This window comes from Marinococcus luteus, assembly GCF_900106595.1.
Classification (GTDB): domain Bacteria; phylum Bacillota; class Bacilli; order Bacillales; family Marinococcaceae; genus Marinococcus; species Marinococcus luteus.
The window spans coordinates 228005-285119 of the sequence record NZ_FNNC01000003.1; the positions used below are offsets into that span (position 1 = coordinate 228005).

General features: G+C 46.1%; 54 protein-coding genes, 7 tRNA genes and 1 riboswitch (2 of these 62 cut by a window edge). Of the genes, 21 read left to right on the top strand and 40 right to left on the bottom strand.

The annotated features are described in order from the left end of the window. The 7 genes from BLV22_RS08685 to BLV22_RS08715 form a co-directional block, all read right to left on the bottom strand. A protein-coding gene (locus BLV22_RS08685; RefSeq protein WP_091614008.1) for a GvpL/GvpF family gas vesicle protein crosses the window boundary here: on the bottom strand, window positions 1-488 show its 5' portion. Its footprint begins 262 nt before the window's first position; 488 of the gene's 750 nt are visible here — the first part of the coding sequence; the start codon lies at window positions 486-488; the stop codon falls past the left edge of the window. 13 nt (window positions 489-501) lie between these two features. Next, a complete protein-coding gene (gvpN, locus tag BLV22_RS08690) occupies window positions 502-1578 on the bottom strand; it encodes a gas vesicle protein GvpN (protein ID WP_091614010.1) in 1077 nt (358 codons plus the stop codon). A gap of 5 nt (window positions 1579-1583) precedes the next feature. Then, a complete protein-coding gene (gene gvpO / locus BLV22_RS08695) occupies window positions 1584-2204 on the bottom strand; it encodes a gas vesicle protein GvpO (protein WP_091614014.1) in 621 nt (206 codons plus the stop codon). A gap of 6 nt (window positions 2205-2210) precedes the next feature. Next, complete coding sequence (gene gvpO / locus BLV22_RS08700) at window positions 2211-2477, bottom strand: gas vesicle protein GvpO (RefSeq protein ID WP_091614017.1); 267 nt, start codon at window positions 2475-2477, stop codon at window positions 2211-2213. A 75-nt stretch (window positions 2478-2552) separates the two neighbouring features. Further along, the gene (gvpA, locus tag BLV22_RS08705; protein WP_022794406.1) at window positions 2553-2822 is read right to left on the bottom strand and encodes a gas vesicle structural protein GvpA; all 270 of its coding nucleotides are present in this window, start codon (window positions 2820-2822) and stop codon (window positions 2553-2555) included. A gap of 13 nt (window positions 2823-2835) precedes the next feature. Next, on the bottom strand, window positions 2836-3810 hold the full coding sequence (locus tag BLV22_RS08710; protein ID WP_091614020.1) for a hypothetical protein: 975 nt from the start codon (window positions 3808-3810) through the stop codon (window positions 2836-2838). A gap of 25 nt (window positions 3811-3835) precedes the next feature. Further along, on the bottom strand, window positions 3836-4834 hold the full coding sequence (locus tag BLV22_RS08715; RefSeq protein WP_091614022.1) for a hypothetical protein: 999 nt from the start codon (window positions 4832-4834) through the stop codon (window positions 3836-3838). 713 nt (window positions 4835-5547) lie between these two features. Here BLV22_RS08715 and BLV22_RS08720 point away from each other — a divergent pair. The 8 genes from BLV22_RS08720 (at window position 5548) to BLV22_RS08755 (ending at window position 12963) form a co-directional block, all read left to right on the top strand. After that, window positions 5548-6423 carry a Cof-type HAD-IIB family hydrolase gene (locus BLV22_RS08720; protein ID WP_091614025.1) on the top strand — a complete coding sequence of 292 codons (876 nt, stop codon included), beginning with the start codon at window positions 5548-5550 and terminating at the stop codon, window positions 6421-6423. Between the two features lie 294 nt (window positions 6424-6717). Further along, entirely contained in the window at window positions 6718-7656 is a 939-nt protein-coding gene (gene cyoE, locus BLV22_RS08725) for a heme o synthase (protein WP_091614027.1), read from the top strand. Between the two features lie 162 nt (window positions 7657-7818). After that, the gene (locus BLV22_RS08730; protein ID WP_176967721.1) at window positions 7819-8667 is read left to right on the top strand and encodes a DegV family protein; all 849 of its coding nucleotides are present in this window, start codon (window positions 7819-7821) and stop codon (window positions 8665-8667) included. 78 nt (window positions 8668-8745) lie between these two features. Further along, the gene (locus tag BLV22_RS08735; RefSeq protein ID WP_091614032.1) at window positions 8746-9582 is read left to right on the top strand and encodes an STAS domain-containing protein; all 837 of its coding nucleotides are present in this window, start codon (window positions 8746-8748) and stop codon (window positions 9580-9582) included. A 203-nt stretch (window positions 9583-9785) separates the two neighbouring features. Then, complete coding sequence (desA, locus tag BLV22_RS08740) at window positions 9786-10835, top strand: Delta(5) desaturase DesA (protein WP_091614035.1); 1050 nt, start codon at window positions 9786-9788, stop codon at window positions 10833-10835. An 84-nt stretch (window positions 10836-10919) separates the two neighbouring features. Next, complete coding sequence (locus BLV22_RS08745; protein WP_091614038.1) at window positions 10920-12041, top strand: sensor histidine kinase; 1122 nt, start codon at window positions 10920-10922, stop codon at window positions 12039-12041. A gap of 17 nt (window positions 12042-12058) precedes the next feature. Then, window positions 12059-12652, top strand: coding sequence for a response regulator transcription factor (locus BLV22_RS08750; protein WP_091614041.1), 594 nt, complete (start codon window positions 12059-12061; stop codon window positions 12650-12652). A 98-nt stretch (window positions 12653-12750) separates the two neighbouring features. Then, window positions 12751-12963, top strand: a complete 213-nt coding sequence (locus BLV22_RS08755; RefSeq protein ID WP_091614044.1) for a DUF896 domain-containing protein — start codon at window positions 12751-12753, stop codon at window positions 12961-12963. Between the two features lie 55 nt (window positions 12964-13018). Here the strand turns inward: BLV22_RS08755 and BLV22_RS08760 are convergent, their stop codons facing one another. After that, entirely contained in the window at window positions 13019-14221 is a 1203-nt protein-coding gene (locus BLV22_RS08760; protein WP_091614046.1) for a Bcr/CflA family efflux MFS transporter, read from the bottom strand. Window positions 14222-14378: 157 nt separating this feature from the next. After that, window positions 14379-14627, bottom strand: a complete 249-nt coding sequence (locus BLV22_RS08765; protein ID WP_091614049.1) for a hypothetical protein — start codon at window positions 14625-14627, stop codon at window positions 14379-14381. A gap of 310 nt (window positions 14628-14937) precedes the next feature. Here BLV22_RS08765 and BLV22_RS08770 point away from each other — a divergent pair, with 310 nt between their 5' ends. Next, window positions 14938-17118 carry a malate synthase G gene (locus tag BLV22_RS08770; RefSeq protein WP_091614051.1) on the top strand — a complete coding sequence of 727 codons (2181 nt, stop codon included), beginning with the start codon at window positions 14938-14940 and terminating at the stop codon, window positions 17116-17118. Between the two features lie 141 nt (window positions 17119-17259). Here BLV22_RS08770 and BLV22_RS14820 read toward each other — a convergent pair whose 3' ends face one another. The 3 genes from BLV22_RS14820 to BLV22_RS15040 all read right to left on the bottom strand — a co-directional run bounded on the left by BLV22_RS14820 (window position 17260) and on the right by BLV22_RS15040 (window position 19111). Then, window positions 17260-17394, bottom strand: a complete 135-nt coding sequence (locus BLV22_RS14820; RefSeq protein ID WP_143030971.1) for a primosomal protein N' — start codon at window positions 17392-17394, stop codon at window positions 17260-17262. A gap of 30 nt (window positions 17395-17424) precedes the next feature. Continuing rightward, the gene (gene aceA / locus BLV22_RS08775) at window positions 17425-18708 is read right to left on the bottom strand and encodes an isocitrate lyase (RefSeq protein WP_091614054.1); all 1284 of its coding nucleotides are present in this window, start codon (window positions 18706-18708) and stop codon (window positions 17425-17427) included. 253 nt (window positions 18709-18961) lie between these two features. After that, window positions 18962-19111: a hypothetical protein gene (locus BLV22_RS15040; RefSeq protein WP_176967722.1), complete on the bottom strand. Its 150-nt coding sequence runs from the start codon at window positions 19109-19111 to the stop codon at window positions 18962-18964. A gap of 37 nt (window positions 19112-19148) precedes the next feature. Between BLV22_RS15040 and BLV22_RS08780 the strand changes: the two genes are divergently transcribed. Both BLV22_RS08780 and BLV22_RS08785 read left to right on the top strand, forming a co-directional pair. Continuing rightward, window positions 19149-20723, top strand: coding sequence for a BCCT family transporter (locus tag BLV22_RS08780; RefSeq protein ID WP_091614056.1), 1575 nt, complete (start codon window positions 19149-19151; stop codon window positions 20721-20723). 135 nt (window positions 20724-20858) lie between these two features. Next, window positions 20859-21917 carry an EAL domain-containing protein gene (locus tag BLV22_RS08785; protein WP_091614059.1) on the top strand — a complete coding sequence of 353 codons (1059 nt, stop codon included), beginning with the start codon at window positions 20859-20861 and terminating at the stop codon, window positions 21915-21917. Between the two features lie 84 nt (window positions 21918-22001). On the opposite strand, the gene BLV22_RS08790 is transcribed toward BLV22_RS08785, so the two are convergent. Next, the gene (locus BLV22_RS08790; RefSeq protein WP_091614061.1) at window positions 22002-23609 is read right to left on the bottom strand and encodes an L-lactate permease; all 1608 of its coding nucleotides are present in this window, start codon (window positions 23607-23609) and stop codon (window positions 22002-22004) included. A gap of 331 nt (window positions 23610-23940) precedes the next feature. Here BLV22_RS08790 and BLV22_RS08795 point away from each other — a divergent pair, with 331 nt between their 5' ends. The 3 genes from BLV22_RS08795 (at window position 23941) to BLV22_RS08805 (ending at window position 28124) form a co-directional block, all read left to right on the top strand. Beyond that, complete coding sequence (locus BLV22_RS08795) at window positions 23941-25146, top strand: ornithine--oxo-acid transaminase (protein ID WP_091614064.1); 1206 nt, start codon at window positions 23941-23943, stop codon at window positions 25144-25146. Window positions 25147-25163: 17 nt separating this feature from the next. Next, window positions 25164-26711 (top strand): L-glutamate gamma-semialdehyde dehydrogenase, encoded by a 1548-nt coding sequence (gene pruA, locus BLV22_RS08800; protein ID WP_091614068.1) that lies wholly within the window; start codon window positions 25164-25166, stop codon window positions 26709-26711. Window positions 26712-26894: 183 nt separating this feature from the next. After that, entirely contained in the window at window positions 26895-28124 is a 1230-nt protein-coding gene (locus tag BLV22_RS08805; RefSeq protein WP_218130600.1) for a dicarboxylate/amino acid:cation symporter, read from the top strand. A gap of 38 nt (window positions 28125-28162) precedes the next feature. Here BLV22_RS08805 and BLV22_RS08810 read toward each other — a convergent pair whose 3' ends face one another. Both BLV22_RS08810 and BLV22_RS08815 read right to left on the bottom strand, forming a co-directional pair. Continuing rightward, window positions 28163-28486, bottom strand: a complete 324-nt coding sequence (locus tag BLV22_RS08810) for a 2Fe-2S iron-sulfur cluster-binding protein (protein WP_091614071.1) — start codon at window positions 28484-28486, stop codon at window positions 28163-28165. A 105-nt stretch (window positions 28487-28591) separates the two neighbouring features. Next, window positions 28592-29182, bottom strand: coding sequence for a protein-L-isoaspartate(D-aspartate) O-methyltransferase (locus tag BLV22_RS08815; RefSeq protein ID WP_091614074.1), 591 nt, complete (start codon window positions 29180-29182; stop codon window positions 28592-28594). 203 nt (window positions 29183-29385) lie between these two features. On the opposite strand from BLV22_RS08815, the gene trxA reads away from it, so the two are divergent. Beyond that, window positions 29386-29700, top strand: coding sequence for a thioredoxin (gene trxA / locus BLV22_RS08820; RefSeq protein WP_022794304.1), 315 nt, complete (start codon window positions 29386-29388; stop codon window positions 29698-29700). Window positions 29701-29751: 51 nt separating this feature from the next. Here trxA and BLV22_RS08825 read toward each other — a convergent pair whose 3' ends face one another. Next, window positions 29752-30714 (bottom strand): bile acid:sodium symporter family protein, encoded by a 963-nt coding sequence (locus BLV22_RS08825; RefSeq protein ID WP_091614077.1) that lies wholly within the window; start codon window positions 30712-30714, stop codon window positions 29752-29754. A 231-nt stretch (window positions 30715-30945) separates the two neighbouring features. Here BLV22_RS08825 and BLV22_RS08830 point away from each other — a divergent pair, with 231 nt between their 5' ends. Then, a complete protein-coding gene (locus tag BLV22_RS08830) occupies window positions 30946-31674 on the top strand; it encodes a YwaF family protein (protein ID WP_091614080.1) in 729 nt (242 codons plus the stop codon). Between the two features lie 11 nt (window positions 31675-31685). Here BLV22_RS08830 and BLV22_RS08835 read toward each other — a convergent pair whose 3' ends face one another. After that, complete coding sequence (locus tag BLV22_RS08835; protein WP_091614084.1) at window positions 31686-33158, bottom strand: phospholipase D family protein; 1473 nt, start codon at window positions 33156-33158, stop codon at window positions 31686-31688. Window positions 33159-33876: 718 nt separating this feature from the next. On the opposite strand from BLV22_RS08835, the gene BLV22_RS08840 reads away from it, so the two are divergent. Then, window positions 33877-34911, top strand: a complete 1035-nt coding sequence (locus tag BLV22_RS08840; RefSeq protein WP_091614087.1) for a C40 family peptidase — start codon at window positions 33877-33879, stop codon at window positions 34909-34911. A 74-nt stretch (window positions 34912-34985) separates the two neighbouring features. Here the strand turns inward: BLV22_RS08840 and BLV22_RS08845 are convergent, their stop codons facing one another. After that, window positions 34986-35834, bottom strand: coding sequence for a Cof-type HAD-IIB family hydrolase (locus BLV22_RS08845; RefSeq protein ID WP_091614090.1), 849 nt, complete (start codon window positions 35832-35834; stop codon window positions 34986-34988). 182 nt (window positions 35835-36016) lie between these two features. On the opposite strand from BLV22_RS08845, the gene BLV22_RS08850 reads away from it, so the two are divergent. Beyond that, the gene (locus tag BLV22_RS08850) at window positions 36017-36460 is read left to right on the top strand and encodes an ASCH domain-containing protein (protein ID WP_091614093.1); all 444 of its coding nucleotides are present in this window, start codon (window positions 36017-36019) and stop codon (window positions 36458-36460) included. 50 nt (window positions 36461-36510) lie between these two features. Here the strand turns inward: BLV22_RS08850 and BLV22_RS08855 are convergent, their stop codons facing one another. After that, the gene (locus BLV22_RS08855) at window positions 36511-36798 is read right to left on the bottom strand and encodes a putative quinol monooxygenase (RefSeq protein WP_091614095.1); all 288 of its coding nucleotides are present in this window, start codon (window positions 36796-36798) and stop codon (window positions 36511-36513) included. Window positions 36799-36971: 173 nt separating this feature from the next. On the opposite strand from BLV22_RS08855, the gene BLV22_RS08860 reads away from it, so the two are divergent. Continuing rightward, complete coding sequence (locus BLV22_RS08860; RefSeq protein WP_091614098.1) at window positions 36972-38645, top strand: M20/M25/M40 family metallo-hydrolase; 1674 nt, start codon at window positions 36972-36974, stop codon at window positions 38643-38645. Window positions 38646-38688: 43 nt separating this feature from the next. Here the strand turns inward: BLV22_RS08860 and BLV22_RS08865 are convergent, their stop codons facing one another. Together BLV22_RS08865 and ade are read right to left on the bottom strand one after the other, a co-directional pair. Next, on the bottom strand, window positions 38689-39159 hold the full coding sequence (locus tag BLV22_RS08865) for a GNAT family N-acetyltransferase (RefSeq protein ID WP_091614100.1): 471 nt from the start codon (window positions 39157-39159) through the stop codon (window positions 38689-38691). A 25-nt stretch (window positions 39160-39184) separates the two neighbouring features. Beyond that, a complete protein-coding gene (gene ade, locus BLV22_RS08870; RefSeq protein ID WP_091614103.1) occupies window positions 39185-40924 on the bottom strand; it encodes an adenine deaminase in 1740 nt (579 codons plus the stop codon). A gap of 76 nt (window positions 40925-41000) precedes the next feature. Beyond that, a riboswitch (purine riboswitch) is annotated at window positions 41001-41100 on the bottom strand. Between the two features lie 140 nt (window positions 41101-41240). On the opposite strand from ade, the gene BLV22_RS08875 reads away from it, so the two are divergent. Then, window positions 41241-41744 carry a VOC family protein gene (locus tag BLV22_RS08875; RefSeq protein ID WP_091614105.1) on the top strand — a complete coding sequence of 168 codons (504 nt, stop codon included), beginning with the start codon at window positions 41241-41243 and terminating at the stop codon, window positions 41742-41744. A 142-nt stretch (window positions 41745-41886) separates the two neighbouring features. Here the strand turns inward: BLV22_RS08875 and BLV22_RS08880 are convergent, their stop codons facing one another. From BLV22_RS08880 to sigW, 9 genes are all read right to left on the bottom strand, one after another. Beyond that, window positions 41887-42147 (bottom strand): hypothetical protein, encoded by a 261-nt coding sequence (locus BLV22_RS08880; RefSeq protein ID WP_091614108.1) that lies wholly within the window; start codon window positions 42145-42147, stop codon window positions 41887-41889. Window positions 42148-42343: 196 nt separating this feature from the next. Next, entirely contained in the window at window positions 42344-43213 is an 870-nt protein-coding gene (locus tag BLV22_RS08885; protein WP_091614111.1) for an SDR family oxidoreductase, read from the bottom strand. A 145-nt stretch (window positions 43214-43358) separates the two neighbouring features. Beyond that, window positions 43359-44312: a calcium/sodium antiporter gene (locus tag BLV22_RS08890; protein ID WP_091614114.1), complete on the bottom strand. Its 954-nt coding sequence runs from the start codon at window positions 44310-44312 to the stop codon at window positions 43359-43361. Between the two features lie 395 nt (window positions 44313-44707). Next, window positions 44708-46510, bottom strand: coding sequence for a glutamine--fructose-6-phosphate transaminase (isomerizing) (gene glmS, locus BLV22_RS08895; RefSeq protein ID WP_091614117.1), 1803 nt, complete (start codon window positions 46508-46510; stop codon window positions 44708-44710). A 547-nt stretch (window positions 46511-47057) separates the two neighbouring features. Then, window positions 47058-48401: a phosphoglucosamine mutase gene (glmM, locus tag BLV22_RS08900; RefSeq protein ID WP_091614119.1), complete on the bottom strand. Its 1344-nt coding sequence runs from the start codon at window positions 48399-48401 to the stop codon at window positions 47058-47060. Between the two features lie 43 nt (window positions 48402-48444). Next, complete coding sequence (locus BLV22_RS08905) at window positions 48445-49998, bottom strand: CdaR family protein (RefSeq protein ID WP_091614122.1); 1554 nt, start codon at window positions 49996-49998, stop codon at window positions 48445-48447. After that, entirely contained in the window at window positions 49991-50809 is an 819-nt protein-coding gene (cdaA, locus tag BLV22_RS08910) for a diadenylate cyclase CdaA (RefSeq protein WP_091614125.1), read from the bottom strand. Before cdaA ends, BLV22_RS08905 begins: the two co-directional genes overlap by 8 nt. 185 nt (window positions 50810-50994) lie before the next feature. Then, entirely contained in the window at window positions 50995-51633 is a 639-nt protein-coding gene (locus BLV22_RS08915) for an anti-sigma factor (protein WP_091614128.1), read from the bottom strand. 17 nt (window positions 51634-51650) lie between these two features. Continuing rightward, window positions 51651-52217, bottom strand: coding sequence for an RNA polymerase sigma factor SigW (gene sigW, locus BLV22_RS08920; protein WP_091614130.1), 567 nt, complete (start codon window positions 52215-52217; stop codon window positions 51651-51653). A gap of 233 nt (window positions 52218-52450) precedes the next feature. On the opposite strand from sigW, the gene BLV22_RS15305 reads away from it, so the two are divergent. Further along, window positions 52451-52675 carry an aspartyl-phosphate phosphatase Spo0E family protein gene (locus BLV22_RS15305; protein WP_091614133.1) on the top strand — a complete coding sequence of 75 codons (225 nt, stop codon included), beginning with the start codon at window positions 52451-52453 and terminating at the stop codon, window positions 52673-52675. A gap of 129 nt (window positions 52676-52804) precedes the next feature. On the opposite strand, the gene BLV22_RS08930 is transcribed toward BLV22_RS15305, so the two are convergent. From BLV22_RS08930 to BLV22_RS08975, 10 genes are all read right to left on the bottom strand, one after another. Beyond that, window positions 52805-52880: transfer RNA gene (locus BLV22_RS08930), tRNA-Ala, on the bottom strand. Between the two features lie 25 nt (window positions 52881-52905). Beyond that, window positions 52906-52979, bottom strand: a tRNA-Gly gene (locus BLV22_RS08935). Window positions 52980-53040: 61 nt separating this feature from the next. Further along, window positions 53041-53115 (bottom strand) — tRNA-Gly (locus tag BLV22_RS08940). A 24-nt stretch (window positions 53116-53139) separates the two neighbouring features. After that, a tRNA-Lys gene (locus BLV22_RS08945) sits at window positions 53140-53215 on the bottom strand. A gap of 7 nt (window positions 53216-53222) precedes the next feature. After that, window positions 53223-53307, bottom strand: a tRNA-Tyr gene (locus BLV22_RS08950). Window positions 53308-53310: 3 nt separating this feature from the next. After that, window positions 53311-53386 (bottom strand) — tRNA-Thr (locus tag BLV22_RS08955). Window positions 53387-53433: 47 nt separating this feature from the next. Next, window positions 53434-53508, bottom strand: a tRNA-Glu gene (locus BLV22_RS08960). A 166-nt stretch (window positions 53509-53674) separates the two neighbouring features. Beyond that, on the bottom strand, window positions 53675-54883 hold the full coding sequence (locus tag BLV22_RS08965; RefSeq protein WP_091614135.1) for a D-alanine--D-alanine ligase family protein: 1209 nt from the start codon (window positions 54881-54883) through the stop codon (window positions 53675-53677). A gap of 21 nt (window positions 54884-54904) precedes the next feature. Next, window positions 54905-56497, bottom strand: coding sequence for a Mur ligase family protein (locus BLV22_RS08970; RefSeq protein ID WP_176967724.1), 1593 nt, complete (start codon window positions 56495-56497; stop codon window positions 54905-54907). Then, on the bottom strand, window positions 56490-57115 hold the 3' portion of the coding sequence (locus BLV22_RS08975; protein ID WP_091614141.1) for an alpha/beta fold hydrolase. 157 nt of this gene lie beyond the right edge of the window; 626 of the gene's 783 nt are visible here — the last part of the coding sequence; the start codon falls outside the window, past its right edge; it ends in the stop codon at window positions 56490-56492. Before BLV22_RS08975 ends, BLV22_RS08970 begins: the two co-directional genes overlap by 8 nt.

The window sequence follows — 57115 nt, forward strand, 5'->3', positions numbered from 1 at the left end:
ATCATGAATTTTTGCGCCGATTCCCCGAGCTGCATCCGCTCGTAATAGCTGGCGTTTTTGCCTTTCGTATCCGTTTTTTTGCGCAAATCTTCCATTCCCGGTTCCTGACGGATTTGTTCATTCAGCCATTCTTTCTTTCCGATGATTTTAAGTCCAACTTCCATTTTGCCACGGATTTTCGGAAAAATTTCCTCAAATTGATCCTGCAGCTTTTCCATTAAAGCAAAGACTTCTTTCTGGTCCTCAAGGACGTTCCCAAAACTCATCGGAATGACATCGTATTCTTCCATTACTCTGGCCACTGTATCTTGATGAGCCCGCAGGTTTTTCCTCGTTGGATCATAAATCTGCATCGGAGCCTCCGCTACCACCATCGCTTCCTGCCCACGCTGGAGGGTGTAGATTTTTCGCTCTTTCCCCTCGAGTTCCACGGTGCCGAAGGTCGGCTTTTCAGTGGTTTCAATAACCCCAAACATATAAATTCCCACGGTTACTTGCCTCCTAGACCTTTTTCAACTCTTCCTTCATTCTTTTTTGTGCTTCACTGACATCTTCTCCCTGAATATTTCCCAGGAAATAATGTCCCATCACATCAAAAAACAGCTGTTGAAAATCGTCGTTTTTTACATCTATTTTAACATCATGCTCCGAGCTTAACATCGCGGTCATAACAGCAAGACGGAAGCTTGGGACATGCGTATCGTTTTCTCTGCTGGTGGATTTCGCCCAATCCAGTGCTTTAATAATGGTTTCAGCTTCTTTTTCACTGATGGAAGCTCTTTCTTTAAGAATAGACATTTGGGCTTCCTTATCCGGATCCTCTACCGGAATTGTAATCATTCTATCAAGCAGAGCATCCTGGGATTTATGCACACCGGCATATTCTTCCGGATTGCTTGTGAAAATCGCTTTAAAATTCGGGTGCACGGTAATGAAGCTTTCGTTTCGCTGCGTGCCGTAAAGCGGCAGTATACCTTCCTCAAGCACGGAAAGGAATAAATTATTCGTAGACGGCAGGGAACGCGTAAATTCATCGTAAATGAGCGTGTGGCCATTTTTTACTGCTTCCAGCAGACGACCGGTGCTCCACCGTTCTGTGATATGGTCTTCGCGTTTATACACCTTCCGGACGTAATTATCAATTAATTTGTCACTGGTATAACCGATTCTTCCGCCAAGAAGATCCGTGTTCGACAGGCTTTCGTTCCCGTTTAACAGCGTGACAGGCTGGTTAAACCGGCGTGCAAGCTGAAACGAAAGGGTAGTTTTGCCCACCCCGGCTGCACCTGTAAAGTGTACCGGATACCCGGAAGTTAAATACTTTTCGGAACGCTCTAAAATCGACTGCATTTCTTCAGTCTCTACGATTTGATCAATCGTACGAATTTTTTGCTGCTTTGGCTGCTTCTGTTCTTCAGAGGTCGTTTGCTTCGATTTCGTGCCGGCAGGTGCATTGATTTTTTTCGACTGCCCTTTACTGTTCTGGGAGCTTCCTTTTTGCTGGCTTGCCTGGGAGCGCCCTGAAGTATTTGATGACTTTTTCTGTGTCTGCTGCTTACTTTCATTGGTAGCTGCCATATCTTTTACCTCTCTTTTTTCTCGAAAGGAACACTTCTTGCTCGAGTGTTCATCCTTTGATAGGAAGTTATTTTTTGATCCTTGTTCATCTTCGCTTCATAAATTCCGATCAACTGGTCTCTTCCATATTTTTGCGTGTATTCTTTCTCTTCTACTAATTCCACTTCAATATTCCAGCCATCTCCGGCATCCATAATTGCCGTAACACGGACGGGAGAATTCATCGTTTCTCCGAAAAACGAACGGATGGTTTCAAACATATCACTTTTAATAGGTGCAAATGATGCTTCGTCTGAACCTTCCTGTTGAGCGGCTTCTTCAGTAGATTCTTTTTTTGTCTGTTGAGATTTAGCTGTATTTTTTTTACTGGTAGTCGCCGTGGTATTATTCACTTCGTCACTTTCTCCTTTATCATCCGTTTTTTCGTTCTGTCCGGAGGATTTTTGTGAAGTTTCACTCGAAGAACCTGATTTCGCCGGGCCTTTAATCTGCTCTTTCGGCTGCTCTTCTCCTTCTTCTTCAGAAGAGAAAGGTTTATACGAGCCGCTTTTGCTGGTTTTCAGTTCCTGACCCTGGGTCTCGTTTGTTTTTTCTTCTGTTTTTGTCGTTGATTGTTTGGCCGTCATCGGTACCTATCTCCTCTCCGCCGTTTCAACGTGGGCACTTCTCGGTCTCAGATTTACACGTTCAAACGATCCTACCTGCTGATTGTTGTTCAGCTTCACTTCATAGACGCCCAGAAGCTGGTCATGTCCGTACTTCTGCATATACTCATTCTCTTCGATAACTTCCACTTCTGCAAACCAGCCGTAATCTTCTTCGGAAACCGAAGTAATCCGGAACGGAGGCTTTAAATTTTCTTCAAAAAAATCGTTAATGGAATTCATTACTTCCTTCATAGTGGTCCCCGCTTTCTTCTTACAATAGAAATATATCCCGCCATGCAGCCATGCGCATGACGGGATTAGAGAAATTTAAGCAAAGTTTAACTGCCCGGCACGCTCATTAGAGTCTGCATCTTCATCGATTTCGCCCTGGACATCGTCGCGAAGCAGTCCGACTGCTTCAGCGTAACGGAGCCAAGTGTCAACACTTGCAATAACGATACGTGCTTCAATTGTAATCAGTTCAATTCCTACAACAGAAATACGAGCGTACAGGTCGATAACAATACCTTTGTCTAGTATACGGTCAATAACCTCTGCCAAGCTGGAAGAATCTGTGCTTTTTTCAATTGTTGCCATAATCTTTCACTCCTTAATCATAATGCTTAATATTTTCTGTTCCTTTAATGTCACTGATGCCTTTGATGTCATCGTAGCTTTTCAGCTTCGAATCGCTGTAACTCTTGATGTTTGATAAGCCTTTCAGTTCGCTTATCCCTTTAATATCATCAACGCCCTTGACCTCGTCATAGCTTCTTAACCTGGACTCGCTGTAAGTCTTGATGTTCGACGGTCCTTTAATATCTTCCATTCCCTTCAGATCACTCAGCCCTTTTTCAGGCAGCGAACGAAGGATTTTACCGCCCCCTTTCCCGGACTTATTGGAGCCGCCCTGAACATTTTCCTGCAGCTGCCCTGTAGCTTCACCCAATTTTTCCTGGGCTTCCTGACCTTTTTCTTTAGCCTGTTCTACAGCTTTCTGCAGTTTTTCCTGGGCTTCTTCTCCTTTTCCTTCCAATGCCTGCTTTGTTTCCTGTACTTTTTCCTGCGCATGTTCTTTTGCCAGCCGGGCGCTCTCCAGGGTGTTGAAAAACTTTTTGCCCATATAGGCTGCAGCTACAGCATTGGCAGCCTGAGGGTTATTTTTCACCCCTTCTGTGGCCGTTTTCACCAGTTCTTCTTTGGCATTTCCCTGAATCATGTTTTTCGTTGTTTCCACAGGGTTCAAGTCAGAAATTTCTTCTGCGGTGTCTTTAATCGGCTCAATAAACGTATCATCTGTCTGCTCATCCAGGAAGTCCTTCGATTTTTTAAAGGAAACCCATTTAGCAGCTTTTTGACCGCTTTCTTTCACCTTATCCAAAAATGACTCTTCATCCTGGGAACTCTTTTCTTTATCAGTTGATTGCTTCCTAGATGACTTATCATCGGATGCTGCTGCTTTGGAATAAGAAGAAAAGTGAGTTTTCTTCCAGGCTTCGTCCGGAACGGAGAACGTTTTTCTTACCTTTGGCTCTGAACCATCGACATATTTTCCGCCTTCAGTTAACAAAATCTTTTTTGCCATAATTTGGTCTCCTCAAACCGAAGCATTATTTATTTCCATCTACCCGCTTATAGGAGGTTACCTCTAAATCATCATCTACCTGCACCTGGTACGTTTCTTTTTTCGACTTTCTGCCTTCTTTATTCAACGCTTCGATTTCCACCAGCCAGTGGCCCTCCTGCTTTTCCGTAGAAGTAATCCGCTGTGGCTCGGCTACATAGTTTTCAAAGAAATCGTTCACGGTATCCATCACGTCAGTCAGGCTGTGGTTCATTTTACTTCCGTTTTGACTGCTGGATTGGTAAGCATTCACTTCAGCTTCGTTCATTTCTTCCGGGCGGCGCTCAAATTCCTGCGTTAGCGCTGACTCTTCCGCATTTTCCACTCCCGGCTCTGCTGAAGCCGCGCTCTGTTCAAGGCCTGTCGCATCCGTCAGCCGGCGTGCGGATTTTTTAGAAACCTTTTTTGCCTTTTTCGGAGCGCTGCCCGCTTCCTGTGCTGGCTGCTCTGCCTCTTTTTCAGGTTTATTGGCATTGCTTTGGGCGTTTTTTTGATCCTGTATTTTCATGCCGGTTTTTTCTACTTTTTCGCCGACAGTATTTTTGACTCCGTTTATCCGGCCTTTAGTTTCTTTTACCTTTTTATTTCCTTTATAAACAACTTTACTCGCATCAGCCGCCTGCTTGGCTCCTTTAGCTTTCCCAGCAACGGTTTCTTTAGCCTGGGCACCCGCATTTTTTGCGTTATTTTCAGCATTTTTCTTCTTATTTTCCACGGTGCCTTGTATATGCTTTCCCGATTCTTTTACGTTGTCTTTCGCCTGCTGGGCTTTGATCGCAGGTTTTTTTGCCGTCTGCTTGAGCCGGGGAGCTTTTTTTCCTTCTCCCTGGTTTTCAGCCGGCTCATCAGTATTTTCTTCCCCGGAAGATTCTTCTGAGGATTGGAGTTTATCTTTCGTCCCTTTAGTGATTAGAGGAAGCGCACCGCCAATAAGACTTCCGGCAGCCATCAACCCGTACGTAACTTTATCTTTAGCGTCGGTCACTGTACCTCACCTTTCTTATGTGAAAATTTAATCTATAACGCAAAGACCCTCATCCGGCCAAATGCTTCATGCTTTTCCAATGAATAGCTGGAAATAAACAGTCATGAATCCGCTGGGCTGGAGAGGGTCTTTAATGTAATCATTTCAGCAATTTCTTCTTAAATTAAGGAGAGAATTGCTCCAATCACAACAATAGCTCCAATAACCATTAAAATTGTACGAATCATGACAAACACTCGCTTTCTCATCTAAATTGAATAACTGCTGTAGTTGAAATTACCTTTTACTTCACTGATCTAAACTTTTAAATGAGTTTATCTTTAAAAAAAGTGCTAAATACCTATATTCCCGATCCATATTTTTAACGAGCCGTTAAATTTTTTCTTTATTCTCCAGAAATTAAGAAAGCCATTGTTGGATTTCATTTCAAGAATAATGAGGTTTTCGCACTTTTGTTTATGAATTTTCATTTAATTCTTCTTTTTTATTTCTTCATTAAATGGAAGTTTTTCTTTACTTAAAGATAAAATATTCATCCGGATTGACCGCCTACACTGTTGTGCAATCACCTTGTAAGATAAGCTGTCGATGTTTTTATGGCTTCAGCTTTCCTGCTGAAAACAAAAAAGTTGATGACTTTGAAAAAGTGTTCGATAATAGAAAGTATTAATTAAAACGGATCAACAGATCGAAAGCATATCGGAGGAGAAGAAATGAAACTAATTGCAACGGATATGGACGGAACATTGCTGGATCAGAATGGAGAAATCAGCAAGGACAACGCCGAAGCCCTGCAAACTGCTTCGGCACACGGCATTGATATCGTGATCGCCACAGGGAGAACCTACGAAGCAGCACACAGACCATTGGCGTCCGCCGGCCTTTCCTACCCAATCATCAGCATGAACGGAGCAGTCACATACAAAAACCGAAAAGAAATACAGCGTTCCGCCCCCATCACTGAAAGCTCGTGCGAACGAATTTTAACCGCGCACCACGCTGCCGGTTCTTATATTGAACTGTTTACCAGCCAGGGGATTTTTGCCCCTTCAAGAGAAGCATATATGAGTGTCGTGGTGGGAATGCTTCAGACCGCGCACCCCGAGCTGACGACAGCTGCAGCAGAAAAGTATGCTGAACGCCGGCTGGAGGATGAAAATTTCCAGTTCGCAGACGATTTCTTCTCAATACTTGATTACGAGGACCTCGATGTGTATAAAATGCTCGCCTTTTCTCCCGAGACTTCCGTACTCGATCGGATGAAATATGAGCTCCGCGGTGATAACGAGCTCGCTCTTACTTCTTCGGGTATGGGTAACCTTGAATTAAATCACGTACGTGCCCAAAAAGGCTTTGCCCTTCAGGAGTTTGCGCTTGAGCGCGGAATATCCCTTGAAGACGTTATGGCTCTAGGGGATAACTTTAACGATTTAAATATGCTCCAAATGGCAGGACGGAGCGTTGCCATGGGCAATGCCGTTCCGGAGGTTAAAGCGACATCCGGCTTTTCTACAAAAACAAACACTGAACACGGCGTCGCTTACGCCGTGCATGAAATGCTCCAGGAATTAAAAACAAAAAGCAGCTGATGCTCATGCCGTCCCCGCCGGACGGCTTTTCTACGGTGGGCCGGAATAAGTGCAGACGCCAGCGTTTTCATAGACGCCTCTGCCTGGAGCAGCCGGGAAGTAACACTTGCCAATACGCAGTTAATGTGAGAATATAATTTTGTTTGCTAAAAGTACGAAGTACATATATACAATGATTTGTCATGAATCGTTCACAAACAATTGACAAGATAGCGAACTTTTTTGTCAATATCTCTAATTTTCACGACACATGTGATACATTAGTATCGGATGAACACGGTTGGGGGGAATAAAATGAAATCGGAAAATATCGAACGCACGGTTCAACAAGGATCCCTCGCTGCCCCGAAACAGGCACTTCGTAAAGTACTGGCGGAAACGATTAAAACAGGGATTATCAAATCCAATTTAATCGTTATGTTTGCAGGGATTGCCCTTGCTTTATATATTCACAACATCGCTTTTTCCGATAAAATCGGAGCGATAGTCCTTGCCACACTTGGCTCGGGTCTTGTTATCGGCGCTGCCGGCACGTTTAACAACTTATACGACCGCGATATCGATAAGATTATGGACCGGACGAAGAACCGCCCTACGGCGACTGGCCGGATGCAGCTGAAAAATGCACTTATACTGGGAATTGTTATGACAGTTGCAGGCTTAGGCTTCTTATATGCAGCTTCACCGCTCGCAGCCCTATTCGGATTTACAGGATTATTCTTTTATGTGGTTCCATATACGATGTGGAGCAAGCGGCGCACGATTTACAATACAGAGATCGGGAGTATTTCCGGAGCAGTGCCCCCGCTTATCGGCTGGGCTGCTATTTCCAATGACTTTTTCCACCCGGCAGCTCTCGGCCTTTTCGTTATTATGGTTTTATGGCAAATGCCGCACTTCTATGCTATCGCTATACGCAGACACGATGAGTACAAAGCAGCAAATATCCCAATGCTCCCAGTGGTCAAGGGAAACCGGCGGACCTATATTCAGACAAACGTATACCTTGTTCTGTTAACCCTATCGAGTTTTCTTTTCCTTCCTGTCAGCAGCTTTATCGTTGGCGTATCCTTCGTATTAAGCGCAGCCTGGCTTGCAGCAAGCCTGATATGCTACCGGCGGATGGACAGCAAAAAATGGGCAACTACTATGTTTATTTTTTCGCTGAACCATATGACGATTTTGTTCACCGTCGTAATTGGATTTTCTCTAATTTCCCTGTTTTTTAACTAAAGCATGTTCTGGCACCTCAATGGGTCCGGACATGTTTTTCTTTACTATCGTTTTTATATGGAGCCTGCGGGGTTTCATTCGAATTCCCGTCCATAAATCTGTATAATGTATTCAAAGTCAGTGAAAACGTTATCAAACTAACACGAAAAAAAGAGGTGGATGATGACACAGCGTATAGCCTGGATTACAGACAGTACCAGTTCTATCGATGCAGAAACGGCCGCAAAATATAATATTCATATTGTTCCCTTATCTGTTGTGTTTGAAAATGAAAGCTATAAAGAAAATATTGAAATTACAACGGATGAATTTTATGAGCGGCTGCCGCATGAAGAAGTTTTCCCTACGACCAGCCAGCCATCTGTGGGCAGTTTTTCCGAACTGTTTGAACAGTTAAAGGATTCTTATGATGCAGCAATTGCCATACATATCAGCAGTCATTTAAGCGGCACTCTTCAGACAGCCCAGCTTGCGGCAGATATGACCGGATTTCCGCTCTTCACTGTGGATTCGAAGATGGGCGCCGGCAGCATCCGCCCCCTGCTGACGAGAGGCTCGCAATTAGCTGAGGAAGGGAGCACGCCGGAGGAAATACAGCAGCGGTTAACAGAAATGGCCGGGCATGCCAGAGGCTACCTGCTGCTCGGAAGCCTCGAACAGGCACATAAAGGGGGAAGAATCTCCCGCGGAAAGCTGATCCTTGGCACGCTTTTGAAGATTCATCCTCTTCTTACCTTTGAGGGGGGGCAGATTGTTCCTTTTGAAAAAATCCGCACCCGGAAACGGGCAGAAAGCCGGCTCCTGCAGATTGCTGAAGATGCCATAGCCTCTTCGCGGGTCGAAGACCTGAGCATTATTTATACGACAACGAAAGAAAAAGCAGAGGCATGGAAAAAAGAGCTGCAGGAGCTGTCTCCCGGTCTCGCGATTCACCTCTGTCCTCTCAGCCCGGTAATTGGTGTTCACGGCGGGGCCGAAACAATGGGTATTATGTGGTATGAATACGGATAAAAAAACTTGTGACTTTCCCTCCCAGGCTCTATAATTAGACCAACCTGCACCATACTCTTACTCTGGAGGAAAACGACCGTGCAATTTAATCAGGAAAAAGCTGACGGCTCCTTATACGATTATTTGATTGAACATATAGACACCATGCGCGGCACATGGTCATCCGATTTCTCTTCCGGCAATGCTGCCGATGATTATACAGATCAAAAACTCGAAGAAATGAAAAAGGTCTTTGCCCAGGAGCTTATTCATGTATTCCGGGAGGAAGAAACCCAGTTTTACGAGCATTTTGAAGAAAAAATCAGTGCCATTGTGGAAGAGAACAAAGAAATGTGGCAGCCGATGCTCACTATTCAGGAAGAGTTCACTTATTACCGCAACGCCATTTTAGAACAGATCCGCCTGTTTGTTCACCAATATGAGGAATCGATTCCCATCGATCACGTACTCGACTGGCAGCGCAAAGCACTTCAGGCTTTCGATTACGCCGGGCGGGCGTTCATGAAAGAAGCCATTTATCATATGAACGAACAGATGCAGCTGAAAGAAGCAATGATCCTGGAGCTTTCCTCCCCGATCATATTGATTCAAAAGAAAACCGGCCTGCTTCCGCTCATCGGCCATATCGATGAACAGCGGGGACAGGTGATTGTGGAGAATACGTTAAAGCAATGCACCGAGAGCGAACTAACACGTCTGTATATCGACCTTTCGGGCGTGCGTGATATCACTACATTCGTCGCCCAGCGCATTATGCAGCTTGCCACTGCCTTAAAGCTGGTCGGCGTGGAAACTACGCTGTGCGGCATGCGCCCGGAGATGGCCCAGACTGCTGTCCAGCTTGGCATCAGCTTTAAAGACATTGATATCGTTTCCGAGCTGACCCATGCGCTGCGGACAAACTATGCTTTATAAAAAAACAGAGCCTCTGAGCATCTGAATGTTCAGAGGCTTTAGTCTGCACGGCCGATTTTATACATATTTCATCATTTCCGCTTAATTCAACCATATATGACATTTGTCATTTTTTCACCCTGACGTCTATGACTTACAGGCGGAGTCAAAATTTTATATCCTATTAATAGAGACACACCCCATAAAGCAGGGAGCGATTAACCATGAGCAGACAAGAACAAATGCAATTGAAAAAAAGTGCCGCACCTTACGCACATTCTGACCATAAAGCAAGTATTATTCAGCTATGCAACTCCATTCTTCCTCTCTTAGCCCTTTGGGCGCTTGCGTACGCAGCATATTCCATCTCTCCTTTTATAACTGTTGCCCTCGCCATTATCGCCGGAGGCTTTGTCGTCCGTACATTTATCATTTTTCACGACTGCACACACGGTTCATTTTTCAAAAGCAGCAAAGCGAATGACCGGATTGGCACGTTAACTGGGATCATTACTCACTTTTCTTACGCAAAATGGAAAAGAAGCCATATGATGCACCACTCCACCAGCGGCAACCTAGACAAACGGGGCACCGGTGATGTTTGGGTCATGACCGTCGAAGAATACCAAAACGCCAGCAAATGGCTCCGACTCAGCTACCGCCTGTACCGCAACCCATTTGTGCTTTTCTTTTTAGGCCCGTTTTACCTGTTTCTTGTTGAGAACCGCTTCAACCGCAAAAATGCGAAGAAAAAAGAACGCCTGAACACGTATTTCACGAATATTTCTATTGTAGTTATTTACGCTTTGTTAATCTGGCTTGTCGGCTGGGCTGCATTTTTCACCATTCAGATTCCTATGCTTTTCACAGCCGGATTTCTCGGCATCTGGTTATTTTATGTCCAACACACGTTTGAAGACTCCTACTTTGAAAACGAAGACAAATGGGACTTTGTAAAAGCTGCAGTAGACGGCAGTTCTTACTACGAGCTTCCAAAAGTACTCCAGTGGATTACCGGCAATATCGGCTACCATCACGTGCATCACCTCAGCCCACGTGTACCGAACTATAATTTGGCAAAAACCCATGAAAACATTGAACCACTACAGCAGGCTACAAAGATTACTCTTGGTACAAGTCTCACATCCATTCGGTTCCGGCTGTACGATGAAAAAAATAAGACGTTTGTCAGCTTTAAAGACGCTAATATCCGCAGCAAAAAACAGGCAGAGGCTTCCAGAACCTCTCCAGCACCGTCTGATAAAAAATCTTAAACACAAACCCTTCTCTGTTACGGAGAGGGGTTTGTTATACTTAATATAAAGAAATGCTATGCCTCATGAAAAAGGAGCCCGTTTATGCAGAACTGGTTCGATATCTTCCCAAAAAGCACAGGCCTCAGCTTATACGCCTGGATCATCTTCTGTTTACTGCCATTTTATTTTATTATCCGCTCTGCTACGTACTTTGAAATTATCCTCGGTGTTTTTATGATTCTTCTGTTCTTTACGACTTATCGTTTATCCTTCATCAAAAAAGGCTGGACGGTTTATTTATCTGTAAGCATTGAAATGCTGATCAGTATAGGGATGACCCTTTATTTCGGTTATGTTTATTTTTCCCTGTTTTTAGCTTTCTTTATTGGTAATATCCAGCATAAAGCAGGCTTTATAACCCTGTATGTCCTCCACCTGATTACCACCCTGGCTGCTGTCACTATTGGGTTTTACGTTCAGAGCGAGCTGTTTCTGATGCAGCTTCCCTTTATCGTGATCAGCGTCATCGGCGTCATTCTTCTTCCTTTTAACATCTACAACCGCAACAAACGCGAAAAGCTTGAAACCGAGCTTCATGAGGCTAATCAACGCATTTCCCAGCTCGTCGTCCTTGAAGAACGGCAGCGCATTGCCAGAGATCTGCACGACACCCTTGGGCAGAAGCTCTCCTTGATTGGTTTAAAAAGTGAACTTGCAGGAAAGTTAATAGATACTAAGCCCGAACGGACCCAGGCGGAATTAACAGACATTCACCAGACTGCACGCACCGCGTTAAAAGAAGTGCGGGAGCTTGTATCAGATATGAAAGGCGCACGGCTGAGTGACGAACTTCTCCGTGTGGAAGAGATTCTTCAGGCCGCAGGCATTAATCTTCATGTAAAGGGAAGTGCGAGCTTCAACGAAGCTCCGCCTCTCATTGAAAACGTACTCAGCATGTGCTTAAAGGAAGCTGTGACCAACGTTGTCAAACACAGCGAAGCAGAAAACTGTTATATTACGATCGATCAATCCACAACCAGCCTCTCTCTTACAGTCGAAGACGACGGCAAAGGCATGTCCTCTGAGCAGAAATCCTGGTCCGAAAGCGGCCTGCAGGGCATTAAAGAGCGCCTCGGGTTCATCAACGGCCAGTTGAACTATCACTCCTCCGAAGGCACAAAGCTTGCTATTCAAGTACCCCTGGTCATTCAGCAAATCAAATGAAGGGAAGGCCGCCAGCTATGATACGAATAGTAATCGTCGAGGATCAGCAGATGCTTTTAGGAGCGCTTGGTTCTCTTCTCGATTTAGAAGAAGATATGAAAGTAGTAGGTAAAGCAGAGAACGGGCAGGAAGCTTTGAGCCTTATTGATAAAGAACAGCCGGATATATGCATTATGGATATTGAGATGCCGGTAAAAAGCGGGTTAGAGGCTGCAGAGGAACTAAAGGAAAGCACATGCAAAATTATTATTCTCACCACCTTCGCCCGCACCGGTTATTTTGAACGGGCCCGAAAAGCGGGAATCAGCGGCTATCTTTTGAAAGACAGCCCGAGTGAAGAGCTGGCTCAGTCTATCCGCATTATTATGAGCGGCAGAAAAGTCTATTCCCCTGATTTGGTGGACCTTGCATATAACACTGCCGCCACACTCACCAAACGTGAAGAAGAAGTGCTCGCTTTAATTGCAGAGGGGAAAAGCACTACAGCCATAGCCCGGCAGCTCTCCCTTACCAATGGTACTGTAAGAAACTATATTTCGGTTATTTTCGATAAGCTTGAAGTAAGCAACCGTGTGGAAGCCGTCACTAAATTCCAGGAATTGAAGCATTAAATGCAGCCTGCTGCTCCGGTTTGCATATGCAGCAGGCTTCTGCTATACTATTTCCATACAATATACATGTATGGGTATAAAAAGAAAGGGGAATTCACATGATCGCAACACTTCCTCGCATTAATGAACTGGCGAGAAAAAAAGTAAATCAGGGACTGACTGCACAAGAGCAGCAGGAGCAAAAGCAGCTTCGTGAAGAGTACCTTCAGATGATCCGCGGATCGATGGAAGCGACTCTGCTTACCACCACCGTACAGGACCCGGAAGGTAACGATGTAACACCGGATAAATTAAAAAACATTCAATCCTAAAGAGCCTTAATATAAAAAGCCGGTACGCTCAGCAAAACAGCGTACCGGCTTAATTTTATTCTTTTTGCGGACCTTCACTGAGTGTACTGAAGGCTGTAAGTCCAAAAACGGTCGTAATGAACATAATAAACCCCATTGGGACAGCTGTCGTTTCATCAATGCCGGCAAGCGGCGAAACAATAGAGCCAATCAGAAGCGGAAGCATGCCGAGCAGCGCACTTGCACTCCCTGCCCGGTGGCCCTGTTTGGCAATCGCGAGCGTAAAAGAGCTTGTCAGTACCATCCCCATCGCTGTCATATAAATAAAGATGGGAATGACAAGCAGCGCGAGCGGGCCTTCAATGATTGTCATCACGAGAAGAAAAGAACTCGCACTTACCGCTGTGATCACCGCTGTGCGCAGCAGTTTACGTTCAGCAATAATGCCGGCAAGCCGGCCGATTAAAAAGCTTCCGGTGATAATCGCCAGACCGTTGATGCCAAATAGCACACTGAATACCTGGGCAGAGACCCCGTAAATCTCCTGATACACAAACGGCGTACCGGAAACGTAGGCAAAGCTTCCGCCGTGCACGAAGCCAAGCGTTAAGGCATAGCCGATAAAAGAACGGTCCTTCCACAAATCACCAATGGTGCGAATCGTATATTTGAGTGAGCTCGGCGTCCTTTTTTCTTCCGGAAGGGTCTCCTCGAGCCGGAAACCAATCGTAACTACGATGGCAAGCCCAACGATCGCAAGGAAAAGAAAAATTGTCGACCAGCTCGAAAACGGCAGAAGCAAAATAGCTCCCCCGATCATTGGCGCCGCCATAGGGGCGATGGCGTTAATCACCATCAATAATGAAAAGAACTGAGTCAGTTCCTTTCCACTGAAAATGTCCCTTACCACCGCCCGGGAAACGACGATACCGGCAGAAGCCGTCAAACCCTGCAGCAGCCTCGCAGCAATCAATATGTATATATTTGGTGCAATTGCGCAAATAAACGAAGCTGCCGCAAACAGCGTAATTGAAACCAGCAGCGGCTTTCTTCTTCCTTTTGCATCACTAATCGGCCCGACGATCACCTGACCGACTGCAAGCCCTACAAGACAGGCAGTTAAACTAAGCTGCACCATAGAAGCTCGGGCGTTCAGATCTGCCGCTATGCCCGGGAAGCTTGGCAGGTACATATCAATGTTGAGCGGCCCGAGGATCGCAAGCATACTAAGAATCAGCGCCAGACCAATCCGCTCTTTTCCTTTAGGATTCTGAATCATATAGAAGGAACACCTTTCTGCTTGAAATGGACCGTGCATCCGCATGCAATTTTACAGTTTCTGCATACGTTAGTTATTCTATCCCGTTTCCGGGCCTATGTACACCTTGTTTCGCTATAAGGCCTCAGTTCAGCCTAAGATTTGGTTGTTTCCAGTTTTACTCAATAACAGATATTCCAATGGGAAACACTGCGCCCAATGCTATCGTAAACACAATCATAAAATACGTTAGAAAAGCGAACTTAGGACGATGTTCACTGCCAATAATATGATTGAGATGAATTTCCATAAAAATAAGGGTTAACAATCCTGTAGCAGCTTTTAAAAATACAGCTGGAAAATCCGGCGTCAGGCCTATTAATAATCCACCGGAGATCATCCCCGGTAAATACGCGCCCCGGAGCACTTAATGCACCCCCACAGCGAGCCTGTTTTTTCCTGTCTGGTAAAAAACATTTGCAGAAACGAACAATACCAGCAGGAGGGCTATCATTGAAAGGTGTGACGTAACAAGGAATTGCACTATTTGCGGGGTCATTTTCTCTTCCTTTCTTAACTTTAATTCACAATGCTTCCACTATACTAAAGAAAATTTAGTTTGACGAAGTTTTATAATTTTATATAACAGTATTGATATTTATACAACTGTTATAATACAATGGTATTATATTCTGGGAGCAGCTTCTTCTGTTCTCTTACCTTGAAGGAGGAATAGTATGACCACGTACCGATCGGCAGACAGACTTCATGTGCACCCTTCTTTATATCAATTTATTAACGAAGAAGTACTTCCCGGCTCCGGACTGGAACAAAAACAATTTTGGCAGGACTTCGGAAAGATTGTTCACGATTTGACTCCTGAAAACGAAGTCCTTCTGCACACGAGAGACAATCTGCAGAATCAGATTCACGAATGGCATCAGGCTCACTCCCGGTGGAACCTGAATCAGTACCGGACGTTCCTTGAAAACATCGGTTACCTTGAACCAGGACCGGACGATTTTCAAATTGCGACTGAGCAAACGGACGAAGAAATATCCACGCAGGCTGGCCCGCAGCTTGTCGTTCCCATCAGTAACGAACGCTTCGCCATTAACGCTGCCAACGCCCGTTGGGGAAGTCTTTACGACTCTTTATATGGGAGCGATATCATCAATGAAGAAGGTGGGGCTGAGCAGCAGAAAGCCTACAACCCCGTGCGCGGAGAAAAGGTCGTTGCTTATGCTAAACAATTTTTAGATGAATACTTTCCTCTGCGCAGCCATTCCCACAAGGATGTCGCCAGCTATTCGATCGAAAACGGCCGTCTCGAAGTTTCTTTTCAGGATGGCAGCAAGGATCAGCTTCAATATCCCGAACAATTTGCGGGTTACCAGGGCGCAAGCTCCCAGCCGGTAGCTGTTCTTTTACAGCATCACCGGCTGCACATCGAAATTCAAATTGATTACGGCCACCCGATTGGCAAAACCGATCCGGCTGGAGTAAAAGATGTGGTCGTCGAGTCTGCGCTTACGACTATTATGGATTGCGAGGACTCTGTAGCTGCTGTAGATGCTGAAGATAAAACACTGGTTTACCGCAACTGGCTCGGGCTCATTAAAGGAGATATTAACGCCCGGTTCCAAAAAGGCGATAAAACAGTAACACGCATTATGAATCCGGACCGCAGCTACACGTCTCCTGCAGGCGAAGAATTTACTCTCTCAGGCCGCTCTCTGATGCTGAACCGGAACGTCGGCCATTTGATGACAACCGATGCCATATTAAATGAAAAGGAAGAAGAAATTCCTGAAGGCATTATGGACGGTGTCATTACGAGCCTTATTGCCAAACACGACCTGCTCGGGAACGGAAAATACAGAAACTCCCGCGAAGGTTCCATCTATATTGTAAAGCCAAAAATGCACGGTTCTAAAGAAGCAGCCTTTGCAAACAAGCTGTTTGACCGTATTGAAGACATGCTGCATCTGGAACGCAACACCTTGAAAATAGGAGTTATGGACGAGGAACGAAGAACAACGATTAACCTGAAAGCATGCATCAGGGAAGTTAAAGACCGTGTAATGTTCATCAATACCGGTTTTCTGGACCGGACCGGCGATGAAATTCATACCTCCATGGAGGCAGGACCGATGATCCGGAAAGGCGAAATGAAAACCTCCGCCTGGCTCGGAAGCTACGAAAAATCAAACGTACAGACCGGACTGGCCGCCGGCTTCGAACAGCGCGCCCAGATCGGTAAAGGAATGTGGGCAATGCCCGAGCAGCTGGCAGCTATGATGGATCAGAAAGACGGCCAGTTAAAAGCTGGAGCTTCCACCGCCTGGGTGCCGTCACCAACGGCCGCCGCGTTGCACGCTCTCCATTATCACGAGGTCGATGTCCCGGAGGTTCAAAAAGATTTAAAGCAGTTATCGGAATCTCACCTTGATTCTATTTTAACTATACCCACTGCCACTAGTACTGACTGGTCATCAGCAGAGGTACAGGAAGAGCTCGATAATAACGCTCAAGGCATTCTTGGATATGTTGTACGCTGGGTCGAGCTTGGCATCGGCTGCTCTAAGGTCCCTGACATCAACAACGTTGCTCTTATGGAAGACCGGGCAACGCTTCGCATCTCCAGCCAGCACATTGCCAACTGGCTTCACCACCACCTTTGCTCCAGGCAGCAGGTAATGGAAACATTCAAACGAATGGCCGCTGTTGTAGATGAACAAAACGCCCACGACCCCGAATACCGCCCGATGAGCCCGGATTTTGAACAGTCAACCGCCTTTCAGGCCGCATGCGATTTAGTATTCCAGGGGTACAATCAGCCAAACGGATACACCGAACCTATCCTGCACAGACGCCGCAGAGAAGCTAAGAATCGTTTAAAAGCAGAGGTTAAATAACTTCTTCCCCCTTCCTCAGGCCTTCCAATGTATGGAAAGCCTGAGGGTCTTTTTTGTGCCCGTACCCAGGCCCTTCTTGTACATATGTACACAGCAAAAAGCCGGTGCCCCTATTGCAACGCGGGCGCCGGCTTTTTGCTGTTATTCTTCGGTTTTACTTAAGCAGTGATCGCACTGGATCATTGGTGTTTCCTGGTGCTCTGTCATTTCGCCTCCGCAGTCGCTGCAAATCATTGTCGGCATTTCGCTTTGGTATTCCATCGTTGTTTCTCTCATTGGAAAAACCTCCTTATAATTTTTTAATGCTTACCGGCTGAACTGACTTGATTCTGTAGAGCCCTTCATCGCTGTTGTGGATGATTTTCCGCTTGAAATGGTAGTTGCTACCTGGTCGAAGTATCCTGTACCAACCTCCCGCTGGTGGCGCGTTGCGGTGTAGCCATGGTCTTCGTTGGCAAATTCCTTTTGCTGAAGTTCGGAATAAGCACCCATCCCGCGTTTCTTATAGCCGCCAGCCAGTTCAAACATGCTGTTATTAAGAGCATGGAAGCCGGCCAGTGTAACAAACTGGAACTTGTACCCCATCTCGCCCAGCTGTTCCTGAAAGGTTTCAATTTCTTCGTCACTCAGTTTTGCTTTCCAGTTAAAGGAAGGCGAGCAATTGTAGGCAAGCATTTTCCCCGGGAATTTTTCGTGAATCGCATCTGCAAATTTCTTTGCTTCCTCAAGGTTTGGTTCAGAGGTTTCGCACCAGACAAGATCAGCGTACGGTGCATAAGCAAGTCCCCTTGCAATAGCCTGGTCCAGGCCGTTATTTGTACGGTAAAAGCCTTCCTCGGTCCGCTCGTTGCTTCGGATAAATGAGTGATCATAGGCGTCAATGTCACTTGTAAGCAGATCGGCCGCATTCGCATCGGTTCTGGCCACGATAATTGTCGGTACTCCCATTACATCTGCTGCGAGTCTTGCAGAAATGAGATTTTGGATAGCGGTGCTCGTCGGTATCAATACCTTTCCGCCCAGGTGGCCGCATTTCTTTTCAGAGGCAAGCTGGTCTTCAAAATGAACACCGGCGGCTCCCGCTTCGATCATCGACTTGGTTAATTCGAACACGTTCAGCCGTCCGCCAAATCCCGCTTCCCCGTCGGCTACGATTGGAGCAAAAAAGTTTGTTTCATCATTTCCTTCAAGATGTTCAATCTGATCTGCCCGCTGCAGTGCCTGGTTGATACGCTGTACTACGTGCGGAACGCTGTTGGCAGGATATAAGCTCTGGTCCGGATACATATGGCCGGAGAGGTTGGCGTCAGCGGCAACCTGCCAGCCGCTTAAATAAATCGCTTTCAATCCTGCTTTCACCTGCTGCACGGCCTGGTTGCCGGTAAGTGCCCCAAGCGCTCGTACGAACGGATCCTCCTGCATTAAATTCCAAAGACGATTCGCCCCCATATCAGCGAGTGTATATTCTACTTTGATCGAACCACGAAGCTTCAACACATCCTCTGCTGAATACGGGCGTGTAATTCCTTTCCACCGTTCCTCGTTCTCCCAGGCTTCTTCCATCTGCTTTACATCTTCCTGACGAATCATATGTCTCTCTCCTTTTTCTTCAGATTAAACAAATTTGAAATGCAGCTGCGTTTTCTGTTATAGTACAATTTGTTTTGTTGAGACTATATTATAACAGTATGTATTTTACGTCAACTGTTTTATAGTAATTTTTTGAAATTTTTATTTCCCTCTGTATCAAAAGTTTACAACGCCCGCTTTAAATGAATTCTCTTTTTAAGTAATAATTTTTTTAAATCTTTTTCTGTATTAATACAGAAAAAAATAATTTTCCTTAGTCGAATGCTTCCACCTTAAAGTCGCCGCTTCCGCGAAACTTGCAGGCTTTTCCATTGACGAAGCCAACCGGTTCTACTATGATATGTTCTTTATGTCCGGCTGCTGAAAATCGCTTCTTGCTGTCCCGACTTTTCTCTGCCCGCATAAACCTTTACTCCATATAAAAGAAAGTAGGAATATTTGTGTCTTCACAATCCCCGAATCATTGGAAAAACAATGACTGGCCGGTCACGCTTCTCAGCGGTGGACTGTTGATTTTATTTGTTGTTTTTTCTCTTATTAACGCTGGAGCCGTCGGCCAGTTTGTCACCACCACCTTTAACTGGGCCGTTACCTTTTTCGGAGCCTTTTGGCAGGTTCTTTTACTTGCCACTTTTTTCATCGGCCTCTACATCGGCTTTTCGAAATACGGACGTGTACGCCTTGGTAATTTAGCAGAACCGGAATTCAGCTATTTTAAATGGCTTTCCATCATTATGTGTACTTTGCTGGCCGGCGGCGGTGTTTTCTGGGCCGCAGCGGAGCCTATTTATCATTTCATGGATCTTCCCCCGGTATTTTCCGGGCTTGAAAGCAGCTCCTCCGAAGCAGTACAGCCTGCGCTCGCTCAAAGCTTTCTGCACTGGGGCTTTCTCGCCTGGGCTATTCTCGGAACACTGAGCACTATAGTGTTAATGCATGCCCATTATGATAAAGGCATGCCTCTTCGTCCGCGGACGCTTCTTTATCCGGTCTTCGGCGAAAAAATCGCTGTTCACAGTCCGCTCGGCACTATCGTGGATGTGTGTTCGATCGTTTCGGTCGCTGCCGGTACTATTGGTCCTATTGGCTTTTTAGGTACTCAGGCAGGCTATGGTTTTGAGACCCTTATGGGGATTCCCAACAACTTCCCGACACAGTTTATGATTATTGCCGGACTTGTAGCTATTGCTTCTATATCCGCTGTCACCGGCATTCATAAAGGCATTCAGCTTTTAAGCCGGTTCAATGTATGGTTTACGATTGTTTTAATTTTATTTATCTTACTTATTGGCCCGGGCGGCTTTATTTTAGACGCCTTTATCTCTTCGTTCGGGGTTTATACGCAGGAATTTGCCCAAATGAGCAGTTTTCGCGGAAGCAATGAGTGGCTCGGTTTATGGACAGTCTTTTTCTGGGGATGGTTTTTAGGCTACGGTCCGATGATGGCCATTTTCATTACGAGAATTTCCCGTGGCAGAACGATCCGGCAGCTGATCCTGGCCGTGGCTGTTATCGCCCCGCTCGTGACAAATTTCTGGTTTACCATCGTTGGCGGTTCGGGCATCTTCTATGAATTAAACAATCCAGGCTCAGTTTCAGATGCCCTGTTTGAATCAGGCATGCCTGCGTCGATGATAGCAATTGTGCAGCAGCTGCCGCTCGGCACCTTTATCGCTTTCTGCTTTTTGTTAGTTACTATTCTTTTCGTGGTGACTACGACAGATTCTATGTCCTACACAATTTCAATTGTAGTCAGTGACAGCGAAGAGCCTCATCCTGCCATTCGTGTATTCTGGGTGATTATTATGGGAGCCGTAGCTGCCTGTCTGTTGTTTATCGGTGAAGGCAGCGTGGACGCCCTGCAGTCATTTATTGTAGTTGCCGCCGTCCCCGTCTCCCTTATTCTGCTGCCAACGCTCTGGCTCGCACCGAAAGCAGCCAAAGCAATGGCACAAAAACAGGGGATTACATCATCCTCTTCCATAGATGGTGAAATAAAAAAAGAAGCAAAATAATATGCCGCAGAGAAAGGGAAATCTCCTTTTCTCTGTTTTTTTATATTTTTTTCAACAATTTCTTTCGGAATCCGATAAAATAGATAGGAAATAAAGCTATACAAGCGTACGTTTTGAATAGGGGGACCTAAGATCATGAATCAATGCTCCAGCTGTACAGCCCTGCCTGATTTGGAATCTTCCGGGTATCTGTTGTTCACTCATACAGCCTTCAGTGTACTCCGTGAGCTTCATTATCATTTGCTTCGAAGCGGTTACACTTCCTACATTCAGGATAATACGCTGCATTATTACTACTCTGCCGTTCAGACGCTCGGGCCTTTTTTGAATTTCATTGAACACAACCTTCCCGGAGACCTAGCCGGGTTAAAGGGCGCCTGGACAGGTAAAAATCAACAGACCCATGCGAACATGATTCATTTTCAGCAACTAAAGGAACGAGTTTCCCAGCCTTCATTTATGACCGTTATAAATGATCAGCAGTTCACTCACCACATGCAGCCGATTATTCAATTGAACACCGGAGAAGTAATGGGATACGAATTTCTCATGCGTCCGCGGGCAGATGCTGCCCAGTTCCGGCCGGATCAGCTGTTTTCTTTTTCCCAGCAGAGCGGCCTTCAGTCGCTTTTAGACAACCGGGCGCGCATCGCATCTATTAAAACAAGTGCCAAATATCTAAAGCCCGGTATCAAACGGTTTATTAACTTTCTGCCCTCTTCGATCTATGATCCAGATCACTGCCTGCTTTCCACATTTGCCACCGCCAGAAGCTGCGGTATTTCTACGAAGGACCTTGTATTTGAAGTGGTGGAAACAGAAAATTTTGAAAATCCCGGACTCCTGCTTCGTATTTTTCAAACCTTTCAATCGCACGGTGCACGCGTTGCTTTAGATGATCTTGGAGCAGGCTACTCGACGATTGATGTTATGGAGGAGCTCCAGCCGCATTACGTAAAAATCGACCGTTCGCTTGTCGATCGGTGCGACCAGGACATTAAAAAGCAGCAGCGACTGGAAAAAATCGTTTCGCGCGCAGGCAGCTATGGTATTATTACGCTGGCCGAGGGAATCGAGCGTTCTGAAGAATTAAACTGTGTGCGCGAACTTGGATTTGATCTGGCCCAGGGATACTTGATCGGAAAACCAAAAGCGGTGCCCGAAGCCCCTTCGATTTCTGGCTGCTCAGAATGAACTTAATTTATTTCCCGGGCAATAAAAAGGACCGAAGCTGAAAAGCCGGTCCTTTTTGCTTTATTTTTTTACGGTCAAACGGCTTTAATGAATGAATAGACTCAGGCCAAAGGTCCACAGGCAGACAAATAACAGAAGGTACAGGCTGTATTTGAGCGTCATTTTCATTAATTGCCCTTCCCTGCCTGTCTGCCCTACAGCAGCAGTCGCAATGGCAATGGACTGCGGAGAAATCAGCTTCGCCATTACACCCCCTGCCGTGTTGGCAGCTACCAGCAGAGCCCCATCAACGCCAACTCCCGCAGCAGCTGTCGTTTGAATAGAAGCAAACAGCGTATTATTATTTACGACCGAGCCTGTCATAAATACTCCAATCCAGCCAAGCACCGGTGAGAGGAAAGGAAAAATATTTCCTGTCATAGCGGCCGCTTCTCCCATAGCCATCGTCAGTCCGCCATAGGTGGCAAGCTTAGCTACTGCAAGAATGGCACAAATAGTGACGATTGGCAGCCACAGCTCTTTTACAGTCTGCATTAATTCTGCCTTCGCCCTGGACCAGCTCATATTTTTGGCAAACAGCACTGTGACGAGCACCGCCAGCAGAATCGCTGTACCTGTTGCCCCGATAAAGTTCAGGTTAAATACAATTCCCTGGCCCGCGGAGCTGCTGTATGTTCCAGGAAGAATAAAACCAAGCACCGCAGGGGAAAGCATGCCACTGTCTTCAAAAAGTGCTTTAAATCCTGGAAAGCTCCATATCATGATAAAAATCGTCAGCAGGTAAAACGGTGACCAGGCAAACACTACCTTTCTCCACGATCCTTTCGCTTTCGGTTCAGCCTGCACGTACTCTTTACCATCAAGTCGGAATATATTAATCGGACGCCAGAACCGCTGGAGAATAGCAAGAGCCCCCATCGCTGCTAGGGAAGGAATAATATTGGCAAGCTCAGGACCAGCAGTAATCGTAATCACTGCCTGGAGCACCGTATATGTTACAGCTGTGACCAGGATTGCCGGAAGAGTTTCTTTGACACCCTTTAAACCATCCAGAAGAAATATGAGTAAAAACGGTATGCTGAAATTCACCAGCGGAAGCGTGAGCGCAGTCATCTGCGACACGTCCATTGCAGTGATCCCTTCAAGCTGAAGCGTATCAATAATCCCCACTGGCACCCCGATGGCCCCAAAAGCTCCGGCTGCGCCGTTGGCAATCAGACAAAGCATTGCTGCCTGGAGCGGCTGAAACCCGAGCTGAACGAGCAGCACGGCACAAATAGCAATCGGTACTCCAAACCCTGCAGCGCCTTCCAGAAAGGCATTAAAACAAAAACCTATTAATAATAATTGCACCCGCTGGTCCGCGGAAACCGAAGCGATACTGTTTTGGATGGTCTGAAATTTCCCTGAAGCGACCGATACCTTGTACAGCCAGACAGCCATAATAATAATATAGCCGATCGGAAACAGCCCCTGCACAATTCCTTCCGTCACTGCCCCGCCGCTTTGCGCAAGAGGCAGTCCGAAAACTCCCATTGCTATTACAAAGGTAACGCCGAGCGTAAGCAAAGCGGCGTAGATGCCTTTCATTTTGAACAGCGTCAGGCACACCAGAAACAGCAAAATCGGCACTGCAGCTGCCAGAGCAGAAAAAACAATATTTTGAAACGGATCGTACGTTTCCACAAACATGAAAATCACTTCCTTCTCTCCATCTCTATATGTGAATCATTTCACATATAGAGCATACATCAGGATTTAACTCCATACAATATTTTTGTGAATAAATTCACATAATGTTCTAAATTAAAATTTATTCTTTATTTCATCCATAATTTCAGGCTTTTTCTCCATGTAATTGCTGCATTTTAATTTTCAAAAAAGTGCAAAAAAATTAATCACTGGATGCAAAATTTTTTTCCTCCCCGCTCTCTTTCACCTGCTGCTCCCTGCTGTGTGTACTCCCGAAGTTGGCACGGTTCTTGCAACTTTTACAGTAACCTTACTTTAGGAGTGGGTATGCATGGCAGAAACAAAGTCTTCGAGTCAGATTATCGATCAAAACGATAAACACGGTGCCCGAAATTACACACCACTTCCCATTGTTATTACTGAAGCGGAGGGCATATGGGTGAAGGATCCGGAAGGCCGCTCCTATATTGACATGCTGAGTGCATACTCCGCTGTCAATCAGGGCCACCGCCACCCCAAAATTATTCAGGCCCTGAAAGACCAGGCCGACCGGGTAACGCTTACCTCCCGGGCATTTCATAATGATCAGCTTGCTCCTTTTTATGACAAAGTGTCATCCTTAACCAGGAAGAATATGGTGCTTCCCATGAATACCGGGGCTGAAGCAGTAGAAACAGCAGTAAAAGCAATTCGCCGCTGGGGCTATGAAAAGAAAGGTATTCCGGAAGGACGCGCGGAAATTATTGCATGCGCAGGGAACTTTCACGGACGTACGATGAGTGCTGTCTCCCTCTCTTCAGAAGAGGAATACAAACGGGGCTTCGGCCCGATGCTACCGGGTATTAAAATCGTACCGTATGGAGACCTCAAGGCGCTCGAAAAAGCCATTACCCCTTATACAGCCGGATTTTTAGTCGAGCCTATTCAGGGGGAGGCTGGCATTATAATACCCCCTGAAGGATTTTTGCAGCAGGCGTACGAGCTGTGCCGGACCCATCAGGTGCTGTTTGCCGCCGATGAGATCCAATCCGGCCTCGGGCGCTCCGGTAAAACGTTCGCATGCGACTGGGACGGGGTTACTCCTGATATATACATTCTTGGAAAAGCCCTGGGCGGCGGCGTTTTCCCTATATCATGCGTAGCTGCTCATGAGGATATCCTTGGCGTTTTCACCCCGGGCTCCCACGGATCTACCTTCGGCGGCAATCCCCTCGCCTGCGCAGTGGCGGTTGCTTCTCTTGAAGTGATCGAAGAGCAGCAGCTTGCCTCCCGCTCACACGAACTCGGAGAGCATTTTAAACGAAGACTTACCGCCATCACAAACCCTCATATTAAAGAAGTAAGAGGGAGAGGGCTGTTTATCGGCCTCGAACTCGACATTCCGGCGCGCGCCTGCTGTGAGCAGTTAAAAGACAAAGGAATTCTCTGTAAAGAAACACACGAAACTGTTATCCGCTTCGCGCCGCCGCTCGTTATTTCAAAGCAGGACCTCGACTGGGCGGCTGAACGAATTGAAGAAGTGCTTACTGAACTTTAATAATAGGAGGCTTTCAAATGTATACAGCGTACCGTCATGAACCTTTTACTGATTTTACGGATGAAAAGAACCGAAAAGAATTTGCAGAGGCGATCAAAGAAGTCGAAAAAAATCTCGGTCAGGACTACCCGCTGATTATTGGCGGCGAGCGTATTATCACTGGCGAAAAGCTTGTTTCCATCAATCCCGCCAATAAAAAGGAAGTGGTCGGCCGTGTCTCCAAAGCCAACCCCGCATTAATTAATCAGGCGTTCGATGCTGCAAGCGAAGCGTTTCATTCCTGGAGAACAACAAGTGCCGACGCCCGTGCGGAAGTGATGTTCCGGGCAGCTGCAAAAATGCGCCGCCGGAAGCATGAATTATCGGCCACTCTCGTCAAAGAAGGCGGCAAGCCCTGGAAGGAAGCAGATGCCGATGTGGCCGAAGCCATTGATTTCGTCGAGTATTATGCCCGCCAAATGCTCGAACTGAAAAACGGCAAGGCGATTAACAGCCGCGAGGGAGAATACAACCAGTATGTATACCAGCCGCTTGGTGTGGCTGTTACTATCCCACCATGGAATTTCGCCTGCGCCATCATGGTGGGGACAACGGTAGCCCCGCTCGTGACAGGCAACACTGTCCTTTTAAAGCCGGCCGAGCCGACCCCTGTGATTGCTGCGAAGTTTGTCGACATTTTGATTGAATCCGGCGTACCGGACGGCGTCATTAACTTCGTACCCGGAGAGCCTGAAGAAATTGGCGACCACCTCGTGGACCATCCGAAAACAGCGCTCATCAGCTTCACCGGTTCCCGGGCTACCGGTACTCGAATTTATAAAAAAGCCGCCGAAATCCAGGAAGGCCAGCAGCACCTGAAGCGGGTCATCGTTGAAATGGGTGGCAAAGACACGATCGTCGTCGACAGCGAAGCGGATCTCGACACCGCCGCTGAGGCCATTATTGCCTCCGCCTATGGATTTTCCGGCCAGAAATGCTCGGCAGGCTCCAGGGTCGTCGCACACCAGGACGTGTACGACGAAGTCCTGAGCAAAGTGGAAAAACAAGCCAAAGCTTTATCTGTCGGGGATCCAACTTCCTATGACAACTATATGGGCCCTGTCGTCAATCAGAAAGCATTTGATAAAATCACCGGCTATATCGATATCGGCAAACAGGAAGGACGGCTTGTTGCTGGAGGAAAGAGCGACGACTCCAAAGGATATTTCATTGATCCGACCGTCTTCGCCGATCTGGACCCGAAAGCACGCATCATGCAGGAGGAAATCTTCGGCCCGGTCGTTGCTTTTACGAAAGCCTCCTCCTACGAAGAAGCCATTGATATTGCCAACAATACCGAATACGGCTTAACCGGGGCCGTCATATCCAATAACATCGACCGTCTGGAATACGCCAAGCTTCATTTCCACGTCGGCAACCTTTATTTCAACCGTAACTGCACCGGCGCCATCGTCGGATATCACCCATTTGGCGGCTTCAAAATGTCCGGTACTGATGCCAAAGCCGGCGGCCCGGATTACCTGATTCAGCACCTGCATCCAAAAACAATCAGCCAGATGCTTTAAGATTGCTGTTTGTGCTGCTTGAGAGCTTTTACAAAGGAGTTTTCCCCAAAGCGGGAAAACTCTTTTTTTATCGTTGCCCTCTTCCCTTATCTGAGCGTTCACTTTGACAAGACCGCCTGTTTCCTTTAGTTTTATCATGTTGATTAAACCGATAAGAATTTATTAATAAAGGAGGTTCAGCTGGTGAAACACTTGATGAAGCGTTACTTTGATGTGTCGCTGATAGCCAAAATCACAACTGCTCTTGTTGCCGGTATCGCTGCAGGTTTTATTTTCGGTGAAGATGCCGCCGTACTCGCCCCTATAGGCGATCTTATGCTTCGACTGCTTCAGTTTATTATAGTCCCGTTGATTTTATTTACGCTGATTGTAGGGGTTAACCAGACTACTGTCGGCGGTCTCGGTCGGATGGGGGGCAAAGTATTCATTTATTATCTTCTTACCTCCGCTGTGGCAATCGTGGTAGGCACCTCTGTCGCCAGCCTTTTCAACCCTGGCACCGGCACCACACTCGATGGCAGCGAAAGTTTTGAAACCCCGGAAAACCCTGGGGTCACAGAGGTTATATTAAATATTGTTCCAGATAATATTGCCGTAGCCTTTACTGAGATGAACCTTTTGGGCATTATTTTTACCGCCTTTGCTTTTGGCATTGCTTTAACTTATCTGCGTTCGTCTTCAAGCTATAAAGAAATGGGCGAGCGTCTGTACCGCGGGGCAGAAGCCTTAAACGAGCTTACGCTCACCGTTATGAAAGGCATTCTACAGTTCATACCATTTGGTATCTTTGCCATTATCGCTGAGATTGTAGGCAGCCAAGGAGCAAATACGCTTCTTTCCCTCGGTAATTTTATACTCGTGCTGTACGTTGCCCTTGCAGTCCAGCTTGGTCTTTATATTGTCTTTCTTTTAGCCGCCAAAACTAATCTGGGGGCCTTTTTCCGGGAAGCACGCACCCCGATGCTTACGGCCTTCGTCACCCAGAGCAGCTCAGGCACCCTCCCTCTTACACTAAACGCAGCCCGTGACCTTGGATTAAAGCAGAGCCTCTACGGCTTCAGCCTGCCTCTCGGAGCGACAATTAATATGGACGGCGCCGCTATCCGGGTCGCTGTTTCCGCCGTTTTCGCAGCAAACGTTGTAGGCGAGCCGCTCAGCTTTGTGGCCATTCTTCAAATAGTTATAGTCGGCACACTGGCCACGGTCGGTACAGCCGGCGTCCCCGGCGCCGGCATTATCATGATTGCCACCGTTTTCGCCCAGGTCGGCCTTCCAATGGAAGCAGTAGCACTTTTAACCGCTGTTGATGTACTTGTCGGCATGGGAGCAACAGCTTTAAACGTCACCGGAGACCTCGTCGGAACGAAGCTGATCAATAAAACAGAAAAAGCGGGCGATGCTGCCGAAAAATAACAAAAAGCCGCGGTCTTTTAAGGAACCGCGGCTTTTTATTAATCCACCGGGCGCCTTCCCGGCTCCATATCAGAATTGGAGGCCGTCATGACTGGTGTTACCGTAAGGTCGGAATACACCCGGTTTTGACAGGAGAGCCTGATATTTTCATCAGTAATGTCTTTGTTTTCGAGAATTGCGGCTTCAGGAGCTTCCTTTGGCCCTAGCTCTCCTTCATTTACTTCACACCTGCAGGTGGTGCACCTGGCGTTGCCGCCGCAGCGGTGCAGGATATCAACACCATTGTCTTCAAGCGCAAGCACTAATTTTTTTCCTTCTTCGACTTCAAATGTACCGTAGCCTTTTACGTGAACCGTTGGCATAATAAACCTCCTCTTTAAAATAAAATGCACGTAAAGCGTAACACAATGGAAACAGCACACCTAATTGTCCTTTAATCAGCTGCTTCCTTATGCCTTCGCATTTTCTCACGTTTCTTCGTCCTGCTCGAGCGGCACAAAAGCTACATACTCGACTACAGAAGAGCTCAGTTCCCCCTGACTGTTTTTTTCTATGAGCAGCAGTTCCTGCCCCCTTCGGCCTCCTACCGGGACCATCATTTTCCCTGGCGCTGCCAGCTGCCCGACTAAGGACTCCGGCACAGCTTTCGCTGCTGCCGTTACCATAATACGGTCGTACGGCGCATGCTCCGGCCAACCTTTACTCCCGTCACCCAGCCGGTAATTAATGTTCGTAAACCCTGCTTCCTTCAGGCGCTCCTGTGCCCTTTCCTGCAGCGGCAATATTCGTTCGACCGTATAGACCTGTTCAGCAAAAGCTGCTAACAGAGCTGTCTGGTAGCCGGAACCCGTACCAACCTCGAGCACCCGGGAGGCTGGCTCAACGTCCAGCTCCAGCGTCATTTTCAACACGAGTGACGGCTGGGAGATGGTCTGTCCGTGCCCAATCGATAAAGCCTGATCCCAATTGGCAAGATTTTTGTCCGTATCCATATAAAAACTGCGGTCCATTGCCCGAAAATAGCTTCGTATTTCTTTATTCCTATCGCTTTTCGACATAATTGGACTCCTTTCTTCTGATGTTTCCGAACCCTTACTCTCTTGTGAGTTTTCTTATTTGTATTCTTTTCCCGCACGCTTCATTATCCATTCCTCCCCTTGAAAAAATTGAATGGCTCAAGCATACTTTTAGACAAATAGGGTTATTCGTACTACGATTACTCTATACTCGCAATGAAGCGAAATGAAGGAGGTTCTCATAAATGGCTATTGTACACGTATCAGATCAGGACTTTTCCCAACAGATTTCCGAAGGTGTCGTTCTAACTGACTTTTGGGCACCTTGGTGCGGACCCTGCAAAATGATTGCTCCGGTTCTCGAAGAAATTAACGAAGAAATTGGCGATAACGTTAAAATTGCTAAATTAAACGTTGATGAAAATCAGGAAACTGCCGGTAAATACGGTGTTATGAGCATTCCAACACTCATGATTTTCAAGGACGGCGAAATGGTAGAACAAATCGTCGGCTTCCAGCCGAAAGATCAGCTCCAGGGCCTGCTTGAAAAACACATGTGATTTTTCGTTATTAAAAATCCCGCGCTCGCTATGAGCACGGGATTTTTTCTGTTACTTATAGTGCTTCCATTCTTTTTCCTCCAAAGCTTCTTCCCTCTTCTGGCTTTTTCTTCCCCACCAGGACACGAGCAGCGGCCCGGAGATATTGTGCCAAACGGAAAAAATAGCGCTTGGAAGCGCAGCAAGCGGCGTGAAGTGGACCGTGGCCAGCTGAGTGCCAAGCCCGGAATTCTGCATTCCTACCTCAATCGATACTGCCCGCCGTTTTGTTTCGTCTAATCCCACCAGTTTCGCCGTTACATAGCCAAGAGCCAAACCAAAGCTGTTATGAAGCACAACCGCTGCAAAAACCAATAGTCCAGTTGCAGCAATGTTCTCCTGATTTGCTCCGACCACTCCGGCTACAATAGCAATAATGGCTGCCATGGAAACAATCGGAAGTGCCCGAACGCTTTTTTCCACTGTCTTTGGAAACAGCTGTTTGATAATTAAACCGAGCGCAATAGGTATAATAATCACCTGAAAAATGGATAGAAACATCGCCAGCGGATCCACCGGCAGCCACTCATTTGCAAGCACCAGAAGGGCAAGCGGCGTCAGAAGAGGCGCTAGCAGTGTCGACACCGTCGTCATAGCAACCGATACCGGAAGGTCCCCTTTGGCCAGGTACACCATGACGTTTGACGCTGTCCCTCCCGGACAAGCGCCTACAAGCACGAGACCTGCCGCTATTTCCGGCGGAAGCTGCAGAACCAGGGCAATGATAAAAGCCGCAAGCGGCATGATAACAAACTGCGCAACCACCCCGGTCAGTACCGGCAGCGGTTTTTTTGCGACTATGCGGAAATCGGAAAGGTTCAGCGTAAGTCCCATACCAAACATTATGACCCCAAGTAAAATAGTTATGTAACCAGTAATTCCTACAAATACATCCGGCAGCAGATAAGCAATAAATGCAACCACTAACACAAAAACAGCAAAATATTTATTTACGAATATATTCAGGCTGTTCATTCTCCCACTCCTTTATTTTCTCTAAATTATGAAATATTTAGCATTTTAACGCTATTGCACTAACATTTCAATCCTTTAACAGGAAAAAGGAAGCGGAATACTTTGTTTTCCTTTTACATTATTCTTCTATTGAAACCAGACCTGCCCTGGAGTAGTTTGTTTAAAGAAGGGCTCCTAAGGGAATCTTTCGGCAAAGCGTTTGCTCGTAAAAACAACAGGAGGGGATTAAGCATGTGGTGGTGGAGATTTAATCATGACGGTCCGGCCTTTGAACCTTTTGGTACCGGGCAGCTTATGGTATGGCTTTGTCTTGCCCTTGCCTGCACCGGTATTATACTTTTTCAAAACTACCTTCGGCGCGAGCCCTTAGCCAGACAGACGATTAAGTGGCTCATCATTTCCACCTTTCTCCTTGGACAGCTGGCCCTGCAGCTTTTTTATATTACAAATGGCATTTGGAACCCGCGTTTTTCACTTCCGCTTAAAGTCAGCGATCTGGCCTGGATAGCAGTCGTTATTATGCTTATAACCGGCAGTCGCTTTTGGACTGCCTTCGCGTTTTATGCCGGTACATCAAGCGCCTTACTTACTATAGTGTTTCCAGACATGGAACGGTACGGCTTCCCTCATTTTCGGTTTCTTCACTTTTTTATTACCCACGCGCTTATTGTGGCAGCCGTTGTTTATCAGGTGGTGGTGAAGCGTACCTTTATATCTTTTCGTTCCTTGTTTGTCGTTTGGGGAGCCTTGAACGCTGCCGCCGTGTTGGCATTTTTGGTAAATCTATATTTCGACGCCAACTACATGTATTTAATGGAAAAACCAGCGTCCCCTTCCCCATATGATTTCTTTGGCCCGTGGCCTTATTACTTACTCACGCTTCAAGCCATAGCATTAACTGCGTTTTTAAGCCTGTATGCAGGGTACCGCTTCATTCTAAAAAAGTTTCTCCTTTTTTAATTGTTCTGCGCTTAAAACGAAGACATCCCACTCCACTCCTGCAGCCGGTACCGCCAATAAAGCAGACGGGAATTATTTTTATATTTTTTGTAATCCAGCGTGTGCGTGCCATCGGAATTATTCCACAGCCGTTGATAATAACTCCGCACTTCTTCTACAGCCTCCGAATCATTATTGCCGGTGACCACAACATCAGTTTCCAAATTGTAATTATCCAAATTTCTTCTCGTCATGTTCGCTGATCCACCAATAACTACTGTCTGCTCTGTCTTTTCCATCATCATCATTTTGGCATGATACTGTACCCCATCGGCATGATACCACCTTATGTTAATACGCCCATTTGTTTTCTTCACGAGCTCATGAGCTGCCGGTTGATTGGGAATGCCTATTTTTTCGCTTCCAAAAGCTTCTTCGTTTATATCCATAATAATATTAATATCAGCCCCCCGGTTCGCCGCTTCGATGAGCGCTTCAATGACATCGCGGTCCGCTAAATAAAACATTCCCATACGTAATTTCCCGCCCCGGGATAATTCGCGTATTTCTCTCAGCACCCGCTCTTTAATTTTTCGTTCTGTTAAAAGCTGCACTTTATATTCTCCTATCCCCGTGGGGACCTCCACGTCAGATATAAACGAATCGAACTTTTCCCCCGGCCGGCCCGCCATCTCCGCTACTGCTTTTTCTGTTTTCAATAAATCCTTCAGTACAGCCCCCCTGACTTCGAAGCCTGTATTTGCATGATACCCGCTGGCATCGTGAGGATTTGCTGAAGTAACCATTCCTGCTTTTTCTGTAACAAGCGTTTTCCGGTGGTTGGCTTTAAAATTTAAAATCTCCAGATAAGAACGAAGCGTTACGTCCGGAGCATTGCTGCTGAAGAAGTTTGGAAGCCACCCTCTCCCGTGGTTTCCAAACCACTGAACAAAAGTCCGGTAAAACCCTGAGTAAAGCGGATTTGAATCCCTTAATGCTTCCAGTTCCGTGAAAATGACTTCAATGCCGCTCTCTTCGAGCTGCTGAAAGTGCTCAGGCGTATAAGCCCCGTAAAAAGTGTTTACCGGATCAGTTATAACCACTATTTCTATATCAGGCTCCGCTTCTTTTTTGTTGATTAATGCCTCCGAAACGCGCCTCGTTAATGGCGGAAAATCCGCTCCCGCTTCATGCTCGCTGTTAAAGTAGAACATATCCATAACGATAAACTGATCCGCTTCTTCAATTTTCCGCATAACTGTATCAAATATTTCTTGTTCCACCACCTTTGATTCCGTAGAGGAAACGTAGGTATGATCCTCAAGAAAACGGACATTGTCTGTACGATGCTCCTTGCCCTCATAGGAAACATTCGCAGGCAGGGGCTTATTGCTCCCATAAACAGCGGTCACGACTACAGCTGAAATAGTACCGAGTAAAGCCACCAGCATCCACTTCTGTCTAAGAGAGTCTCTCTGAAGTACTTTCGGAATTTTTCTTCTCATACCAGTGCTCCTTTTATTGGTTTTGTGTCTCCGGATTTTCTTTAATCAAAACCTTTTGCAACAGGCATCACTGTATACTCTTTTCTCTGAAGTTTCTATTGGTTTCTTATTCCCGATAGTTTAAATATTAAAATGCAGTTCCTGTACGGTCCAATTATTAAATAAGTTATTTGGATAACTACTGAATTACTGCAAAAATAAAACATGTATATTTAACACTTATTATGATTTATCAATTTATATTACAAAAATGTTACAAGTATATTACTGTTCACCTTCAAAGGTTCTACTTGATTCCCTTAATATTTATATAAAAAACGTCAAATTATAGTTAACTGTCATTTTTATACATAGTCTTTTTTACCTAAGTAACAGCCTTTGGCATTATTTATTAAAAATTCAAACTATTAATAAGGCAATTGAATTTTTTTGCTTTAATTATTTCAGAAATACTTTTATAAAAGCATTTTTATTAAAACTATATTACAAAACTTACACATTATTGAATTGTCTCTCACATTCTTATAGAATTGGGTTTATAGAAAAACACATACTAAAGACTCACAAAAATACATTTAGGAGGTGCAGCTTCACTTCGCTACATCCATTGGACTGTCTACTACTTATACTTATAAAATCCAGTATTCTTATCGAAAAACTTATCATTATACTCCTACATATATAAGACAGCGGATGATAAAGCAAGTGAACACACATAATGAAAAAATACTTATTCGGAACAGCAGTAACGGCAGGGGTACTATTCGCAGGTCCCCAGGCAGCGGATGCAGCAATTGATGACCACGGCTCTTTATCTTACGGCGATAGTAATTCTTCCGTAAACGATCTTCAGGAAGCATTAAAGGAAGAAGGACACTTTGAAGGCTACACCGGATCCCGCTTCGGCCCTAAAACACTTGAGGCCGTTAAGGACTTCCAATCTGCAGAAGGACTTTCTTCTCCTTCCGGCAGTTATTATGGTGTAGCAGGACCTTCGACTCAGTCTTCTTTAATGGACGCAATTGATTCCAGCTCTTCTTCGAACACAGCGAGCTCATCGAGCAAATCAAGCAGTTCAGATTCCACTTCGATTGGAAGCCATGGTTCTTTATCGTACGGCGATAGTAATTCTTCCGTAAACGCGCTCCAAAAAGAATTAAAAGAACACGGCTTTTTCGAGGGATACACCGGTTCCCGTTTCGGCCCTAAAACACTTCAGGCCGTTAAGGATTTCCAGTCCGCTACAGGCCTCTCGTCTCCTTCCGGCAGCTACTACGGGGTAGCAGGTCCATCCACTCAGAGTGCTCTGATGGATTACGACGGATCTTCTGCGAGCAGTGATGAAGTAAAGAGCAGTTCTGATAGTGATAGCGATGAACAGGTAGCCGGCGTTTCTACAGGCACTGGTGCAGACATCGTCAGCACAGCCAAGCAGTACATGGGCACTCCTTACGTATGGGGCGGCATGTCTCCAAGCGGCTTTGACTGCAGTGGTTTTCTTAACTACGTATATGATAAACACGGCAAAAGCATGCCGCGTACTGTAGCATCTATTTACAGTGAAAGCACAAAGGTCTCCAGCCCGTCTGTTGGCGACATCGTTTTCTTTGATACACGAGGCGGCGCTTCGCACGCTGGTATTTACGTTGGAAACAACGAATTCATTCACGCAGGCGCTTCCACCGGAGTTACTGTCTCGAGCATGGACAGTTCCTATTGGGCCCCTCGCTACATGGGCGCCGGCCAAATCTAAACAGCATCAGCACAAAAAGCCAGAAGATCCCTCCGGAACGGCTCTCCTGGCTTTTTTGCATCTTTGCTGCCTGTCTACAAATAGTTTTCGAGCGCATAAGCGACGCCGTTTTCCAGATAGCTTTTAGTTACATAATCCCCCGCTTCTATCACTTCTTCCACTGCGTTTCCCATGGCAATACTTGTACCGGCAATCTCAAACATAGGCAGATCATTTAAGTTGTCCCCGATAGCTGCTGTACTTTCGAGCGGCACTCCCATTTCTTCTGCCATACGCTTAAGAGCGTACCCTTTGCTTACGCTTGGGTGGGCGATTTCAAGCTTTGTGATCCCCGAGGACGTCAAAGACACATCTGTACGCGGAGTCAGCTGGTCCCTAAGCTTTGTTAATCTTTTCCGATCGAAGGACAATACAAATATTTTGTATATTTCTTCCGTTGCCGGATCCACGTCCCGGTAGTCTTTCATATATCCCGTGCCGTGCTGGGCGTATTGGATGCCCATCTCCTCTTCCGACCAGGCTTTTGTCACCTCTTCGTTCTCTTCCTGTACCCTTTGCACTTCTTCCCTGAGGCGCTCCTTACCGCCTTCAAGCAGTATTACTCCCTGGTTCGTGTATATCTCATAGTACCAATCTTCATTTTCAAGCTCGGGAAGCAGCTCTTCGGTGATTCCTTCAGGCATGACCAGCTGATCAATGCTCTCTCCGTCCTGATAGGTCCATGCCCCGTTTCCGACTATCATAGGGCAGTCCAGTCCGGCAAGTTTTAAAATATTCTCAGTGTCCTGCAGCGACCTTCCTGAGCAGACGGCTACTATATCTCCATTTTCCTGTGCAGCCTTTATAGCTTTTACATTTTCTGCACTGATGGAACGATCTTTTTTAATGAGTGTTCCGTCTAAATCAACGGCGATTAGCTTCATTTCTGATTTCCTCCCAATGTAATAACGATATGAATCTTTCTTATTTACTTTTATCATAAACTTTTGGCAATGTCGCGAATAAATTTACAGGAGGATTCTATTAATATACTCTTCAAAGTTATATATTCCTCCGGAAGTATGTTTTAATTAAAGAAAGACCATCAAAGAAACGGGGAGTTGCAATGAACCAGGCAGCAGATACTTATTGGAAGAATTTTTGGCAGCAGCGAAACGAAACCCCGCCCGAACAGGTAACAGCCTGGTCCTTTGGCGTGGACCCCGATGAGCTTGCAGAGCTTGTCGTGTCCGGAGTCAAAACGGCTACATGCTCTGCTTACATGTTTTATGAGATAGAAAATGAACCTCTTCCTTCGATGGGGGATTACAGCGTCGTTTTAAACAGAGCCGGCGACCCGGTATGTATTATCCAAACCACCAGTGTCAAAATTATGCCGATGAACGAAGTGCCCAAAGAATTTGCTGAAGCTGAAGGGGAAGGAGACCGTTCCTACGAGTATTGGTGGAATGCGCATGAACAATTTTTTACCGAAGCGCTCGAAGAGGTTGGGGAAATATTCCGGGAGGATATGACGGTCGTCTGTGAACGGTTCGAAGTAGTAAAATAAGGAAAAATCAATAAAGGAGAAGCTGCTTGCGGGCAGCTTCTCCTTTTCGTTTATTCTACCGGTTTTAATTTATACACTTCTCTTGATACAACGAGATTCTCTGTATTTTCCCGGTAGGCCTGATAATGTTCGGTCTGAATATGCTGCTGCACGGCTTCTTCATCCTTCCACTGTTCTGAAAAGATAAATACCCCGTCCTGCGCTTCCGATTCATACAGAACATATTCCAGGCAGCCCGCTTCTGCCCGCGACGGAGCCAGCGCCTTTTTCAGCTCTGTTTTCAAAGCTTCTTCCTTTCCCGGCTCTGCCTGCAGAAATGCTTTAATGGTTACTGTCATACATCTTCCTCCTTTGTATATTTATTATACGGCTGCGCTGCCTGTTTCTGCACGGCTCAGGACTTGAGGCATAAAACAATCTTTCGCAGGAAAATTCACTTCGTTGCTTACTTTGACAGATTCATACAGTAGAATAAGAGAAAACAGTAATTATTGCGGCGAGGTGATCAGCAGTGTACGAAAACTTACAGTCTCTTACCACAGCAGAACAGGCGGAGTATCTTACAGAATATCTGGTGGAGTGGAACAGCGTGAACGCTTCCGATGGCGAAGTATCCATCGCGCGGGAGCTTTACCGCATCCTGCATACATTTCCTTATTTTCAACAGTTCCCGGAACGCGTCTGGGTAGAGCCGGTTCACGGAGACCCTCACGGACGCCAGAATGTGTTTGCCTTTATCAAAGGGCCGTCTTCTTCAGCCCAGACAATTCTTTATCATTCCCACATCGATACAGTAGGGATTGAAGATTATGGAAACATTAAATACCAGGCCTGTTCGCCAAAAGAACTGCTTCCTTACTTCAAAAGCTATACAAATGATCCTGAAGTGCAGGCAGATGCCCAAAGCGGAGACTGGATGTTCGGACGCGGGTCCGTCGATATGAAAAGCGGCATCGCCGTGCATATCGTGAATCTACTTTATTTCTCGGAGCATCCGGAAGAACTTGAAGGCAATATTCTGCTTTTACTGAATCCCGATGAAGAAAGCGAGCACTGCGGCCTCATCGGTGCGTTGCCTGTTCTTCGTGATTTAAAGCGTTCTCACAACCTTCAGTATCTGCTCGCCATTAATAACGACTTTATCGCCCCTCTGTATGAAGGAGATACGACAAAATATATCTATACAGGAACTGCGGGAAAACTGCTGCCTGCCTTTTTCGTTTTTGGACGCGAAGTGCACGTCGGTGATACGCTTGCCGGCGTAGATCCTAATTTCGTTGCCGCTAAACTGACAGAGGGCATCCACAACAATTATGATTTAACCGAACATATTCCCGGGGAACTGATTTTACCCCCGACGTGTCTTTATCAGCGTGATACGAAGGAAAGCTACACTGTCCAGACTGCTTCAGGCAGCCGGCTGTATTTTAATTATTTTTTATACGAAACTACCGCGGAACAGGTGACCGAACAAATGCTTCAGTCAGCGCGCCAGGCAGCAGAAGAATCGGAGCAGTACTTTGCTTCCCAATACGATAGATACATCGAGGTCACCGGCATGCCTCCGAAAAATATTTCCTGGGAAATAGACGTTAAGACGTATGAAAACTACCGCCTTGAACTTGAACAAAAGGGACTCGACACGCAGGCAGCCATTCAAAAACGGCTTGCTGAAACTGCCGGCATGGACCTTCGGCTGCGCAGCTTTGAACTGGTGCACGCTCTGCGCGAGCTTGACCCAGATAAAACACCGCAGATCATTTTCTTTTACGCTCCGCCGTTTCTGCCGCACAATTACTTAACAGAGGGTAACAGCCGGCACCGGGAAATGAAGGCATCACTCTCCTCTATTCTTCAGGAAAACTCGGCCAGTACCGGGGAAATATTTGAGATGCGCAATTTCTTTCCCTATTTGTCTGACGGCAGCTTTTTGTCCATCCAGGAGTCGGATGCGGAGCTGCAGCCGCTGCTGAAAAATTTACCGGAGGGAGACACTCTTTATCCGGTGCCGGTCGAGGCTATAAAACAGCTGAACATCTCCTCCATTAACATGGGGGTTTACGGAAAAGATGGGCACAAATGGACCGAGAGGGTCTATAAGCCTTATTCCTTTCACATTCTCCCCAGCTTGATCCGGGACACCACCGTCCGGATCCTGCGTGAATTTGCCTCTGTAAAAAAATAACACAACGAAAGCCGGCTCTCCGTAAAAAGAGACGCCGGCTGTTTTACAGCTGTTTTTCAAAAAGTATGCGATTCTGCTCTTCTCCGTCGTAGTCAGTATGTACCGGAAGCCCGTTCTCCGTTTTATCACCCGCCACCAGATTAAATCCCATCGACTGATGAAAAGCCACTGATCCTTCATTGCCAGGTGACGTCACTGCCCGGGCGAGTCGGCGGCCTTCATCAAGTGCACAGTCAAAGAAAGCTTCATACAAGCTTTCTGCGACACCTTCTCCCCGGTTATCCGGATGAACGCCGACGAAATGTATATATGCCTCTTCTTCTCTTGTCTGTGATAAAAATCCGACAAGAAACCCTGTCATCCGGCCATTTACTTCTGCAATAAAGCTTGTTTCCTGAAAATGATCAAACAGAAACTTCGGCAGCTTACCGTCCATATCTCTTCCGCCCCACCATTCGTTGATCACCTGCTTGACTGTATAGTAATCTTTGGTCTGGGCTTTGCGTATGTGCATGGATGTCTCCTCCTCTATTTCAGTATTATAAGTGCTCTACTTCCACATTCACATATGAAAACGAGCGAAAATCAAACAGTCCTTTTTCCGTTATTTTCAGCTCCGGAATCACCGGAAGAGCTAAAAAGGAGAGTGTCAGAAACGGATCGAAATCCTGCGGGGCCCCGAGAGAATCAAGGGCCTGATTTAATAGGCTCAGCCTTTCATACACCTCCTCCCACGGTTTTTCCGCCATTAAGCCCGCGACAGCAAGCGGGAGCGAAGCTAATACTTTTTCTTCCTGCACTACAGCCATTCCTCCATTTGACTGTATCACATGTCTGACAGCCGCCAAAATGTCTTTATCTGACGTGCCGGCGGCAATAATATTATGTGAATCATGGGAAATGGTAGTCGCAATCGCTCCCGATTTGAGACCGAGCCCTTTGACAATACCAACCCCGATATTTTCACTGGCAGTGTGTCTTTCTATGACTGCGATTTTCAGCTGATCGTTCGCAGGAGAAATACAGAAATGATCGTCTTCGACAGTTACTTGTTCCTTACGCTCTTTAGTCACTATACTGTTTGGTACAACTTCAATTAAACGGCAGAAATCCGAAGCAAGCGGCAGAGCCAGATCACGAGCACTTACTTGACCTGCATTTATTCCAGGAAGCGAAGCTGCAGAAACCCCTCTATTCGTTTCTTCCAGCGGCCGGACGTTCCCACTAACCAATCGCCCGTTTTTGTATACTTCATGAATATTGAAGCTGTCAAGATCATCCAGCAGCACAAAGTCAGCCTGATACCCCGGCGCCACTGCTCCGAGATGTTGGAGCCCAAAGCATTCAGCGGCGTTTAGCGTTACCATCTGCACGGCCGTCACGGGATCAAGTCCTTTACGGACCGCACGCCGTACAATATGGTCCACGCTCCCTTCCTCCACTAAATCATCCACCAGCTTATCATCGGTAACGAATAGGCACCTTCTCGCGTTCCTTTCCGTAATTGCCGGAAACAGTGCGTCTAAATCCCTGGCGACGGTACCCTCCCGGATCATCAGATACATTCCAAGGTCCAGACGCGTTTTTGCTTCAGCAGCTGTAACACTTTCATGGTCTGTGCGAATGCCTGCTGCCATAAAAATATTGATGCCTTCCGCCGTAAGCCCCGCAGCGTGACCGTCTATGACCTTTCTTTCCGTATGACCCATAAGCAGTTTGTCCATCATTACGTCCGTTCCTTCTGCCACAGCCGGAAAGTCCATAACTTCGGCCAGGCCCAGTACCCCGGGTGTATTGATAAATGGCAGGAGGTGCTCTGCTTCGAGTACCGCCCCGTTGCTTTCAAACGGCGCTGCCGGTACGCACGAGGGAAGCATCACAAACATATCAAGCTCCGTGCGCTCAGCGTCTTCTATCATGTACTCAATGCCAGGAGCACCGGCCACATTGGCAATTTCATGCGGATCAGTCACTACCGAAGTCACGCCATGAGAGAGTACTACTTTCCCAAATTCCCGCGGGGTCAGCAGCGAGCTTTCAATATGCACATGACCATCAATCATACCGGGAATCATTATTTTCCCTTTCGCATCAATTACTTCCTGTCCGTCATAGGAACCGATACCCGCAAAATACCCGTCAACGATGGCCGCGTCTCCTTCCATTATTTCACCGGTAAACACATTCACGATCGATGCGTTTTTAACGACTGTGTCCGCAGGTCTTTGGCCTCCGGCTGCCGCTATACGATTTTTCAGCATTTCTTTTGTAATCTTCATTTTTTGCTCCTCTTCATTTTGATTTTTTGGAAGAAAGCTCCGGAGCCGGCAATAAAAAAATCCTGATTACAAAGACATGCCGGGGCACCTTCTTTGTAATCAGGATTTTACGGTTCCTGGTAGAGACCCCCGTACCATATTAACGGGGTTATACAGTGACTAATTATTATTTATTTTATCCCAAAGGACAGCCGCCTTCAACTTCCGTGCTATTTTTTTTGACATCCCTCTTTCTTTACTGCTTTTAAAACGCAATCGAGAAGAAATACTGCCTGGAGGCTTGCGGTATTATTTACGTATAAGGAGGCGAAAGCTGATGACTCAAATCCAAAAAATCACGCCCAATCTTTGGTTCAGCTATAATGCTGAGGAAGCAGTAGACTTCTACACCGGTATTTTTCCTGATTCCAGAGTAAAAAGGGTGGCGTGCTATGGAAAGGAAGGGTATGACATTCACGGTATGCCTGAAGGCACTGTGCTGACGATTGAATTCAATCTGGCGGGCCAGGAATTCATTGCTTTAAACGGCGGGGACCAGCCATTTACGTTTGATGAATCAATTTCTTTTATCGTCAACTGCAGCGACCAGCAAGAAGTGGATTATTACTGGAAGCACCTTTCTGCCGGAGGTGATGAAAAGGCGCAGGTGTGCGGTTGGCTGAAAGATAAATACGGCGTTTCCTGGCAGGTCGTTCCTGAAATACTAAGCAGATATTTGACCGACGCTGACCCTGCCAAAGCAGCGAACGTCATGAAAGTAATGCTCCAAATGAAAAAGTTAAATATTTCCTCTCTTGAAAAGGCTTATGAGAATGCGTAAAAGCACCGCAGCCTTAAGCTTCCGGTGCTTCTTTTTCAGATCTTAAACCTTGAATGAACGCACGGACTGCCCAAGCTCTTCTGCCATGTGCGCAAGGGTGTTTGATGCAGATGATATCTCCTGCATGGAAGCGTTCTGCTCTTCAGAAAAGGCAGCAACATTTTGTTTTCCCTTTCATTAAATTCCCGTCCTCGATGCGCCATTCGCCGGGGTACTCACTGTTTATGTATTCATAGCCTAAATTCAAATCAGAGACCGCTTTTTCCACAGCCGTTTCTTCCACGCCCTTTTTGATTTGGTCAAACGTAATAAAGCCAATCACAATAGAAAAACCAATCAGAACTGCAGTCATAAGTATGCTCAGTTTTGTACCAAGCGTAAGCTTTTGTATTAACCTTTTCACCTTTTTCCTCCTTGAACTGATTTCTTATTATTACTATCGTAATAATCGCTGCATAGTTTATAGGAATAAATGGATTTTTATGGATAAAAACAAAATCCCTTCAGTCAATACGGCTGAAGGGATGAATGAGGCATCCTGTTAAATATCTTTATGCGTGAAAATATCATGGTCATCAGTGCTTGTCGAGGAAGTTCGCTTAAGATGATGTGTACATGCCGCCGTTCACATGAATGCACTGGCCGGTCATGTAGGAGCCTTCATCCGATGCAAGCAGAACATAAGGGCCCATAAGCTCCGACGGCTGTCCCGGACGTCCCATCGGGGCTGAGGCACCGAATTCCGCCACCGAATCTTCGTCGAACGTGGATGGAATCAGCGGCGTCCAGATTGGCCCCGGCGCTACCATATTCACCCGGATACCTTTACCGACAAGGTTGGCTGCCATACTGCGGGTAAAGCCGTTAATAGCCCCTTTGGTGGACGTGTAATCAATCAGATTCGGGTTGCCCGTATACGGATTAATGGAAGTAGTGTTGATAATAGAGCTTCCTTCTTTTAAATGCGGAATCGCAAATTTGGTCATATGAAAAACGGAATATAAATTGGTTTTGAATGTTTTATCCCATTGTTCCAACGAAATGTCCTGCAGGTCGCTCGTTGGAAACTGAATCGCAGAATTATTTACAAGAATATCGAGTTTGCCGAATTCGTTCACTGTCTTTTCAATCAACGATTTGCACGTCTCTTCCTCCGAAACATCGCCGGGCAGAAGCAAAGCCTCTACGCCTTCGTTTTCTATCAGTTTTTTCGTTTCATCAGCGTCACTCTGCTCTTCCTCCAAATAATTAATGACGACATGGGCGCCTTCTTTTGCATAGGCAATCGCCACTGCGCGGCCGATACCGCTGTCCCCACCGGTAATCAACGCCACCCGGTCTGTAAGCTTTCCGCTCCCTTTATAATCGAGAGGCTGGATGGGCAATGGCTTCATCTCTGATTCAATGCCCGGCTGCTCTGACTGGCTCTGCTTTGGCTGTCCGCCCAGCTGCTGTTTATTAATATCCATCTATATCAGTGCTCCTTTTCATTGTTGAGGTAATACTTCTTTTAGTTACCTGCTAACAGGAAATAGTAAACATTTGTAACCGGAGGCACCTGAAAATGACACTGAAAAAACTGCCCGGCAGCCCCAGGCAGTTCAACAATTATATCTAATTTCGGAGAATAATATAAATCAGATAAATAATGTACGCAGCTGCAAGAACAGCACCTTCCCGGCGGCCAATTCTGAAATTGGTTCTCGAAAAAACGAGCAGGATCACTGTCAGAATAATCATAAGCGAAATGTCCATAAAAATTTTGCTTTCTACAGCGAGCGGTGAGATCACGGAAGCAGCGCCGAGAACAAAGAAAATGTTAAAAATATTGCTTCCGACAATATTGCCGATAGCTATGTCTGTTTCTTTTTTAATTGCCGCTGTAATCGATGTAATCAGCTCCGGCAAAGAGGTGCCAATGGCAACGATAGTCAGACCCACCAGTGTTTCACTCATACCAAACGTAAGCGCAATTTCAGTCGCGCTGTCGACCACCAGGTCCCCGCCAAAAATAATGGCCGCAAGCCCGCCGACTGTCAGCAGTATATTTTTTGTCCAAGGAGCGGCCGGGGCACTCTGGTCATTTGTCTGAGCAGCCCGGTTTCTTCGAGCGACTTCAAATATATAATATAAAAACACGGTAAAAAACAGCAGAAACACAAAGCCATCACTGCGTGTAATTACATTTTCACTAAGCGCCTGAAGAGCAGTATCACTCATTAGAATAAGAAGCGCGACCCCCGCAAGCAGCGTGAAAGGAATCTCTTTTCTCACTGTTTCATTTTCGACAGCAAGCGGGGCAATTAAAGCGGTAACGCCAATTACCAGCGTAATGTTGAAGATATTGCTTCCGATTACATTACCAAGGGCGACACCTGCGTTGCCTTCCAGAGCAGCAAGGACACTCACTGTTGCTTCCGGAGAGCTTGTGCCAAAGGCAACAATTGTCAGCCCGATTAAAAGCGGGGACACCTTTAAATTACCAGCAATTTTCGAGGCACCGTCCACAAAAAAGTCGGCTCCTTTAATCAAAAGCGCAAAACCAATTAATAACAACAGATACGACAACCGCTTCACCCTCACTTTGATGTACTTAATAAATACTTACTATGGTGCAAAAATTTTCAGCCGCCTCGGCTGGATATGTACTCTGCTTTTAACTTTCTGGAAAAAGGCTGTCTATTGGGTCTGTGACATTGCCGGGAAACTTCCGGTTTAACACGTGATTTTTCCGTTTTTGTATAATGCTTTAAGGACAGAGGTTAAGTGCAACATCTACCTCTCATTATACCTATTACCGTTAAAAATTCCTATAAATTATAGTTGTTTCAGCCGAAGTTAATTTAGTATCATATTTCCATTTTATTTCTCTGTTCCATTCAGTCTTCACTTATAAAAAAAGACCCATTGGATTTTTTCCAATGGGCACTTAGTGTATATTTACTGTCCTGCCGAACTTTTAACTATTCAACAGTCACGCTTTTTGCCAGGTTGCGCGGTTTGTCTACATCGCAGCCGCGGTGCATCGCTGCATAATAAGAGATAAGCTGCAGTGGGATGACCGAAACGATCGGCGTCATCACTTCATGCATGTCCGGAAGCACGATATTATCGCCTTCCTGCTGGTTTATTTCTGAAGCAATCACGCACGGCTTCGCGCCGCGGGCCACCACTTCCTGCAGGTTGCCGCGCGTATTTAAGTTCACATGGTTCTGCGTCGTTACGGCAATGACCGGTGTGCCTTCTTCAATCAACGCAATTGTGCCGTGCTTCAGTTCGCCTCCGGCAAACCCTTCAGCCTGAATATATGAAATTTCTTTCAGCTTTAACGCACCTTCAAGCACAACGTGATAGTCGAGCGCGCGGCCGATAAAGAAGCAGTTGCGCGTTTCACTCAAATATTCTTTCGCAATACCTTCCATAACGTCTTTTTGGTCACATAGAGTCTCCATGGCGTTGGCAGCGAGCCCAAGCTGCTGAATAGCGTTAAAATCAGATTCAATGTCACGGGCCCGGGCAATGTCCATAGCAAGAATGGACATTACAGCCATCTGAGCAGTATAGGCTTTCGTCGAAGCAACTGCAATCTCAGGACCGGCGTACGTGTGGAGCGTAAAGTCTGCCTCACGGGAGAGCGTCGATCCCGGAACGTTCGTAATCGTGATTGACGGGTGTCCCTGTTTTTTTACATTTACGAGCACACCACGGCTGTCGGCAGTTTCCCCGCTTTGGGAAATAAAGATAAACAACGGCTTTTCAGAAAGAAGCGGCTGGTTATACAAAAACTCGCTCGCGATGTGTACTTCCACCGGCTTCTGCCCAATTTTTTCTATCATTTCCTTACCTACAAGCCCAGCATGATAGCTTGTACCAGCTGCTAGAATATAAATACGGTCAGAATGATTGATCGCCGCACGAATATCTTCTTCAAGCTTAATGTCGCCGTCTTCATCCTGGTATTTCTGGATGATGTTACGAATAACAAATGGTTGCTCATCAATCTCCTTGAGCATAAAGTGCTCATAAGTGCCCTTTTCTGTATCAGACTCATCAATGTCTGTCACAAAAGGCTCGCGGGTCTGAACGGTTCCTTCCAGGTCTTTTACCTGCACAGAATCGCGTGTCACGATAACGACTTCTTCATCCATAATTTCAATAAACTGCTTCGTCGTGTGAAGCATTGCCATTGCATCCGAAGCAATAACGTTTTTCCCTTCTCCTAAACCAACGAGGAGCGGACTCTTATTTTTTCCGACATAGATGGTTTCTTCGTCATCGTTGTCGATTAATGCCAAAGCGTAGGATCCTTTTAGAAGAGCCAGAGTACGCCGGAAGGCAGCTTCTGTTTTAAGCCCTTCCTGGCTGAACTTTTCTACAAGCTGCACGATAATTTCCGTATCAGTCTGGCTGCGAAGAGACACTCTGTCAAGGTAATGCTGCTGGAGCTGCTGATAGTTCTCAATAACACCGTTGTGTACAAGCGTAAAGCGGCCGCTGATGCTTTGATGCGGATGCGCATTGTCCCGGCTCGGTGCTCCGTGTGTCGCCCAGCGCGTGTGACCGATCCCGATCGTACCAGTTGCCTGACCGTTTACCGTTTCCTCGAGAGCGGCAATGCGTCCTTTTTCCTTGTATACACTAACTCCGTCATTGTCTACTACCGCTATACCTGCAGAATCATACCCCCGGTATTCGAGTTTATGAAGACCCTTTAACAAAATGTCCGACGCCTGCTCGTTTCCAATATATCCTACAATTCCACACATACGTGGATACCTCCTATAACCAGCGGGGCACAAGCATATGTCGCGGGACATTTGCTGATGCCCCACTCGTCTCGTTTAATTTTTATTGATGTTATTTTTATGAGTGACAATTCTATTTACCAGTCAATACTGCTTTTATGCCTGTGTCCTGGCCTTTAGCCACGAAGTCGCCTTCATGATTTGAGCCAGCACTTTCAGCTGAGACATGCAGCCGGGAGGCATCCGCCGATTACTCGATAAACCTCCACCTCGTCAACTGTTTTGCTATTCGTTCCAAAACAGTCCAAGCGCTTTCAATAATGAAACTTTACTCCTGCTCCTTTCTTCACTAGATTTATACATAATACTACTCTATCTTCGTACTGTAATCAATTGTGAAATTGTGAAATTTTTTCATGCAAATATGTATATTTCCTGTTTTTTTAGAAATACCTACTGTTAGTCGCAATTTGCAAGAAAAAGTTACGCACCAGATGCACTTTACCGAAATTACTATATTTTAAACATAAAGAACGCCGGGCTCGGACACCCGGCGTTCTTTATGTTATTAATCCAGACCCATTTCCGTCTGAACCACGTCCGCAATTTCTTTTACGTAATTGTTGCAAAGTTCTTCTGTTTCAGCTTCTGCCATCACCCGCACAAGCGGCTCGGTGCCAGAAGGGCGCACAAGGATTCTTCCTTTGTCCCCCGTTTCCGCTTCAATCCGGTCTATTACTTCTTTAACCTTTGGATTATTTTCCACCTGGAATTTATCTGTTACGCGGACGTTAACCAGTTTTTGTGGAAATCTCGGCATTTCAGCGGCAAGCTCCGATAATTTTTTGCCTGATTTTTTCACCATATCCACGAGCTGCAGTGCGCTTAGCATTCCATCTCCTGTAGTAGTCAGATCAAGGAAGATCAGGTGCCCGGATTGTTCTCCTCCCAGGCTGTATCCATTTGCCCGCATTTCTTCCATTACATGACGGTCGCCTACTTTTGTCTGAACTGTTTCAACGTCAATCTCTTTAAGGGCTTTATGCAGACCTATATTGCTCATAATCGTTGTTACTACCGTGTTTTTGTTCAGCATCAGCTCCTGCTTCAGATGCTTGCCGCAAATATACATAATCTGGTCGCCATCAACAATATTTCCGTTCTCATCTACAGCAATCAGCCGGTCCGCGTCGCCGTCAAAGGCAAGACCGAGGTCCGCCCCTTTTTCAACGACGTAAGCAGCCAAAGCTTCCGGATGTGTGGAGCCGACACCCTCGTTAATATTAATTCCGTCCGGGTTGTTCCCAATAGTAGAAATATCGGCCTCAAGATCTGCCATTAAATGCGGGGCTAAAGAAGAAGCTGCCCCATTTGCGCAGTCGAGAGCGATATGCAGACTCGAAAAGTCCTCACTGACTGTATTTTTCAAAAACTGGAGATACTTCTGACGGCCTTCAAAATAATCATTAACGCTTCCAAGCTGCCCCCCCACCGGACGAGGCATCTGGTCGTCTCCTTCAAGATGGCGCTCTATTTCCGCTTCCTGATCGTCATTCAGCTTGAATCCATCTGCTCCGAAAAATTTGATGCCGTTATCTGCCACCGGGTTATGCGAAGCGGAAATCATAATCCCCGCCTGAGCACTGACTGCTCTGGTTAAATAAGCCACTCCCGGCGTGGTAATGGTTCCAAGACGCATCACTTCCACTCCTATAGAAAGAAGTCCAGCGACCATCGCTCCTTCAAGCATTTCCCCGCTGATCCGCGTATCCTTGCCTATTAATACTTTTGGATGTTCATGATCTTTTGTTAACAAATAACCGCCCGCACGTCCGAGCCGGAAAGCAAATTCCGGTGTCAGCTCTGTATTGGCCACGCCCCTGACTCCATCTGTACCAAAATATTTCCCCATGGTTAAATCTCTCCTTTATTCTTACACAATTCCCTGATGGTATTTACTGCTGTTCCTCGTCCGTTTCATTATTTTCTTCCGCAGGAACTTCTTCTTCATTTTCTGCAGGAGTTTCTTCTGTGTCTCCGGCTCCATCTTCTTCTGTGTCCCCAGTATCTGTTTGCGGATCTGTTTCTGTATCCTGTTCGTCTGAGCCACTTCCATTGTCTGTATCTTCTGTCGGGTCGTCATCCTGCCCGGAAGAGTCGCCGTCCCCGTCATTTTGACCAGACTCTTCGGGGTCATCTGTATTTTCGTTTTGCTCTTCGTCCGGGGCTTCACTTTCCGGTTCTGTTTCTTCTTCCGTTTCCTCGTCGTTTTCTTCCTGTTGGAGGCTTACTTCCACATCATCTCTAGCCGGAGAAACCTGTATGCCTTCCGGGCCGCTCGCTTCAACAGGAAGAGTGTAAGATTCTTCATTAGATGAGCCACTGCCGCTCCAGAGAGCCTCTAATGTAATATCTTCCGCACTGACGCCTTCAAGTGCCCCAGCCTCTCCATATATTTGCACATCCATTTGTCCCGATGAAGGGGCCACCCAGCTGGTTGAAGCCCCGGAAGGCAGATTCACGATAGAAATAGGCACATTTTCAAGCGTAGCCTGTTCCTCTCCCGCTACTGTCACAGAAGCACTCAGCTCCTCTGGATTAGTCCGCTGGATGCCTTCCGGCAACTGTACATCCAGTTCATATGTGCCGCTTTCATCGACTTCATTCAAATCCAGAGCTGCATTAATGCTGTCTGTATTCTGTACAGCTTCCTCGCTGCCGTAAATAGTCACTTCTTCATCAGAAGCGATAACTTCACTAATAGCTGCACCCGTATTTAGACTGCCTGTTCTTTCTACGTTCACCGGCACCTCTTTTGAAGGAGCATCAGCAGACAACTCCACTGATGCTTCCTGCGGTTCTGTATTTACATCCAATTCATTACCTTCCGCGTCTAGCGCTACTATTGGAAAATTTCCATTGATGTCTCCATCCGCTTCTGAAACATCCACCTGGGCGACCACCCGATCGATCTGTTCAATAACTGTACCAGCCCCGCTCACCGTCACTTCCTCCGGACTGACGGTGGGGTTCCCAAAAGAGAATTCTTCGTTCTGCTCTTCATTTAAAATTTGTGTCTCAAGCGGAAAGGTTGTTTCTTCCCTTTCTTCAAGCGTCACCGTCGCGTACTCCGGTGACGGAGTCACTTCCAGATCAGTCGGAAAATCACGGTGGCTTACCTGAACGTTATGTGTTCCGGCGCCCAGGTTCTGCATGTCTAAATATAATTCATAACTGTCCGACCGGGACAGGCGAAACAGCATAATGGCCGTCTGGGAACCTGACAGCGTAACATCCGCATTTTCTGTCATATTTGTAACAGCATATTCTTCTTCATTGTATTCTGGGGTAATGTTCACATCTTCAATGGTATATGTCTGATCTTCTCCGTCCGGTCCCACCCCGGCATTATTTACTGTAGGGTCCATATTCACAATTAAGTAAAGCATAACGGCAAAAGCAAGAGAGAGAAAGCGGACAAACCACTTGTTTGCAAAAAGCTTATCCATCCTTTGTCCCTCCCCACTGCCAGATACTCGATGTATTGTTTTCTGCCATCAAATCCTTTTCAAGCATCTTACGAAGTGTTTCTTCATCAACATCACGGTGAAGGTCTCCGTTTTTAGTAATGGAAATGCTGCCGGTTTCTTCTGACACAGCCAGCGTAAGTGCGTCCGTTACTTCACTCACCCCAAGAGCGGCACGGTGCCTTGTGCCCAGTTCCTTTGAAATAAAGGGGTTTTCTGACAAGGGGAGATAGCAGGCAGCGGCAGCTATTTTGTTTTCTCTCATCACTACCGCCCCATCATGAAGCGGAGTATTCGGAATAAAAGTATTAATCAGCAGTTCTGATGTAATGTTTGCATCCATGGAAATGCCGGTTTCAATATAATCATTCATTCCTGTTTCGCGTTCGATGGAAATCAGCGCCCCAATGCGCCGCTTCGCCATATACTTTGTTGATTTCATAATGGCATCAATGGTTTTTAACGTTTCATCTTCTTCTACGTAAGAAGCTCTTCCGAAGAGCCTTCCTCTGCCGAGCTGTTCAAGGGCACGCCGGAGTTCCGGCTGAAATATAATAATAATGGCAAGCAGTCCGTATGTAACCGAGTTCCCCATAATCCATTGAAGCGTCCGCAAACCAAAAAAACTGCTTATAAACCAAACAGCTAAAATAACAGCAATGCCTTTTACCAGCTGGACGGCCCGAGTGCCCCGGATAATCGTGATCGCTTTGTAAATGACATACGCCACCAGCGATATGTCTACGACAATTCGTATGATGTTAAGTAAATCGAAATCTTGTCCAGCAAACATGGCACTTCCTCCAATTGATTCTCTTACGTAAGCAAAGTAACGTTTATATTATATCACAATCACTTCTATTCTCTGCGTGCTTTATTCGGATTTTCGGCAATTTTATTATGCAGTCTGTTTCCTGAATAATATGCAAACAGCAGCACGCTCTGCTGAAAGCCTGCTGCTGTTTATAAACATCTTTCTTATGCCGCTTCTTCATCATCCATATGCCAGGCTTCCTGACTTATTCGTTTCGTATGGTACCAGATCCACTCGAGCACCTGGTCCACTTCCTCAATATTGCCGGAAACGCTTCCGGCTGAAGCCATGTAGGGTTCCCCGTTAATTACCGTAAGGTCACCGTTTACGTTCCCGTGTACATCCACTTCTCCGTTTCTAACGGTTAAATCCCCCTGTACCGTTTCATCTTCCGGTATGATTACTGCGTTATTATCATAATCAATATTTACGTTCTCCCGGTCGCCAGTAACCGTCATTTCAGCCCCCGACTGATCATTCCAGGCAAACAGTACGCTTGAAGCCATCAGCACAATAAACATGGAAACTGCAACCAGCACAGGATGCTGCCTGGACCATGATTTCCAGGCTGTGCGTTTTCTTTTCTTAGGCAGTTCTTTCATAATGCTGTCGGTAAAAGTCTCTGGAGCCCAAACGTGCGAAGTTCCCTGCACTATTGTCACTGTCCGCTTCAATTCCTGGAGACGGTGCACACATTCCGGATTTTCTTTGATATACGTATGGAACTTTTCCTTTTCACGTTCATCCATATCGCCGTCAATGTAGCGCTGGATGTACTCTTCCTCCCGCTCGTTTAAAGCCATGGTCCCACCCCCCTCATTCACGTGTTTCCCAAATGTTTTCTTAAAGCTTCGCGCCCCCTGTGCACATGCGTTTTCACCGTATTTTCGGGAAGGTCCAGTATCTCACTGATTTCCTGAATGGAAAGATCTTCAATGTAGCGGAGGACGATAGCTGTCCGGTATTTTGGCGGCAGCTTCAATATTCCTTCCTGCACCCATTCCTGCATTTCCATAGTCACGACCTGTTCATCCGGCAGTTTGTCCGGCGAAGAAAGCTGCGAATATCCATCGAGCCCATCCGCACCGGGTATTTCTGCATCCAGGGAATAGTCCGGCTTTTTCTTACGGAGACGGTCGATGCAAAGATTTGTAGTAATACGGAAAAGCCAGGTGGAGAATTTTCTTTTTTCATCATAGCTTTCAATATTGGCATATGCTCTTAAAAACGCTTCCTGGGCCATATCTTGAGCTTCATAGGCATTGCCCACCATTCGGTAGGCGATTTGATATACCTTGTCCTTGTACAAATCAACCAATTCCCGGAAAGCATCCTGATCCCCGTCTTTTTTCACTTCTTTCACTAGCCGTTTCACTGTTGCATCCATTTGGCGACCTCCACCTCGTGGGACTATACATACGTTCAATGAGTCTATCCGTTTCATTTATTTAACAGCATTCGGCTGTTTAACCCATCTTTATGATGGTAATTTTTTCAATTCAGCCAATTGTAACACGATTTTCAGCCCCTATCTTTATCCATATTACTATTTATGCCCCCTCTAGAACCATAGTCACATTTTGGAAAATATGGCATAAATACCTTTGAAAATGAGTTAGAATGGGTAATAATGTAAACACGAAACAAATAGGAGGTGAAGAACGTTTGTCTCAACAATATTTACGGCAGGAGATAGAACAAACAAGAGACAGACTCCATCAACTGACTTCCGATCATACGGCTTCCCTGATTTCGGATGATGTCCTGGCTTTAAGTAAGGAGCTGGATGTTCTTTTAAATAAATATGAGCTTATGTCCCGTAAAACTCTTATGCACTCTTCGTAAATGCATAAGAGTTTTACTATGCCCGCGTATTCTACCATGATTCTTTCAGACATTCATCCCCGGAGGGTTAAAAGCCTTAAAATTGACATAAAAAAATCAGCCCTGCAGGCTGAATACGTTTGTATTGTTTGGTGGAGCCTAGCGGGATCGAACCGCTGACCTCCTGCGTGCAAGGCAGGCGCTCTCCCAGCTGAGCTAAGGCCCCCTGAGCATATTTGATCTAACAAAAATGGAGCGGGTGATGGGAATCGAACCCACGACATCAGCTTGGAAGGCTGAGGTTTTACCACTAAACTACACCCGCACAATCTATATACAAATCAATATTGTTCATACTATCACTGCTTACCCTGCTCGTCAAATAATGGAGCGGAAGACGGGATTCGAACCCGCGACCCCCACCTTGGCAAGGTGGTGTTCTACCACTGAACTACTTCCGCAGTTCAAAGCATGGATAATTACAATGGTGAGCCATGGAGGATTCGAACCTCCGACCCTCTGATTAAAAGTCAGATGCTCTACCAACTGAGCTAATGGCTCGTATAAATGGTGGAGGGGGACGGATTCGAACCGCCGAACCCGAAGGAGCGGATTTACAGTCCGCCGCGTTTGGCCAACTTCGCTACCCCTCCACATGGTGCCGGCCAGAGGACTTGAACCCCCAACCTACTGATTACAAGTCAGTTGCTCTACCAATTGAGCTAGACCGGCGTGTGGAAAACCCGCTACATGCCTATCGGCAAAAACAGCTTTATGTATGGTGACCCGTACGGGATTCGAACCCGTGTTACCGCCGTGAAAGGGCGGTGTCTTAACCACTTGACCAACGGGCCATAAGCTGAATTGAGTTTTTCTTTCATTGCTACAATAAAGTATTCTAAAGCATTTTTTTCTCTCTTGCAACCAAATTACTATATTCAAAAAAGTTTGATATTTTTTCTTTTCATTCTGTCAGCATATAAAAAGCCGGCCCAATATATAAGGCCGGCTGAACAATTATTATCGATTAGATGCAGAGCCTGTTTTTGTGCCACCTTTGCTTCCTTGGCCGTTTTGAAGAGAAAACAGATTGGAATCGATCGAAAACGTCAATTTTTCCCTTTCCCGTTTCCGCTTCAACGCCAATTGAATCAACTGGTGAATCAATTCGCTGTAGCTCTTCCCAGCCGGGTCCCACAGATAGAAGGAAAGCGAGCCTGGGATCGTATTGATTTCATTCACAAACACTGTTTCAGTGCTGTCCTCAATCAGGAAATCAATTCGGGAGACACCACTGCAGCCAAGAATTTGGAACGTATCTTTGGCAAGTTCCCGTACTTCGCCTGCTTTTTCTTCTGTGATTGGCGCCGGGATTTCCCGATCTGTCGCTTCCATCCCCTTGGACGAGCTTCCGTTTTTGCCGCCCTGGTATTTGTCTTTGTAGCTCAATATTTCATCTGTTTTGAGTACCTTTTCGATTACCGAAGCTTCTACGTCTTCATAGTCACCTACAACAGAGCAGTTCACCTCTGTCATACCTTCGAGCATTTTTTCCACGAGAATTTTCCCTGCGAATTCAGTGGCTTCTTCAACCGCCTGTTCCAGTTCTTCCCGGTTTTTTGCTGTGCCGATACCCACACTTGAACCAAGGTTAGCCGGTTTTACAATTACCGGATAAGGAACACTTTCTTCAATCATAGCGATGACGCTTTCGGTATCCTCTGCCCAGTGGTTGCTATAGAACCAGACATCATTCAGCACCGGCAGACGGGAGTCTCTCAAAATCTGTTTCATCATCACTTTGTCCATGCCTACGGCCGAAGAGGCTACATCGCAGCCAACGTAAGGCAGGCCGTAAAGCTCAAACAACCCTTGAAGCGCTCCGTCTTCGCCGAACGTTCCGTGGACAATTGGAAAAGCAACATCAATGGCTGCCACTTCTTTTTTGCCGAATTTAGGTGCAGGCTTTTTCTGAAGGACAACATTGTCTTCTTCTCCGTACGTAATCAGTACCTGCTGAGCCTCGTTCAATAATTTCGACATGTCTTTGTAGGCTTCAATGTCCCTTAAAATATCGCCGGTATACCATTTTCGCTCTTTACTGATATAAATCGGAACAATTTCGTACCGGTCTTCATCCATGGATTCCATAGCCTGTACAGCTGAAATGACAGAAACCTCGTGTTCGACAGATATGCCGCCGAAAAATACTCCTATTCTCGTTTTCATATTATTCCACTCCCTATGTCTTTACTCGTTGAATGAATCCGGAAGGTCATTTTCAAGCAGTACTACGGATGGCTGGGTGGCGATTTCGTTCATTTTTGCCAGGGCGTCCTGAAGATCTGAGGCAACGTACAGCTGCTCTTCCGGATAATTTTTTTCTTTTAATCCATCCTGAAGCGGTACAGTCTGTTTTTTCCCGACCAAAATAATGAAATCACACGCATCTGCCATGTAAGTACCGAGCGCTTTATTTAATTCGTACTCTTTTTCCCCAAGCTCGATCATTCCCGGGGTTATGGCAATTTTGTATTCCGGCATATGACTCAATACTTCCATAGCCATCTTAGAGCCAACCGGATTGGAATTAAAGCTGTCATCAACAATCGTAATGTTTCCGTTCGTTTTTTTCAGCTCCAGACGGTGTTCCACCGGCTGTGCTTTCCGTAGTGCTCTCGCTATTTTTTCAAACGAGATACCTTTTTCGGACCCAATAGCCACGGCAGCTAAAATATTATAAATATTATGGCGTCCGAGCAGTTTAGTCTGAATCTCTGCAGTGGTGCCGTCATATTTCACCACGGTAAATGACGTTCCTTTGGAAGAGTAGCCAATATTTTTAGCCCGGTAGTGCAGATCTTCGGCATCAATGCCGTAGTAAATCGTCCGGCATTGGTTCTGCTGCTCGTAGCTCATAATGTTTTCATCGTCTTTATTCACAAAAGCAGTACCTTCCTGCGGAAGCGTTTCGACAATTTCAAATTTGGTTTTTTTAATATTATCGAGCGTTTTGAAGGTTTCGAGGTGCTGCTCGCCTACCGCCGTTAAAACGCCGTACCGTTGGTGCACAATGTCACAGATTTCTTCAATGTCTCCCGGCCTTTTCGCGCCCATCTCAGCAATAAAGATCTCGTGGTAAGGCTTCAGCATCGTCCGGATCGTTTTCGTCACACCCATCGGTGTATTGTAGCTTTCCGGTGTCATGAGCGTATTAAATTCAGATGAAAGAACTGTTTCAAGCATATGCTTCGTACTTGTTTTTCCGTAGCTTCCCGTGATCCCTATAACTTCAAGGTCCGGCATCGATTTAATAATTCGTTCTGCATCATTGACGTAATGCTGGCTGATTTTTCGTTCCATTGGATAGTTAATATAGTTCGCGCCCATCGTAATAAAATACGTAAGAATCGTCGCAATGACTGTTAAAAACACGAGCCATCCATACGTATAAAATAAAGCCGTGTTACCGAGCAGAAGCCCTGCTACAGTGAATAGCGCGAAGAGAACACCGATCGTGATAAACAGCCGTTTCACCCGCGCCGTGACTACCAGCGCCTTCTTTTCCTTCAGCTGCGGCATAGTCAGAGCCATAAACAAAAAGTAAAGAAAGCCAATAATCAGGCCTAATACTTCTGCTCCGAAAAGAAACGGCACAACAGCTATAAGGCCGATCGTATTCCGGATCGGAAACGCCCTCGAGATATGGCCTTTAACCCATCCCCAGAAGCGCTCATTCTTGTAAGAATTCTGCTGGAGCATATGTGTGCTTCGTTTCGTAAAGCGCACAGTGTAAAAAGCCCAAGCCGCCAGGTATAAAATCGCTAATATAGTGTTAATCATGCTGTGCGGCCCCCTGATCTTCGTTTCTTAAAAAGTGATCAATAATAATTAAAAACTCATTTAAATTGTCAATGTACGAATAATGGCCGGCCCCTCGCAGTACCACAAGGCCTGCATTTGGCATCTTCTGTTCCATAATCCTGGCATCCGATACAGGAGTTGCCTCGTCATTTTCTCCCCATACGAGCAGCACCGGAGGCGTAACATGCTCAAAATGGTGCTGCAGGTCTTCATTGACTACCTTCACCATAGTCTGCTGCATCACCCCGGAAACATTTTGATAATCTGCCGATCCAACCCGGCCTTTGACTTTACCTAGAATTTCCTGCTCACGGTTTTTTAATCCAGGCAGCTTCAGCAGCTTTTTAAAGGTTTTATACGTATATACTTTCACGTAATATTTCAGCTTTCGTTTTGGCTTTACACCCGCGCTGTCCACCAGAATAATTTTTTTCACCGGGTTGTCTGCTGCGTACTTAATCGACACCCGGCCCCCAAAGGAGTGACCGATGAGAATCGGATTATCTATACCGGTTTTCTGCAGCCATTTTTTCAGCATCTCGGTATAATCACCGACCGTCCAGGATTCGGGTGGCTCCCCGCTTTGACCGAAGCCTG

What these genes read in the sequence shown, in the direction of transcription:
- BLV22_RS08915 (WP_091614128.1), bottom strand. Translation starts at nt 51,633, where the DNA reads ATGGCTTTAAACGAGCGGGAGGAAGAGTACATCCAGCGCTACATTGAC.
- BLV22_RS08965 (WP_091614135.1), bottom strand. Translation starts at nt 54,883, where the DNA reads ATGAAAACGAGAATAGGAGTATTTTTCGGCGGCATATCTGTCGAACAC.
- BLV22_RS08875 (WP_091614105.1), top strand. Translation starts at nt 41,241, where the DNA reads ATGACTCAAATCCAAAAAATCACGCCCAATCTTTGGTTCAGCTATAAT.
- glmM (WP_091614119.1), bottom strand. Translation starts at nt 48,401, where the DNA reads ATGGGGAAATATTTTGGTACAGATGGAGTCAGGGGCGTGGCCAATACA.
- cyoE (WP_091614027.1), top strand. Translation starts at nt 6,718, where the DNA reads ATGAAATCGGAAAATATCGAACGCACGGTTCAACAAGGATCCCTCGCT.
- BLV22_RS14820 (WP_143030971.1), bottom strand. Translation starts at nt 17,394, where the DNA reads ATGAGAGAAACAACGATGGAATACCAAAGCGAAATGCCGACAATGATT.
- pruA (WP_091614068.1), top strand. Translation starts at nt 25,164, where the DNA reads ATGTATACAGCGTACCGTCATGAACCTTTTACTGATTTTACGGATGAA.
- trxA (WP_022794304.1), top strand. Translation starts at nt 29,386, where the DNA reads ATGGCTATTGTACACGTATCAGATCAGGACTTTTCCCAACAGATTTCC.
- BLV22_RS08745 (WP_091614038.1), top strand. Translation starts at nt 10,920, where the DNA reads ATGCAGAACTGGTTCGATATCTTCCCAAAAAGCACAGGCCTCAGCTTA.
- BLV22_RS08970 (WP_176967724.1), bottom strand. Translation starts at nt 56,497, where the DNA reads ATGATTAACACTATATTAGCGATTTTATACCTGGCGGCTTGGGCTTTT.
- BLV22_RS08885 (WP_091614111.1), bottom strand. Translation starts at nt 43,213, where the DNA reads ATGGATATTAATAAACAGCAGCTGGGCGGACAGCCAAAGCAGAGCCAG.
- BLV22_RS08790 (WP_091614061.1), bottom strand. Translation starts at nt 23,609, where the DNA reads ATGTTTGTGGAAACGTACGATCCGTTTCAAAATATTGTTTTTTCTGCT.
- BLV22_RS08835 (WP_091614084.1), bottom strand. Translation starts at nt 33,158, where the DNA reads ATGAGAAGAAAAATTCCGAAAGTACTTCAGAGAGACTCTCTTAGACAG.
- BLV22_RS08795 (WP_091614064.1), top strand. Translation starts at nt 23,941, where the DNA reads ATGGCAGAAACAAAGTCTTCGAGTCAGATTATCGATCAAAACGATAAA.
- BLV22_RS08850 (WP_091614093.1), top strand. Translation starts at nt 36,017, where the DNA reads ATGAACCAGGCAGCAGATACTTATTGGAAGAATTTTTGGCAGCAGCGA.
- BLV22_RS08730 (WP_176967721.1), top strand. Translation starts at nt 7,819, where the DNA reads ATGACACAGCGTATAGCCTGGATTACAGACAGTACCAGTTCTATCGAT.
- BLV22_RS08815 (WP_091614074.1), bottom strand. Translation starts at nt 29,182, where the DNA reads ATGTCGAAAAGCGATAGGAATAAAGAAATACGAAGCTATTTTCGGGCA.
- BLV22_RS08905 (WP_091614122.1), bottom strand. Translation starts at nt 49,998, where the DNA reads ATGGATAAGCTTTTTGCAAACAAGTGGTTTGTCCGCTTTCTCTCTCTT.
- BLV22_RS08830 (WP_091614080.1), top strand. Translation starts at nt 30,946, where the DNA reads ATGTGGTGGTGGAGATTTAATCATGACGGTCCGGCCTTTGAACCTTTT.
- BLV22_RS08845 (WP_091614090.1), bottom strand. Translation starts at nt 35,834, where the DNA reads ATGAAGCTAATCGCCGTTGATTTAGACGGAACACTCATTAAAAAAGAT.
- BLV22_RS08755 (WP_091614044.1), top strand. Translation starts at nt 12,751, where the DNA reads ATGATCGCAACACTTCCTCGCATTAATGAACTGGCGAGAAAAAAAGTA.
- desA (WP_091614035.1), top strand. Translation starts at nt 9,786, where the DNA reads ATGAGCAGACAAGAACAAATGCAATTGAAAAAAAGTGCCGCACCTTAC.
- gvpO (WP_091614014.1), bottom strand. Translation starts at nt 2,204, where the DNA reads ATGACGGCCAAACAATCAACGACAAAAACAGAAGAAAAAACAAACGAG.
- gvpN (WP_091614010.1), bottom strand. Translation starts at nt 1,578, where the DNA reads ATGGCAGCTACCAATGAAAGTAAGCAGCAGACACAGAAAAAGTCATCA.
- BLV22_RS08840 (WP_091614087.1), top strand. Translation starts at nt 33,877, where the DNA reads ATGAAAAAATACTTATTCGGAACAGCAGTAACGGCAGGGGTACTATTC.
- ade (WP_091614103.1), bottom strand. Translation starts at nt 40,924, where the DNA reads ATGAAGATTACAAAAGAAATGCTGAAAAATCGTATAGCGGCAGCCGGA.
- BLV22_RS15305 (WP_091614133.1), top strand. Translation starts at nt 52,451, where the DNA reads ATGGGTAATAATGTAAACACGAAACAAATAGGAGGTGAAGAACGTTTG.
- BLV22_RS08720 (WP_091614025.1), top strand. Translation starts at nt 5,548, where the DNA reads ATGAAACTAATTGCAACGGATATGGACGGAACATTGCTGGATCAGAAT.
- gvpA (WP_022794406.1), bottom strand. Translation starts at nt 2,822, where the DNA reads ATGGCAACAATTGAAAAAAGCACAGATTCTTCCAGCTTGGCAGAGGTT.
- BLV22_RS08865 (WP_091614100.1), bottom strand. Translation starts at nt 39,159, where the DNA reads ATGCACATACGCAAAGCCCAGACCAAAGATTACTATACAGTCAAGCAG.
- BLV22_RS08750 (WP_091614041.1), top strand. Translation starts at nt 12,059, where the DNA reads ATGATACGAATAGTAATCGTCGAGGATCAGCAGATGCTTTTAGGAGCG.
- BLV22_RS15040 (WP_176967722.1), bottom strand. Translation starts at nt 19,111, where the DNA reads ATGCGGGCAGAGAAAAGTCGGGACAGCAAGAAGCGATTTTCAGCAGCC.
- BLV22_RS08810 (WP_091614071.1), bottom strand. Translation starts at nt 28,486, where the DNA reads ATGCCAACGGTTCACGTAAAAGGCTACGGTACATTTGAAGTCGAAGAA.
- BLV22_RS08825 (WP_091614077.1), bottom strand. Translation starts at nt 30,714, where the DNA reads ATGAACAGCCTGAATATATTCGTAAATAAATATTTTGCTGTTTTTGTG.
- cdaA (WP_091614125.1), bottom strand. Translation starts at nt 50,809, where the DNA reads ATGTTTGCTGGACAAGATTTCGATTTACTTAACATCATACGAATTGTC.
- BLV22_RS08785 (WP_091614059.1), top strand. Translation starts at nt 20,859, where the DNA reads ATGAATCAATGCTCCAGCTGTACAGCCCTGCCTGATTTGGAATCTTCC.
- gvpO (WP_091614017.1), bottom strand. Translation starts at nt 2,477, where the DNA reads ATGAAGGAAGTAATGAATTCCATTAACGATTTTTTTGAAGAAAATTTA.
- BLV22_RS08855 (WP_091614095.1), bottom strand. Translation starts at nt 36,798, where the DNA reads ATGACAGTAACCATTAAAGCATTTCTGCAGGCAGAGCCGGGAAAGGAA.
- glmS (WP_091614117.1), bottom strand. Translation starts at nt 46,510, where the DNA reads ATGTGTGGAATTGTAGGATATATTGGAAACGAGCAGGCGTCGGACATT.
- BLV22_RS08760 (WP_091614046.1), bottom strand. Translation starts at nt 14,221, where the DNA reads ATGATTCAGAATCCTAAAGGAAAAGAGCGGATTGGTCTGGCGCTGATT.
- BLV22_RS08770 (WP_091614051.1), top strand. Translation starts at nt 14,938, where the DNA reads ATGACCACGTACCGATCGGCAGACAGACTTCATGTGCACCCTTCTTTA.
- aceA (WP_091614054.1), bottom strand. Translation starts at nt 18,708, where the DNA reads ATGATTCGTCAGGAAGATGTAAAGCAGATGGAAGAAGCCTGGGAGAAC.
- BLV22_RS08710 (WP_091614020.1), bottom strand. Translation starts at nt 3,810, where the DNA reads ATGGCAAAAAAGATTTTGTTAACTGAAGGCGGAAAATATGTCGATGGT.
- sigW (WP_091614130.1), bottom strand. Translation starts at nt 52,217, where the DNA reads ATGGATGCAACAGTGAAACGGCTAGTGAAAGAAGTGAAAAAAGACGGG.